Origin of the sequence: Paenibacillus sp. FSL R7-0340 (assembly GCF_038002205.1) — a bacterium.
GTDB classification, from domain to species: domain Bacteria; phylum Bacillota; class Bacilli; order Paenibacillales; family Paenibacillaceae; genus Paenibacillus; species Paenibacillus polymyxa_B.
In genome coordinates this window covers 4,908,602-4,966,272 of the sequence record NZ_JBBOBY010000001.1, presented here as the reverse complement: position 1 = coordinate 4,966,272, position 57,671 = coordinate 4,908,602, and the positions used below count along the sequence as shown (strand labels likewise).

The following is a 57,671-nucleotide window of genomic DNA, read 5'->3' as shown; positions in this document are numbered from 1 at the left end:
GCCCTGTACGTGAGTTTGTAGAGATCGGCAGTGAAACGGCAATCAGCCAAATCTTTTCCGGTGACAGTCTGGACGGTGCGACCGCGTATTCGACGCTGTATCTGGCTTTGCTGGGCGGTCCGAAAAAGCTGCTAGCCTACCGTTTGGCAGATGATACAGCTGCTGAAGCATCTGTGACGCTGAAAAGCGGCGGTGCGACCCCGGCGGATGTGCTGCGCCTGAAGGCTTTGTACACAGGTAGCCGCGGTAATGGTTTCGCTGTAACTGTACAGCCAACTTTGGGTGATGAGCAAGCTCGTGAGGTGCGCCTCTATGAAGGAACCAAGCTGCTCGGCACGTACAAAGGCAGTGACGGTACAGCAGCCTCTATTGCCAAGGCCATGAACGAGAACAGCGAAAACGTATGGGTGAAGGCCGAGGTTGTTGGCGACGGCGGCATTCCGGTGGATGTCAGCGGCGTACACCTCACTGGCGGCAACAGCGGCAATAGCAAGTTGGTTAATGCCGATTACATCGCGATGCAGGAGGCACTTGAAGGACAGGAATTTAATGTCTTGGCTCTGGATTATGCAGCTGATCTGGCATTGCTGCAAAGCTTTGCTGCCTGGATCAAGCGTGTCCGCAACGAAGGTAAAGGCGTAATCGCTGTATTCGGCGGTTCTGCGGCAGATGATGTGTCCAAAACAGCCGTCAGCTTGGCCTCTGCACGTTCCCTGGCGCTGAACCATGAAGGTATCGTGAACGTCGGTACAGGCGTACGTCTGGCAGGTACGGACTACAGTTCCGCCCAAACGGCTGCTTATGTAGCCGGGCTGATTGCAGGCCAACGTCTGAATCAATCGGCGACGTATGCGGTTACGCCTTTTGAGGATGTAACCCGCCGCTGGACACGTTCCGAGCAGGAGCAGGCAGTCCGTAATGGTGTCTTCCTATTGTTCTTCGATGGTCGTCAGGTCAAAGCGCTGCGTGGCATCAACAGCTTGGTGAACCCGGCTGCTGGACAAAACAATGCATGGAAGAAAATTCGTTCCATCCGTGTCATGGATGCTATTAATGCTGACTTGCAGCGTGCAGCCGAAGAGACTTACATTGGCAAAATCAACAACACGGTGGAAGGTCGTCTGGCGCTTATCGGTGCGATCAAAGAATACCTGGCACAGCTGTCGCTGAGCAACGTCATCGAAGCAGACGGCTACGATGTCATTCTCGACCCAGCTTACTACGGAGATGCGCCAGTTATCAAACCGGAGCCGGATCAAGTGTTCCTGCAATGGAACGTGAAGCTCACCGACGTGATGGAACAACTGTTCGGCACATTTTACGTGCAATAAATAAGCATTTTACGTGTATAAGCAATTCGCAGGCAATCAGCAGAAATGGTGTAGCTTGTTAACAACGAGGATTTTGTGAAATCCCGAACTATATTATGAATCATTTTGAGGAGGAAAAAGAAATGTTGGATGCTTCAAGAGTCATTTTAGGTACGTATGGTCAGGCGCATGTGGACGGGGTGTGGCAGACGAATATCAACAAGCTGGAAGCCAGCGTGGAAATGGAAAAACGCGAGCTGAATCTCGTGGGCAATGAGTGGAAGGTGCACAAGCGCGGTATCAAAAAGGGAACGGGAACAATGAGTGGCTACAAGGTCACATCCGATATGATTCGTCGCGGTTTTAACCGTTTTGAGATTATTACTAAATTGGATGATCCAGAAGCCTTCGGACATGAAAGTATTCGTCTCATTCGTTGCACTGCTGACAAAATCCAACTGGCCAACTGGACAGCAGGAGAAGAAGTACAGGAAGAAACGACCTTCACCTTTGAAGGTTATGAGCTGCTTGATCCGATTGTAGCAAACTAAATTGGAAGACGGGGGATGGGATGCTGTCAAGCGTTCCGTTCCCCAAATACAAATGAACAATAAGGGAGAATGACTTATGAGCTTGAATGAGAATATGACAGAAGAACAAATTTTGGACAGCCTGTTTGAAGCTGCTGAAAAACTACCTGAGGAAACGGTCCGCATCAAGCGCCTCGACATGAAAATTGTGCTGCACGGCCTGACCTCCAGTAAGGTGGACAGCATTCGTGAACGCTGCACGATTCGACGGACTGTGAAAGGTGCAGTGGATGAGAAGGTAGATACTGAAACGTTCAACGCCTTGTTGATTTCGGAAGCTACTGGAAAGCTGGAAGTGAAGGGCCTGTCCCTTAACGGTTGGGGCGATCCCCGGATTACAAGCCGCTTGAAGCTGTCCGGTGGCGAACAGTCTGTCCGCCGTATGCTGCTGGCGGGTGAACTGGATGCAGTAGGGGATAAGGTGCTGGAACTGTCCGGTTTTGGTGTTGAGATTGCTGATCTAAAAAACTAATCAGCTCCGGGGGAATGACGACGATGCTGTACCACTTGTGGGTCCGGCACCACCTCCGCCCCGGAGACTTTTGGCGGCTTCCCCGTGGTGAGCGCATGCTGCTGCTGGCGTTTGCCGAACAGGAAATGGATAGCATAGCAGCTTCAAAAGCATAAACAAGGAGGTGAACATGATAGATGGCAGAAGCATTAAATTACCGCATGAACCTTGTGATCGATCCTAAAAACGTCATTAAGGCGAACAGAGAATTACGTGCAATGGAACGTTATTTTGAGCGGATTCAAGGACGTGTGTTGAAAATCGGCCGCACCCGCATGGCCCCGGAAATTGTGCTGAACGATATGGCTTCTAAAGGCTTGGATAATCTGTTGAATAAGATTAACCGGGTCAAATCCCAGATTATTAACGCCTCAGGGAATGTAAATGTGAAGGTGAATAGCGGCACTGCTAAAGTAGGTCCGGTTAAGTCTGATAACAACCTGAGTACGGTTTTGAAAGCAAATACTACTGCTGTAGAGGCCAATACGGCCGCTATTGCGGATTTAAGTACTAAGTTAGGCTCTCTGAAACTCGGTGGTGAAACAAAAGAAGAAGAGCCTAAAGGTTTTTTTGAAAATCTCAAAGACACCCTCGGAGGTGTCAAAAAGTTTGGCGAAGGAATGAAGGGATTTTCTGAATTAAAGGAAAAAAGAGGGGTATTTAGAGCTGAGTGGGATAAAGTTAAATCAGCAGGAGGAACTACAAGAAGGCAAAAATTAGCTAATGGTGCAAGAAAAATATGGGAAAACAGGGCGGCATTGGGGAAGGCTGGTGGTGAAGTTCTTGAAAGTTTCGGTGGCACTGGAGACATGTTAGAAGGGGTGATGGATGTTTTTAAAGGCGGCGGTGGAATAATTGGGAATATTAAAAGCGGTGGCAGTGCTGCTATAGATGCAGTTTCTAGCGCCGCTTCTAGCATTATAAACCCAAGCACTGCTGGTGCAGCTGAGGAAGCCGGATCAGGCCTATTCAAAAACCTTCTAAAAGGTGGAGCGAAAAAACTATTGGGACCTTTAAGCTATGGAATGGATATTGTGAACATCGCGAAGGCTACCTCTGGTAAAGAACGTGCAGAAGCTATCGGTTCCACAGTTGGTGGGACTGCTGGTTCTGCATTAGGCGGAGCTATCGGTTCATTTTTGCTTCCGGGTATTGGTACTGTGGTTGGTTCTACACTTGGGGGTATGGCGGGAGACTTTGTCGGTGGGAAAATTGGTGGATTAGTCTCAGATTATGGTCCAGCCATGATGGACAAAGCGAAGTCCGCTGGTAAATTCCTTGGAGAAAAAGCTTCCCAGGTTACAGGCTGGCTTTCTGATAAGGCTGGAGATTTTGGTAAAGGCTTTTCTGATTTCTTTTCTTTTGGTAAAAAAGATGAACCTAAGAAAGAGCCAGCTAAGCCTCCTGAAGCTCCTAAACCAGCAACCTCTAAACCAGCAATCCCACCTCATTCGAATTTAGGTAAGTCATTTGAGCCCTTAACGCCTATGGCTATAAATTATAGTGCTAGTGCAGTTGCAAACGTACCTCCGCAACCAGGCGTAAAAGGTGTTCCTAATCCTTACGGACCGATGGCTATAGTTAACCAGGGAGTCAATCCAAACCCACTACTGAATACTGCGGCTCATGCGAACAATGGAGCCAAAGCTAAAGGCAAAGGTAATGGTAATCCGACACCTCAAGTAGTACAGATCAGTCCTGAACAAATGGGAACACTGTCTGGCTTTTTGAAGGATTTTAAAACGGAAACCACCAACCAATTCAATCTTCCTGCGGGGGCTGTACAGGTCACTGTACATGAGAACAAGCTGGATGTGGATGGGCTTATTACGCAAATTGGCTACCGTCTCAAAGCTGAAATTCTGCGTGCAACGCAGAATACCAAGCCAGCAGGCGCTGGAGCTATGTAATGGAGTAGATGGTAGCAACGGGGAAGGAGGAAAGAGATGGAATTTAGTTTGACAGATGGTAAAGGGAAAAAATTTCAGTTTCCGGTGAATCCTGAGGAAGTGACGATCTCACGGCAAAAGGGATTTGATACAACGACGATTTTATCCTATGGGGAGTTTGACTTCCCACAAGGGGAGAAGGTGAAGGAAATCTCCTTCTCTTCTTTTTTTCCGAAAGAATACAATCCAGCGTATTGCACATACGAAGATATCCCTGATCCGCAGGAGGCCATGAACACGTTGAATGGCTTTTTGTTATCCAAGAACCCGCTACGTTTTATTATTACGGAGACAGCCGTGAATGTGCCAGTAATTGTGGCATCTCATAATTCGATCTTTCGCGGCGGCGAGTATGGGGATGTGAATTTTGATCTGTCACTGCGGACCTGGAGTGATATGAAAGTTGCCAAAAAAGCTGGTGGCACAGGAAGTAAGGCGGCTGTGGTCAACAAAAAGCCCCGCACAGATATGAAAGAAAAGAAAAAAACATATACGGTTAAGTCCGGGGATTCCTTGTCCAAAATTGCCAAGCTGGAGTTGGGCGACAGTTCGCAATGGAGTCGTATTTATCAGCTTAACAAAAAGGTCATTGGACAAAATCCGAATGCAATTAAACCGGGGCAAAAGCTGGTGCTGTCATGAGTTATAAAGTCATTTTACAGGATAAATATGATTTGTCGCCGCTTGTGGAGAACATTAATTTGAGGGATTCACTGGAGCAAATCGCCTATCAGGGAACGGTCAATCTGGTCGTTACGTCGGATATGCCGCCCATTTCTCCAGGGATGTCGATCCGGGTTAGTGGGATTCCTTATGGCAAAAAGGATTATGTCCCCTTGTTGTCCCCTGCAGTGATCTGGGAAGTAGAAACCTCTAACAACGGGCTCAAACGTATGACGCTGACGTTATATGACCGTACGGTGTATTTGGACAAGTCCGAGGATGAATATTTACTTCCTGCCAAGCAGACGGCTACTCAGCGTTTTCAGAAGTATGCTAGGGACTGGAAGCTGAAAATCGCTTCATTGCCAGATACGAAAAAAACGCTGGGACGCGCCGTATACCGCACACAGTCCATTTATTCTATGATGCTGGGAGATCTGCGCGAAACGGCAAAGGCGGGGGGGAAGCTGTATCATCCACGGATGATTTCTTCAGGGCTGGAGCTGTACGAGCTGGGAACGAACAAAGATGTGTATATTTTGGAGAGAGTGACTGATACGACACAGTCCCGTACGCTGGAAGGTGCGGCCACAAGAGTGAAGGTACTGGCTACGGCTGCCAGTGAATCAGGCAATGAGGTACCATCCAAGGTGATGGCGCTTGAGGAAAAGGACATTGCCAAATATGGGACACTTCAGGTGATCGTGCAGGATGACGAGGTCAAGTCTGGGGCAGCAGCACGTGAGTTGGCCAAAAGTAAGCTGAGAGGCATACAACAAACGATATCGGTAAATGCACCGGATATGAACACGATCCGAGCAGGAGACGCGGTAATGTTAGGCTCCATAAAGTTGTTGGTCATTTCAGTGAGCAGGGAATTAGGTAACCCCGGCAGTATGTCGCTGGAGCTCGGAACGTATGACGATGTAAAAAGGAGGTTTTACCTTGAATAAGGACCCCTATGGGCATTTGGCTACTGCGCTGCAATCTTCTTTTCATAAGCATACCAAGCAAGCACTGAGTGGGGTAGGCGCGGTACTAGGAACGATCACCTCCACGGGACTCAAGCTGGACGATTTTAAACATGAGCTTCAGGATTATCTGGTCGCGGAGCTGCCGGGACTGCTATCTGTACCACGTCACATGTACAAAGGTACCTCCACCGCAGTGGAATCGGAGAATTGGGAAGGCAAAGAGCTGAAAACTTCCTTTTATATCGGGGAGGATGAGCTGGAGGATGTGAATCTCAGTTTAAACGAAGGCCTTAAGCCTGGAGATCGTGTGCTTGCGGTTCGGGTGAATAGCGGGAATGATGTGGTGGTCGTGTGCAAGGTGGTGAGTGGACGTGGCTAATTTATTTCCCGAAACAGATGATATGATCTGGACAGACACGGATATGACCGACCCGGATGTACTGGAGGATAATCGCGCAGTATTTGGGCGAAGCTGGCGGTTTGATTTTGAAGCCGGTGAGTTTGTTATGAGCCCTAGTCGTAAAATCGTGACTACAGGTGAGAAGGAAGCGTGGGTACAGTGGTGTGAAAAAGCGATTCGCACTCCTCGCTACCGGCATGTGATCTATTCGCCTGACTATGGGAGTGAGCTGGAGGAGCTGATTGGCAGCAGCTATGGGCACGGTGTGCAGGAAAGTGAAATTAAACGTATGGTCACGGAGGCGTTATTAGCAGATGCACGTACGGCTAGTGTGGATCAATTCACGTTTCGCTGGGAAGGTGAGGCATGCCATTTTAGCTGCCAGATTACGAACGTGCGAGACGAAACGGAAATTGTGGAAAGTGTGGTGATCTAATGGCAGACTTGCCGGAATATTTGGTAGACCAGACGGAAGAGGAAATTTTAAATCGGATGCTGGAAAAAGTGCCTTCGGACATGGATAAGTCCGAGGGCTCTTTTATTTGGGATGCGCAGGCGCCGGTAGCGTTTATGCTATCCGAAGCGGCAATCTGGGCGCAGGAGTTGCTGCGACGGGGCTTTGCCAGCACAGCAGCCAGCGACAACCCGGATTTTCGTTCGCCGGAGCTGGATTTGCGGACAGCAGAGCATGGGGTGACACGGCGAGAAGCAGTTGCTGCCTCAGGTATGGTCACGTTCAAGGGCACAGCGGGAACGACCGTCCCGGCGGGAACGTTGGTGGCGACTCCGGCAGATGATGTATCCGGGGAAGCTTCTATTGAGTATGCAACCACGGCATCGGTCACGCTGGATGAACAAGGTGCCGGGGAAGCGGCTATTCGGGCGGTCAATCCCGGGCGTAGCGGCAATGTGCCTGCGGGTGTCATCCAAGTGATGGCAACCCCGGTTAGCGGGGTTGCCTCTGTGATCAATACGGAGGAAACCAAAAGTGGCACAGACGTTGAGAGCGACCAGCTGTTGCTGGAGCGTTTTTATGCCAAGGTGCGGAACCAGGGCACCAGTGGCAACAAGGCGCAGTATACCCAGTGGGCGAATGAGATTGCTGGAGTGGGTGGCGTGGAAGTAGTTCCTCTCTGGAAAGGGCCGGGAACCGTAGGATTATATGTGCTGGACACGGATAAACGCGCGGCCAGTCCGGATATCGTGGCTGCGGTGCAGAAGTATATTGATCCGACTCAGGATGGACAAGGCGAAGGGCTGGCACCAGCGGGCCCTGTGGTGACGATCATGCCAGCGGCAGAAGTGGAGATTAACATCTCAGTCAAGGTACAGCGTACCAAAGAGAAGCCGTCCACACTGGATGAAATCAAAAAGCTGATCGAAAGCGGTGTGCGGACGTATTTGAAGCAGCTTGCTTTTTACAAGGAAGACCCGTTGGTACGATATACCCGGATTTCTGCTGTGCTGCTGGACATTCCGATCATTATTGATTTTTCTGAACTGAAAATCAATGGACAGAGCAATCAGAATATTGAGATTGGATCAGGTCAGGTGGCAGTGCTGGGGACGGTGAGCGTTAGTGAGTAACAATGGAACGAACAGTTTTGAAGATTTATTGAACAATCCAGAGCAGGAAAAACGTGCAAACCGTATTGACAATTTTGTTAATCGGGTAACTATAGCGGGAGATACATTGGGCCAAATGAGCAGCGAGCGGGGACGCGAGCTGCTTTCCTATTTGCCTGCCTATTATGAAACCTCACGTGTAATGCGTTCCGATATGGATGCTAAAGGAAGCGAATTGGACGCTTTGTATCTTGCAATGGATGCAACGGTGGGACAGTTTTTCGTACGTACCGCCACGTGGGGGTTGGAACGCTGGGAAATGGAGCTGGGGATTGAAACCGATCTGACGAAGCCATTGGACCAACGGCGTGCGGTGGTGGAGTCGAAGCTGCGAGGGGCAGGAACTTTTTCCGGCCGGCTTGTCAAAAATGTAGCGGAGGCGTATGACGGAGGCACTGTAGATGTTATCTTTCATCCCGCCGAATGGGGATTTACCGTCAAATTTATGGATACCATCGGGATTCCGCCTAACGTGGAGGATCTTAAAGAAGCCATTGAGGAGATCAAGCCCGCCCATATGGCGGTGGAGTACAAATTACGCTACCTGACCATTGCTGAAGTTGAGTCTATGACCCTCTATGAAAATGAACATACAACCCAGGATAGATATTTAGGAGGTGGCACATAGCATGGCAAGCGAAAAGACACCAAATCTTGGCTTAAATCAAATTGACCGCACATCGCCCAAAACCACGTATTTTGACCTGGAGAAGTATTTGGATCAAAATTGGCGCGCTGTAGACGATTTCGCAGGTGACGTGAATGATGGTGTAAATGAGATCAAGAAACGTCTGGATACGACAGAGCGTAAGGCGGTAACTTTGGAACCCGGAGTACAGATTGTTCATGCGGAAAAGGCATCGCCGTTTTCACTGACGGGGCTGAAAGGGCGTACGTTGGTGAATTTGTTGGGACGCACTGGAGGAATGGAAAGTCTGACAGGTTGGTCAGCTGTAAACAACACAGCAAAGCTGGAATTAAACGCAAGTAATAAACTTACAGGTAACAATGCTCTTGAGGTTACCGTTAGTACAACACCAGTTGGTATAGCTGGAGCTTATGGTTTGCCTCTTAAATTTGGAGAGGGGGCGCCGTATTATTTGATCCGTGGTTATGTTAAAAATGGGAATCTTTCAGGTACTGATGCTAGGGCATATATTCAATTGACTGACGAAATTGCATATGCGGTGGATATGAGTACTACGGATTCAAATGAATTTACTTTTTGTTATGCGGTATATGATGCTAGAAAAGCCGCTAAAGCACCTATTCCTTATGCTGTTTCTCGCGGATCTGTTGGGCAGTATGCTTACTTTGATGAAATGGCTGTTTACGAACTGAGTTCATCTGAGGCCACAGCAATTAAAAGTATGTCACCTGAACAGGTAGCTGCCGAATATCCATATGTGAACAGTGTAATGCCTGTGTGTAATCCTTATGCGATTCGGTATGGGGAGAATATGCTGCCTAGCATTTACGAAGCTGAAAACAGTGTGACCACAGGTTCAAAAAAAATTACCGCTCCATATGTCGCCACTCTCACTAAGAGTACAGCAGGATATAGCTCGTATGCCTGGAACCTCCCGGCTGCAGCTAGTAAAGCTTACACTTTATCCATGAAAGTGTCAGTATCTAATATCGGGGGAGTCATTGGTGCAGGTGGTTACTACAATATCCGTGCACTAGATGCGTACGGGAATTACGTTGGGGTACCCTTAGACACTGGCCCATACGCAGTAGCTAACGGTGAGCACACTTTATCACAGACGTTTACAACTCCTGTTGGGACATTTGGATTGTGTATTATAGTTGGAGCGGATACAGGTGTTTTTGGTACGTTTGTTTTTTCAGAAATGATGCTCAACATCGGAAGCATTGCCAAACCATTCAAATCACGTGAGGACTCCATGCTGGCATTACAAACGGACCTGTATGCCGATCCTGTTACGGGCGAAAATGCTGACACGGTATTTGAGAGAGAGGGTCAGTATTTCAAATCTAAGAAGTGGAATGCCATAGTGCTGGATGGCAACCGGGAGTACGCGTTTTACACATCGGTAATCGGTAATAAAACGGTAGGTTCACTAAACAATGGAATTACCCCAGCCATAGACGGTACGGGGATATTCGTCAAATTTAACAGCAAGGTTATTAAAGAGTCGAATTACGCAACTGCAATTGGTCAATCCGACAGTTACAATATAGGATCATCGAGCAGTAATGGCACGTACGATAATTTTCAAATAGGTGTCTCGCTTACAGACAGCGGATGGGGGGACAGTTATACACCGACATCGGACGAGATTAAGGCTTATTTCAATGGTTGGAAGATGTATCTTGCGGGACAAGGAGATGTAAGCAAGCCTTTTAATAACGAATCTGCAGGCAAGGCGTGGTGCCCAATAGATTCTATTTATGTGGCCAACGGTACGCCATCTGCAACGTTTTTCGTTACAACATTACCAACAACAGGGATAACTTCCTTGACATACACAAGATATGGAATTTGGACAACGCAACAACTCGTGTATCAGCTTAAGACACCTACTGTTGAACCCATCGTTAGTGAGGGACAGCTATCCTTTATTGAGGGAGGGAATCAGGTCGAAGTCGGTACGGGGATTATACTACGTGAACGATCAAAGGCAGTTTACACAAATGGAGCTTACTATATAAACGGTCGTACAGATGATCCGAGTATTTTAAAAAATAGAGTAAATAAAATCTTAGCCGTTTATAGAGATGGTAAAAAGGATTCGTCATGGATAATTGCCACAGTTTCAGATCAATACCAATCTACCTTCGGCAAAGAGCAAGTGTATACTTTGACCGCCAATTTCAATTTATCGTCGTCTTACAATACTACCTACCTAATGTTTGATCGTTCACCCGTTGTCAAATTTATCGGAACTTATACAGCCAATGAAAAAACGCTTTTACTTGACTTGGTAGATAGTGTTCAACAGAATAGTACACGTTTGTCGGTCGTTGAAAATGGGAGGGTAGAGAACGATATCACCTTAAAATGGATAGCTCCTACATTACTCAACGGGTGGGTTAACTATGATAATACTCGTAGGCCAGTAGGCTACTGTAAGGATTCTCAAGGCTGGGTACATGTACAGGGATTTATTCGCGGAGGTGCTACTGCTTTTGGAACACAGATTTTTACATTACCGGATGGTTATGAAGCGGAAAGGCCAATGGAGGTTGCGGCGCTTTCTGCTGAAGGTAGTGTCCCTTATCCCTCAACTATATATGTAGGCGAGAGCAGTATACAGTGTGATAATGCAGTACACAATTCTTATTTAATACTAGATTTTAAATACCGTGCAAAACAAGGGGAGTGACCAAATGAAAGCAGTTCCTAAAGTGAATATAAGCGGTCTCTATCTAGAGGACGAGCTTGTGGACGATGCCTTTGTGGGTGTCGTCCCTTTTTATGCTTCCTTAGAAACCAGAGATCAGACTATGAAGGAAAAAAAAATCGCTGGCTATACCGTTGGTATTCCAGTTCCACCGGGCTTATACCAGCCTCATTTTGACATTCAATCCTGGCTAACCCAAGAAACAGAATATGGTGAAAAACTGTTAGAAGCCCAGAGGGCGTATGAGCAACTCAGCAAGGAATCGCAAGCTTCATTTCAGAAGCTACATGATGAATGGCAAAACAAGCTGGAAAACGAACGTGGAGACGAACCTATATATTCTGCTCCGGCTTTTGCGACTCCAGAACGAAGAGATCCAACGACGTTCTGGAGTGAAGGATTAAGTGCCGAGGCGATTAAGGAACTGACACAAAAAGCAGAGCAACAGCCAAGTGAGACAGATCAATTGAAGCAGCGTATTGCAGATCTCGAAGTAGTGCTGAGTCAGTTCATGCTTGGTAACACAGGAAAATAACCAAGTACCGACTCCTGTTTAACTGCAAAAATCTTATTTAAAAGAGGTGAAGTCATAACTATGACTGCTTTAACAGAGACTCAATTGCGTATTTGTGCTTATGCTTGTGTTACCCGCTATGATCGGGGAGAAGGTAATATAGCAGCTATCATTGGAAGCTACGCTTTAGATGAAAAACAACGTAAACAAGTGAAGGAAATGATTTTATCCCATCGTTCTGATCTGGTATTGGACAACGTAGAGGAATCGTCATCTATGGAGGTTTCCAGTGCACAGCGAGAACCGGTTAAATGGTATAGCTCTATTTTTCGTAAAAAAACGGTATAGAGCAGAGGGCAAAAATGCCTGTACTCAAAGGAGGAGCGAGCATGTATGAAAGAATGGATCTGATTATAATGGGTTTCTCCAAGTTGAAAATGAACAGACAAAGCAATCCTTTTATAACGATTCAATTCGGTCAGGGGGTAGAGCTGGGGATGGTGAGTGTGGATGGATATTGACGAAAAAAAAGAATCTGTTATCCAAGATGTAACCGATGATTTTAGTAATCGAATGTTCAGTTCGCGGGGACCGGAGCTATTTTCCTATCTTCCTGCCTATTACGAAGCATCTCGTGTTATGCACGTCGATATGGATGCAAAGGGTAGCGAACTAGATGCTCTATATCTCGCGTTGGATGATACGTTAGCTCAGTTTTTTGTTCGTACTGCCACTTGGGGGCTCGAACGCTGGGAAATGGAGTTGGGTATCCAAACCCATTTGGAAAAACCGCTGGAACAGCGGCGATCTGTTGTGGAGTCAAAACTTCGTGGAAGCGGCAAATTTTCAGGGGATTTAATACGGAAAATCATGAACTCTTTTGATGTGGAAGGGGAAGTAGACTTTCATCCGACGGAATATAAGTTCAGTATAAGCTTTAAAAATCGCATCCCTGAAAATATGATTGATTTCAAAAAGATCATTGAGGATATTAAGCCTGCTCATCTTGCTTTTTATATGAATAACAAAACCAGGCTTACATTTCTTCATGAAAATGAAATAGTTTCTCGTATTCGATTACGTTCGAGAGTTCGCTTTTTGGGTGGAAGGCCATGGTATTTAGATGGTGTCGAGTTACTGAACGGAATAGCTTCTTTGTCCGGGTGGACAGAGGAACCTATGCGCTATTTGAACCGTTCAAAAATGGTCATCAAGCATCGAGTGGATCATCATCAGGAAGGCAGAATGAAAATTCGAGACCATTATTGGAAGTTAGATGGAAGTATGAAGCTGGACGGTAGTCAGATGTTAAGCTCAACCGAGAAAGTCATTTCAATCTAAACAAATATAACTTTTATTTTTAAGATAGAAAGGATGGTAAGTATGGCAGAACAAGTTTTGACAGTCACGACTGCATATGCAAGGGAACAAATGGCTCGTGCCCGCGCTGAGGGAGGAACGCTAAGTAAAGTAGTAAAAATGGCATTTGGTAGCGGAGGTGTGGATCAAGCAGGGAAACCACTGCCTTTGGATGGAACAGAACAGGTGTTGAAAAAGGAACTGGTTCAAAAGGATATTACGAGCTTTGAATTTATTGCTCCTGCAACAATTCGATATACCTGCTCACTGGCAGAAAATGAATTGGCGGGAGAAACGATTAATGAGCTGGCTTTAGTAGATTCAGCAGGTAAGCTGACGGCTGTTCGTACGATGAGTAACAAGGTCAAGGATAGTGATATGGAGTTTGTTTTCGAAATTGATGACATCTATTAAGGAGGATACAAAATATGAGCATACAACAACCACGCAGATTTGTTACTACCGACCAAGGACATGCGGACGTCCTGAATGGACCGATTGATACCCTTTATGCTAACGATCTGGAATTGGCCGCACAGGTTGAAAATATCAAAAAGGACCCGGCTGGAAACGGTGTTGCTTCTAAGGAAGCGTTAGACAACCATGCCAGCAATACAGAGATCCATGTTACGGCAGCCAAGCAAGCGGTATGGAGTGCAACAGAGGGGAATGCCAAGAAGTATACAGATCAGTACGCTGCTCCCAAGCAGCATAGTCACCCAGCATCAGATTTGCCTTCTGCATCCACACAGGCTAGGGGGATTGTGCAACTTAATACATCTACCGGAAGTACAGCTACAGATCAGGCAGCTACTCCCAGTGCGGTAAAGGCAATAGGTGATGAATTAAGACAACTTATTAATAGTGTAAAGGAGACTGGTTCTGTGAAAAGCATACAAAGATTTAGTATTTCCAGTAATGTGCCTGACGGTATTGTAAATATTGCACCTGTCAATGTCGGAAAAGCAATGTTGAACTTAACAACTTACGGAGATGATGATAGCCATATGGCCAGCATTATAAGCCCAACGCAAGTCAAATTCACTCATGAAAGAGGCGGAGATTATTATATTTTTGCAAGTTTTGAAGTCATAGAATTTAATTAAGGTGGGGATGTTATATGAAATATTTTGCTCAGTATAATAATGATTGCGTAATATTCGCAGTATCGCAGAGTATTGAAGCGCCAGCAGGTGATAAAGTAATTGAAGTTAATGGATACGAAGTATTAGGGAGTAAATTCCATCCGGATACAGGTGATTTCGAAAGAATTCCAGCACCGAATCCTAGGCCGTCTGTGGAGGAAAAGCTCCAAGAAGAAATTGAGATATTAAAACAAGCTGATCTGGATAACAAAGAGACAATTGCAGGGCTGATTCAGTTCGTTATGTCACAACAGACCGATGTTTAAGTAGAATTCTAAGAATAGTACTATTTGCTTTAGCATAATAACCAAAGGTGGTAATACGGTGGACAATAAAATCAAAAAAGCATTCGCTGCAACTTTCGTACAACTTATTTTATCTGGTCGTCGTTCGATTGAAGATGTGCCAGTAGTGCTGCAAGACATGGTTAAGACAAATTTGGATTTAGCCAAAACTGAACAAGTATAACAAACACGCCCGCGCAGAGCGTGTTTTTAAATGCCCTTGAATCAGTCCAAGGGCATTCATTTTACACCTTGGTTCAAAAGGGGGAACAAATATGCATGAAAAGATCGATCAGATTTGGCTGGGGCTATCCACGGGGACCTTGATCGGTTATTTTTTTGGGGGGTGGACCACAATGTTGACGTTGCTGTGGTGGATGGTCGTGATCGACTTTTTCACCGGATGGGCAGCGGCCTGGATTAATGGGGAGCTAAAAAGCCGCCAGGGGTATTACGGTATTTTTCGCAAGGTTACCGTGTTTTTGCTCATTACGGTAGCTCATCTAATCGACGGTATTCTCGGGGATGCACATTACTTCCGGGATGCCGTCGTTTTCTTTTATTTAGCGAACGAGTTGTTGTCCATTATTGAAAATGTGGGCAGAATGGGAGTGCCGATGCCGGATATTTTGCGGAATGCGGTAGCTATTTTTGAGTCTAAGTCGAGTGGAGAAAAAATAAAGCCAACCGACCCTTCCGACAAAGAAAATAAAGCTTCATAAAGTGCCACCAGTAGCCACTACCAAAATAGGCAGACTACCTTTTTGCCCTTTTTTCGGTATAAAAGTGGAAAAGCCCAGACCGTATGGATGGTCCAAGCATATGGATAACAGAGACAGAGTGAGCTACAACATTATGAATGATAAGGAGGGAACGCCTTATGCAGAATCGCAGCCCTAACGCTGCCGAAGGCATTGACGTGTCCCGATATCAGGGAACGATTGATTGGAAACGTGTACGAGCCGATGGTAAATCGTTTGCCTTTATTAAAGCGAGTCAAGGACAGCGTTACGTCGATCCGACATTTATCACGAATGCAAAAGGGATCAAGGCAGCCGGGATTCTCCTGGGAGCTTACCATTTTGTAGATGCAACTAGTGTAAACGCAGCAAAAGCGGAAGCCAGGCATTTCGCCGAGGTGCTGGATCAGATGGGGGGTGCGAAAGCGCTGGACTTACCAGCGGTGATGGATTACGAAAATAATCCGGGAGGGCTTAGCTCGGCCGCGATTCATGAGGTTGCGTTGGCATTTTTAACAGAATTTGAACGGGTAAGCGGCCGTAAGCCGATGGTATATACAGGGAATGCTTTTGCTGCCCATTTCAAAGCCCCATTGGGTAGTTATAAGCTGTGGATTGCGCGTTATAGTACACGGGTGCCCGGCGACACCACGGCATGGAAGCGCTGGGACTTTTGGCAATACAGCGATAGTGGACGGGTTGATGGAATTCAAGGGCCGGTTGACCTGAATGTATACGCCGGAACAGAGGCCGAGCTACGCCAAGCATTTGCAGGAGAAGAGGGGGATGAGCCAATGACAGCAGAGGAAAAAGCGGCATTTAAGGCCCTGCAGCAGCAGGTCGCTGCCCTTGAAAACAGCAAAGATGTGCTCAAGCAGACGTTGAATGAACAGAGCGCTTATATTAAAAAAGTGGATCAGCGGGTAGCTGAACTGGAGGCGCGTCAGGCTATGCCTGTACCGGCCTGGGCGAAGGAAGCGATGGCTGCCGCTGTTGCAGTTAATCCGACAAGCTCGATTGTGGATGCGAAACTGCCAAGCAGTTACGATTTTTATCGCTTACTGGTCGTACTGAACCGTCTGGGTGTGTTTAAAACAACCAAATGATCTTCGAAAGAACTCATGTACTGCCAACCCCACTTTTATATAGATAAGTACAGTAGTTACGCCCGAAGCCTAAATAGACAGGCGGTTATATGCAGCCGCCTGCCCTTATTGGAACTTTATTCGAAAAGCAATTCAATATCCTCTTGGCTAATCCGAGCAGATTCAAAGTCCGAAGGAGTGAAGTGAACATTTTGCTGACTAATCGTAAAATCAATCACACGGTTTAGAGTTTGGATATACATATGCATAAATTCAGTTATACTTTCTTTTTCAAACAATTCCGTGCTGTACATCATATGGACCACCAACTGGTCGTTAACAATCAGGCTGTTGATTTCGATGCCAGCCGTTAGATGATTGGCGTAGTCCACATCTTGAAGGCCTGGAGTATGCTTATATACATAGTCTGAACTCTGACTTTCGTGATCGAACTGTCCCAGATAATTGAAGCGTAGGGGACGAATCTTTTTACTTTTTTCAATAGCTCCTTGCATGTATTTTAAAATGCCATAACCGATACCCTGTTGGGGAATGCGTCGGCGCAGTTCCTTGACATATGCAATGACACTGCCTATTTCTGTACCTGGCACTTGAATACGTAAGGGATGTAACGCCGTAAACCAGCCAACCGTTCTAGATACGTCTACGTGATCCAGGCTCCTTCCGTGATGCTCAACCTCATAAGTGAAATCTTCTAATCCAATCCATTCCTTTACACTTAAAGACAAGGCAGCTAGCAGTAAATCCACAGGCTCAGTATGATAGACCTGATTCGCCTTGGTGAGCAGTTTGTGCGTATGGGCAGGGGAAAGTTCTCCTTCGACGACTGCACATGAAGCATAGTTTACGTCAGTGGATGGCTGGCTTGTGATGAATGCTGGAAAATGGTCGTTGCCGCCCTCCATTTCATTCCAAAAATCAAGCTCCTCCCGTAGATCCGCAGTAGTGGAATAATGATGAAGCTCCTTGGCAAAGGTTTGAACAGAGGCTGTTTTTCTTGAAAAATGTACCTCCTTCCCTTCTTCTAAGGCATGATAAGCCTCCAATACATCCTCCAATATAATTCTCCAGGAAACTCCATCTACAACCAGATGATGCGCAGTGATGAACAATTCCCAGGTTCCTTGTCCGTGATCGAATATAGCTGCTCGAATAGGAAGACGGTGGGACAGATCGAAACCGGATTGCAAGCTATGCACCAGCTTATTGAATTCATGCTGCCAAGCCTCTGCTGAAATAGGCGTCATGTCATAACAATCCAGCTTGAACGGGATTGCAGTGAGTTCCGGGTTATAAAATAACTTGCCATCCGGGTGTATGCTCATCCTTAAAGCATCGTGATGTTCAATTACCTTGTGAAATGCCTTTTCTAGAGCAGAACGATCCATTTCATTTTTCAGCAGAAGCAAGACCGATTGATTATAGTGATGAGGATTATGAAATGACTGCTCCATAAACCACATGGAGATCGGTGTAGGCTGAATTTCACCGCTGACGGGAGCTGAAGAATCGTACAGTCGGCTCTTTTGGCGTGTGTAATGAGCAAGCTCTGCTATACTGGGATGCGCTAAAACATCCTGTACACCCACTTCCAAATCATAGTTATTTAATTTGGATGTCATCTGGATCGCTTTAATAGAGTCTCCGCCCAGTGCGAAGAAATTATCGTGGATACCTATGGTAGACGTATGGAACAGCTCTTCCCAAACCTGCACGAGAATGCTTTCCACCGTATTATGGGCTTCCTCATATATGTCAGTTAATCCAGAGGACACGTCTGGCACAGGAAGCTTTTGCTTGTCCACCTTGCCATTGGATGTAAGCGGAATGATTTCCAGCTGGAGTATGTGGCTTGGTACCATATAATGGGGAAGACAAGCATGTAAATAATCTTTGAGAAGCTTGGGAGAGATAACACGATCAGATACATAATAGGCACACAAAACGGGATATCTATTCGCATCGCCTGTTTCCACAACGTTTACGACAGCATGCTGGATGTCAGGATAGGAGGATAAAGCTCCTTCAATCTCACCCAGCTCGATACGAAAGCCTCTGATTTTGACTTGGTTATCATTTCGGCCAAGGTATTCGATCAGGCCATTTTCCAGCCGTATCCCCATGTCACCGGTTTTATACATTCGTTCGCCAGGAACAAAAGGATTATCGAGAAACCTTTCTTTTGTGAGTTCCGGTCTGTTCAGATATCCTCTTGCCACTCCATGACCGGAAATGTAGATTTCTCCTTTTATCTGCATAGGAACAGGCTTTAAATGCGCATCCAGCAAATATACAGCCACGTTATCGGAAGGCACGCCGATGGGTACGGATCTTCTGCTATCCCGGTCTGCATCATACATATGGATCATGCAGCCTACAACGGTTTCCGTAGGTCCGTACTCATTGAACAGGGCAATACTTCCGCCAAACTTGTCATGAATGTTGTGAGCAAGACTGACTTTGAGATCTTCTCCTCCTACAATGTATTTGCGGACGCTCGATGTACGAATGTCCGACTCTTGTAGAAGGGACAAGTGTGCGGGAGTTAGCTTTACAATGGTTGTACGTTGGTCTTTCATAATGCGGAACAATACAAATTCGCCGGGATCATCATCTCTGTAGAGGTTCATGGCATGTCCGCTGATTAATGGGGTGAATATGGAAGTGACAGTCAGATCAAAGGCTATTGACGAATAACAAGCAAAGACCTCGTGAGCTGCGGACAAGTAGGTTTTATTCGCCCACCATATGTAATTCACAAGTCCCTTGTGCGGAACTGCCACTCCTTTAGGTTTGCCTGTGGAACCGGAGGTGTAAATTACATAAGCGAGCTGGTTCGGTCCGCTTTGTGGCTTCAAATTCGAGCAATCTCCATGGTACAGGGATGCATCGTCTATACGATAAACTCCTCTGGAAAATGAAATATCATCATTCAAAGGTGCATCGGTAAGAAGCAAAGCAGCCCCGGAATCCTCCAGCATATAGCTAACACGGTCAGCTGGATAGTGAGGATCTATAGGCAGATAGGCCCCACCTGATTTCAACACAGCTAAGATCGAAATGATAAGCTCAAATGAATGCCCAGCCATGATCCCCACGATACTCTCTTGCCCAATACCACGGCTTTTTAAAAACCTCGCCAGTTGGTTAGCTTGTTCATTTAACTCACGATAGGTTAACGTGTGCTCTTCAAAGTAACAGGCAATATTAGTAGCTTTTTCAACGACTTGCTGCTCAAATAACTGAGTAATGGTTAGGGACGAGGGATAGGAAGAACGTGTTTGATTCAGCCCATAGATCAGCTCATTTTGTTCCTGCGGAGATAGCATTTCAATTTCCGCAATCGGGGTCTGTGGCTGCTCGATCATCTCGCGAACGATATGAATGATATACTCAAACATTTTTGCGATCTGCGTCTCACTGTAAGAATTCACTTTATAGTCAAAGTCCAGCGTAATTCTTCCGCTCCCCTCCCAGTCACGAATAACCAGTTGCAGCGCATAAGGTTGATAACCACTGAAAACCTCCTGAACTTCATAGGGGCACCCATCAAATTGGGGACTAAATTTCATGTTGTAATAATTAACACACATATCAAACAGACTGTTATATCCTTTTTGAGCAAGCTCCAGGTCACTAGCTAGAAGATCATATGGATATTTTTGATGAAAATAAAAATTCATCAGCTCTGCCCCCACATGCTTCATCAAAGAGCAGGCATCTAAAGCTTCATCCAGTTGGATGCGAAACGGCATGGTGCTGGTGAACATGCCAAACGTATTTTTTTGTTTTTTGCCCGATCTGTTCAGGACTGGAGTCCCGATCACCACATCGGTTTCTTGAGTCGTCCGGTAGATGTAAAGCAGAAGGGCGGATACGAATAATACGTTTACAGAAAGTTTGGAGCTTTGGATAAAGGTCTGAATGATGCGTGAAGTTTCACTATCGATGGCAAAGGATGTTCGAACGGCCGAAATATCTTTGCTTTTGTTGATAGGTATCATGTCGGGTAAGGTTTGAAATTTTTCATGCCAGAATATTTTATTTTTTATAAAACGCTCAGATGTTAAATAGGCTTGTTCTTGATCAATGATAGGTATGTAGGAATATTCTTCATCAGCAGGCAGGGGGCTGTGGTTAACCAGTAGAGTATAATACTGCGAAATTCGTTCAGACACGATATGTAAGGCCCAACCGTCTGCAATAATATGATGAAATTGACCCAAATAACCAACATCACCAGGCCCCAGTTTAAAAATAACAAAAGAATACAGTTTGGCATTCAACAGAGGCATAACCTGTCCGCTCACAGCCTTCAGCCATTGTTCAAAATGAAGTAACGGATCAGGCTCATGACTAAAATCAATACATGCGATCTGCTCCTTTTCATAGGGCTTCACGTACTGTACGGGTTCTCCATTTTGCTCTTCGATCTGGATGCGGAGGCCTTCCGTTTTGGAAATGAAGAGTTGAATCGCTTTCTCCAGCGCGTCAAACTCTAGTTCCTTTTGAATGCGTACAAGTCCGGTCAGATTGTGCATGGCTGTCGTACCATATATTTTCTCGTTATACCAAACTCTTTTTTGAGAATGTGTTAGTGCATAGAACATCCATTAGCCTCCTTATACATGCAGATATTGAAAAACATAGAGTCTACATAAAAATGATCCTAGCCCACCCAATAAAAACAATCAAGCAGAAAAAATGTATTTTTAAACAAAAAATAAAACGGATTTTCGACAATTTTATTCCAATTTAAAAAGGCGAGTTCCCTTTAAAAGGTTTCCATAGGTTTACAATGGAATTTTTAAAAAAGTGTGAATTAGCTCACTACATCCGATATGGATGAAATGTTAAGGTGTTAATACAATTTCGATAATATTGATAAATATTAATTTATTAAGTATTTCTGGTAATTGACTCTCCGATTTCGCAATCAATATCCCGGCATTCTTCCTTAATTTTCCTTTAAGTAAATCCATTCCTATTTAACATATATTTACTCTTAAACTATTTAATTATCCATAAATTAAATATAAAAATTTTGTATATTTATTCATGATGTTGAATACTGTTTATCCTAGTTTTTTTATGTAATTACTAGATAAATAGTCTTACATATATTGGTCAAGCAAGCTTTGATTACATATTACAAAGAAAGCTGGAGCGATTATGGAATGTAAAAAGATGATCATGAGAAAAATGGCAGCGGTTATCCTGATTTTCGCTTTAGTGGCTACATGTATTCCGCCCAGTCGTGCGGAGGCCGCAGCAGGATTGGATGAAAACACCACTCAGCGTTTGGAAGCATTTATTCATGAGAAGATGCAGGAAGGTCATATCCCTGGAATGACAGTTATTGTGGTTCGTGGAAAGGAAACGGCCTATCTCAAAAGTTTTGGGTACGCCAATGTGGATAAGCAGGTTCCTGTAACACCCGAGACAAGCTTTGAAATTGCCTCTTGCTCCAAAGGATTTACAGCACTTGCCGTGCTGCAACTACAGCAGCAGGGGTTGTTGAAGCTGGATGATCCCGTTTCAAAGTTTTTTCCATGGTTTCAAGCCAAGTATAAGCACCAAAATGTCGAGATTACACTGCGGCAGCTGTTACATCACTCCAGTGGCATTCCATGGTACACAATTACCGACATCCCGATCTCCAACCGGCCCGATTCACTGGAACAGGTTGTACGAAATGTGAATGGCCTGGAATTACATAATCGTCCTGGCGAACGCTTTGAATATGCCACCATTAACTACGCAATCGTGGGGGCTGTCATTCAAAAGGTCACAGGGCAACCTTACGAAGATTATATGAAGACCCATATTTTTCAGCCTTTAGGTCTGAATAAAACTACTCTTTATCCCACAGAAGCCGCACCCACGATGGCAACAGGCTACAAGAACGGCTTTTTTCAAGCACGTGAATATCAATCCCCTGTCTTTAGAGGAAACCGTCCCGCTGGTTATATCATGATGAACGGAAATGACCTCGCCACTTGGCTCAAATATCAGTTGGGCAGCCTGAAATCTCCCATGACTCCATTAATTATGGAAACTCATGCGCCTGACCGCACCGTTACCCCCAGCAAGTTTGATATGTCGTCTTATGCTATGGGCTGGGCTGACTACCAAAGCGGAAACGGAGAGGTGTCCAAGGCTGGATTAAATCCGAATTTTTCTGCTTATATGGTTTTTCGCCCTCAGGATCAGCTGGCTGTAGGGATTATGGCAAACAACGGTACCACGTTAACGTATATCACCGGGCATGGTCTTATGGACATTTTACGAGATCGTCAGCCTGTGTCTCCGTATGAGCCAGATCAGAAAACAGACAATGCGTGGTCCGTTATTACGATCATGCTGGCATGTTATGTGCTGGCGGTAGGGGTCCTGTTGATGACGGTGGTACGAGATATCATCCGCAAACAACGTGTTTTGAAGCCTTTGAATCCAAAAAAGCTGCTCACATGGCTGCTATTTTTACTTTGCAGTACACCGTTTTTGTATGGAGTTTATTTGGTTCCTACTGCCATGCAGGGCGTTTCATGGACAACCGCGATTGTCTGGTCTCCGTTTAGCTTTCCGTTTGCGATTGGAGCCTTGGGGCTGGGATTGCTTTTGAGCTTTGGCTACCTGGTGTTGGGTACGATTTTTCCGAACACAGACGAAAATAAACGCTCGCTTCCTTTACTGGTAATGATGAGCTTGCTAAGCGGGGCGGCGAATGCCTTTGTCATTTTTATCGTCAATTTCTCAATTGGCAGCGAAATACCGCTCAAATATCTGCTGTATTATTTCGGATTAGCGCTGGCGGTTTATATTTTCGGTCGCAAGCTGATTGAAACCAAATTAGTGAAGATTACCTACAACATGATTTATCGAAAACGAATGGAACTGATTCAACGTGTGCTACACAGCTCTTATGACAAATTAGAACGCATGGACAATGGCAAAATTTTAGCCACTTTAAATAATGATACAGAGATGGTGGGCTTCTCGGCCAATGTGGCGGTGGGGTTCGCGACCAGTCTACTGACAGTCATCTGCTGCTTTGTTTATCTCGGTACGATTTCATTTTGGGGCACGATACTCTCCCTGGCTGTCATTGCGGTGATTGCCGCATTTTATAGCATCGTCAGCGGTACGGCTAACCGCTATTGGGAAGAGGCGAGGGATACCCAAAACGTGTATTTGGGGTTCATCGACCATATGCTCAAAGGTTTTAAAGAGCTTAGTATGCATGGACGCAAAAAGACGGAGTTTAGCAGCGATATTCAGGATAGCTGTGAACAGTATCGTCAAAAACGCTCTGTGTCCCGCATTAAATTTACCAATGCACTGGTGCTGGGCGAGACGCTGCTGATTTTAATTTTAGGTGTAGTTACCTTTGTGTTCCCGACGATTTTCCCGAACATTAAGGATTACACATTAATTCAATTTGTTGTCGTGTTCCTCTACTTGATCGGACCCATCAACGGATTGTTGCAGGCTGTGCCGGAGCTGTTCCAGATTCGGACCTCCTGGCGAAGAATTAAAGCCTTTATTGCGGAAATGCCGACTGATGACAGCGGAGAAGTGTATGATACTGCGAGTTTGGTGGATGAAGAAGTGGCTGTGGAACGAATTGGTTTTCATAATCTTAGCTTCGAGTACAGCAACGTGACTGGAGAGTCCAGCTTTCTGGTCGGACCTATTACACTGGAAGCGGCTAAAGGACAGACCATTTTCATCACAGGCGGCAACGGCAGTGGTAAAACGACGCTTGCTAAATTAATGACTGCCCTCTATCCTCCACAAACGGGATACATCACGATCAATGGAGAAGTCATTGATGCCCGCACGTCGGGCGAGTATTTTTCCACCGTCTTCTCTGATTTTCATCTGTTTGAGCGCTTGTACGACATTGATTATAAGGAAAAGCAGTCCGACATTGAGCGTTATCTGAAAAGACTGGGACTGGAGGAAAAAGTAACGGTCAAGGATGGATATTTCAGTACGCTCAAGCTATCAGGTGGACAACGAAAGCGGCTTGCGCTTTTGATCTGTTATCTGGAAGATCGACCCGTATATTTGTTTGACGAATGGGCTGCCGATCAAGATCCGGAATTCCGCAAGTTCTTTTACCATACACTTCTGCCTGAAATGAAGGCGGCGGGTAAAATTATTTTCGCCATTACGCATGATGACCATTATTTCCATACCGCAGACCGACTGCTGAAGATGGAAATGGGGCAGATGAAGGAGCTGGAGGTGCTGAGTGCTGAAGTCAGTGGCTCATAACCAATCCATTAAAATTTATGAAAAAGTGTGGGCTTAGCATGCAAAACTACATTGTTGTCAAAGGTGCAAGACAGCACAACCTGAAAAATATCTCCTTGCGGATTCCGCGAGATCAACTGGTTGTTTTCACGGGAGTTAGCGGCTCGGGTAAATCATCGCTTGTCTTCAATACACTATATGCGGAAGGGCGACGACGCTTAATGGAGTCGCTGTCCGCATATGAACGAATGGGCTTGCGAAAAACGGAAGAGGCGGATGTGGACTTGATCGAAGGGTTGTCTCCGGCAATTGCGATGGAGCAAAAGACGGTCTCGCGCAACCCGAGGTCAACCGTGGGTACATTGACCGAAATCTCCTCTTTTGTCCGGTTGTTGTTTTCACGAACAAGTCGGGCGGTTTGTCCCTACTGTCAGGAAGCACTGCCTGTGCAGACAAGGAAAAAAATCACGGAGCAGGTACTCCAATGCTCACCTGATGCTTCAATAGAAATCTATGCGCCGATCCTTTCCATGCCACATGAAGGGCCTGTCGCGTTGCTGAAGGAAATACAAAAAAAAGGCTACACCCAATTAAGCTGGAATCAAAAAATGCTGGATATAGAGCAAGCAGAAGCTTTGTTTTCCGGTAGGTCTCCACAGGCCGTACGTCTAGGAAAAGGAGACAGTCAGCTGGAGGTACTTGTTGGCAGAATTACGATTTCAGCTTCCGTGGAGCAACGCAAAGATATTCAAGCTATGGTGGATAAAGCACTGGACTTAGGAGATGGCTGGATTCAAATTCGACCTGTGGTTGATAAACGATTCGTATGTAATCTGAATTTTGGCTGCTCCTGTTGTGGCATGGTGGCGAGTGAAATTTCGGCAGGGGCTTTCTCGTCGAATAGTCCTTTGGGTGCTTGTCCGACTTGTACAGGACTGGGCACTCATTATGAAGTAGATCTGGAACGTGTGATTCCTGATCGATCCAAAAGTCTAGCTGAAGGAGCGATTCAGCTACTTGGCTGGCAATGTGAGCAAGAGAAATTTCATAAAAATCGAAAAATTTTGGAGGGACTAGCGACCCGATATCATTTTAAACTAAGCACGGCGGTAAAGGATCTGCCAGATGAGGCGTTATACGCTGTGCTATACGGTACTCAAGGGGAAAAGATTGCAATTGAGAATCCTGCTACAGGTGGCAAGCTGATGCACGAAAGATTTGCAGGGATTGTGAATCTTATTTATAAGCGCTTTAACGCTAATGCCAAGGATGAAATGAGCGCCATGAAAGCGGAAGACAAGGAAGTGATGCGGGAACAAGTATGTCCGAGCTGCGGAGGAGCACGTTTGAAGGCAGAACGACTGCTATATCGTGTGGGGGACAAAACGATCCGCGATTTTTCGAACATGCCGTTGGTTGAGCTGTATGCAGGCTGTGATGAACTACTGCGAATGGCACCTCAAGTTTTCGAGAGTCTTGCGGCTGTGGCCCAGCCCATTTTACAGGAAATCAAGACTCGTTTGACGCTGCTGCTGGATATGGGACTGGACTATTTAAATTTGAACCGTCCGGTGACCCTGCTCTCGGGTGGTGAATCCCAGCGCGTACGCTTGACGACCCAACTAAGCTCAGGACTGATGGGCATGATCTACATTTTGGATGAACCCAGTGTCGGATTACACCCGAAGGATACCGGGAAAATGATAGCTATGCTTCACAGACTACGGGATTTGGGAAATACCATCTTGGTCGTCGAACATGATGAAGAGATTATGGCCCAAGCGGATTATCTTGTAGATATTGGGCCTGGCGCAGGATTGCTCGGTGGTGAAATTGTAGCACAGGGTACGGTGGAAGAAGTCATGAGCAATTCGAAGTCTTTGACAGGACAATATTTGAGCGGCAAGCGAGGTATTCCTGTTCCCACCCAACGAAGAGAGGCGCGTGACGGGAAATATCTTGAGGTGCTGGGAGCCAGGGAGAACAATCTACAGAACCTGAATATACGAATTCCACTGGGTTGTTTAGTTTGTGTTACAGGGGTATCAGGATCAGGGAAAACCACGCTGGTTCATAACGTTATATATGGGAAATTACGTTCTCGCCTGGAGGGTAAATCTGCATACCTGAAGCACGATGTAGAGCTGAAAGGAGAAGCGTCGATTGATCAGGTGATCTGTATCGATCAGAAGCCAATTGGACGGACATCGCGATCCACTCCGGCTACCTATGTGGGGGTGTTTGACGCCATTCGAAAGCTGTTTGCTAGGACAGAAACAGCTAGGCAGCTCCAACGAAAGGGTGCACATTTTAGCTTCAATTCACCGGGTGGACGCTGTGAAGTTTGTTCAGGACTCGGGGTGATCGTCACTGAAATGCAGTTTATGTCTGACGTTGAAATGGTTTGCGAAACGTGCCGGGGCAGACGCTACAGCGAGGATATACTGGCAATTACATATCACGAGAAGAATATCGCGGATGTATTGGAGATGAGCATTGAAGAAGCTGCTGTTTTCTTCGCTGACCAACCGGATATTTACGGCAAGTTGAAGCTCATGAACGAATTGGGTCTTGGTTATATGAAGCTGGGTCAGTCTGCCACGACATTATCTGGCGGGGAAGCCCAGCGTATTAAGCTGGTAGAGGAGCTAAGTCAGTTAAAAAAAGGGCGCAGCCTGTTGTACATTTTGGATGAACCGACCACAGGCTTGCATCCCGACGACATTCAGCGACTGCTAACTATCCTTCAACAGCTCGTGGATGAGGGCAACACCGTACTCATCATTGAACATAACCTGCATCTGATCAAAACAGCAGATTATGTGATAGACCTTGGCCCTGAAGGGGGCACCCGAGGTGGACAGCTAGTGGCAGCTGGAACGCCTGAGCAGGTTGCGACCTGTGAGCACTCCCATACCGGAGCTTTTTTACGTAACTTAGGAATGGATTACGACGAGAACGAGGTGAGAGCATGAGCAACAGATTGGAGCATTTACGCATTCTCCCGACAGGCCCCCTAAATTATTATCTGCAAAAGCGATACAACGATCTGCCATGGGTGCACAAGTTTGGCTTGGATCACATCAAGGTAAAGGGGGATTTTATACTCATTCATGCATGGAAGCCTGGGTATGTGAAGCTAACACGGGAACAGGCGAATCTTCTCAAAGCAGCCATTGAAAAAGGCGAAAACCCAGAGGACAAGCTTCCACGGTTACCGGAAGCATGGCTACTGGACGGAGAAGATGAACCTGATGTGGAAGGACTCTTGGCTAAGGTCATCGTGCCCGAGTTATTCGAACTGCTTTCCCCGGAAAATCTTCAAGAAGACGTGACCAGTCCGCAATCTATCCGGTTAAGAGCTATTTTGGAGCGTGTCGCCGAGCATGTACCTGTTTTTCCAGCCATTCAGAATCCCTATGAGCTGCGTCGTTTTCTGGAGGTCGTGAAGAGCCAAAAGCCTAAAACAGTCGTTGAGATCGGGACAGCCAGCGGCGGTGTATTTTATTGCCTGAGTCAACTGGCCGATCCGGACGCGTTGCTCGTCAGTATTGATTATCCGGGTGGACCGTATGGAGGGGGTCAGGATGACAGTGAGGTGCAGCTCTATTCCAGCTTTGGCAGCACGGGGCAGCAGTTTTCTTTTATTCGAGACCGTTCATTTCACTGCTCCACCAAACAGGACTTGAAAAAGGTTCTAGGAGAACGGCAGATTGATCTTCTGTTTATCGATGGTGATCATTCCTACGGTGGAGTGAGTTCGGATTTTCGTATGTATCAAGAGCTGGTGGCACCGGGCGGCATGATTGCTTTTCATGATATCAGTATGCGGCCTGAAACGTGGGGAAGAGGTTATGATGTTGGCGTTTTCTGGGATGAAGTGAAACAAAGTTATCCCTCCTTTGAGGAGTTTGTAGACCCAACGGGCTGTCGAGAGCCATTTATTCGTCACCCGCAAGAGGGACTGTTCGCATATGGGATTGGCACCATCATTCAATTGTAAGGGGGAGAGAAACCATGAGCCACCGTCCATTGAACAAAACACGTGTGGAGGATGTCATTGGTTTGACTCCCATGCAGGAAGGAATGCTCTACCACTATTTACGGGACAAGGATACAGGAGCTTATTTTGAGCAATACAGCTATACGCTGCAGGGTCAGCTTGATCTATCTGTCTGCTGTGAGGCGTGGAAATGGACGATTCAACAGCATGAAGTGCTGAGAAGCGTATTCCGCTGGGAAAAGATCCAGAACCCGGTTCAGATTGTCCTGAAAGGACGCGTCCTGTCTTTCACTTTCCATGACCTCACAGAAATGGAAGAGGTGGAGCGAGAGACGGTACTACAGGAGCTGCGCGAGGCAGACCGTGCTGTAGGATTTGACCTGTCCGAGGGCCCCCTACTGCGGATTACGGTGTTTAGGCTGGCACATGATCGTCATATCATGATGGTCAGCAACCACCATATTGTGATGGATGGCTGGAGTAATGGCATTGTGCTGGGTGAGTTTATCCGGGCATATGATGCGCTGCGTGCAGGCCGGGAGCCAGAACGATTAGCCAAGCCGCGTTTTCGAGAGTACGTGAAATGGCTTGGGATGCAGGATAGAAGCGGAAGCAAGGTATTTTGGCAAGCTTACCTGACTGGATATGAGGTTCAGCCCCTGTGTTTACCCGATACAATTTCTGGCTCGGAAATAAGCGATACGGCTTGCGAATCGTATGTTTTGCAATCGGAGCTGGTGAGGGGGCTTGAAGCTGTCGCGAAGGAAGAATCCGTGACAGTAGGTACCCTTTTTACAGCGGCCTGGGGTATTCTGCTGCAAAAGGTTAGCAGACGTCAGGATGTGCTTTTCGGCACGACGGTATCTGGTCGCTCTAGCAGCCTGCCTGGAATTGAACGGGTAGTGGGGCTTTTGATGAACACGGTTCCTGTACGGTTACAGTCAGGCAATGGAGATACGCTGCAACAAGCCTTGCTCGATATTCAGCAAGCCAGCGTAGCGAGACAGCCCTACGAAACAACACCGCTTGTGGATATACAGTCTTACGGCAATTTCAGAAGCACAGAGCGTCTTTTTGATACGTTGCTTGTGATTGAAAATTATCCGCTGGAGATCAATCGACAGAGTGAATTGACCTTGGAATCCTTTTCTGGCCATAGCGTAACGGATTATTCACTTCTGGTGAGCATTCATCAAATGGAGCAAACTGCCATCCAAATCATGTATCAGCCCTCAAAATATGAGCCGTCCGCGATTGAACTGTTATGTGAACGTTATGTTGCTTTGCTCAGGCTGATCGTTACAGAAAGAGATTATGCCATTCAGAATATTCACTCCTTGACGGAGATGGAAAAGAGACTGGAAGAGGTTTGGGCGATTGAATTTGACTATAGCCCGGATACTTTGAAAAGGAGTGTATGAAGATGAAGAAGCCGAAAGCTTGGGAACAAATGGATTCCTATCAATGGATGACCACGAAAGAAACCGCCCACTATTACCGACTCATCGCCAATCTAATGAAGGAGATTCACGCTAAAATTCCAGATGAACAGTATCATTTGGACAAAGTAGCGACAGAAACGGATATTCGTGAGGAAAACTTTCAGGGAAAAAACTATCAACGCGCAGTCATGTATTTAATGTCTAACGGATGTGAGTGGGCCTTGAAAAACGGAAATGGCTGCACCATGTGCGGTCATTTGGCTAAGCAAACACGTAAAGACGGCCCTCTCTCTGCCCATTATTATTTGGAGCAATTTAGTGAGGAATTTAAGCGGATTGATTTTAGCAAATATCCTTTACTCAATCTGTATAATAACGGCTCCATTCTCAACGACAATGAAGTTCCGGCTGAAGCGCTGTGGGAAATCATACGCATGGTTGGAGAAAAGCCTGAGATCAAAATGCTGGTCATCGAAACCAGACCCGAATTTGTAACGAAAGAAAATATGGCGGAAATTAAGCGCCTTTTACCGGATAAGCATGTGGAAGTCGCCATGGGGCTCGAAATGATTGACGACTTTTTGCGGTATGTATGCATAAACAAAGGCTTTTCCTTAAAGCAATTTGATAAGGCCGCTCGCTTGGTGACCCAGGAGCTGAATTTACGCAGCTATGTGTTGCTGAAGCCGCCCTTTATTACGGAACAAGAGGCTATCGAACATGCCGTGCAAACGATTGAGCATGCTTTTGAGCTCGGTACGACGACCGTTTCACTGGAAAGCTGTACCGTACAGGATTATACACTGGTGCAATATTTAAGTGACCAGGGTGCCTATAAACCGGCATGGCTCTGGAGCATCGTTGAGGTGGTAAAACGGACGGCGCATTTGGGCAAGATCATCGTCGGCTTGTTCCAATTTTACCCTTCCCCTGTCGGGGTGCCTTACAATTGTCCGCATTGCAGTGATCGAGTAATAGAGGCGTTGAAGGAGTATAATCACACTCTTGATCCGAGCGTTCTGGAACATCTGGATTGCAGCTGCAAGGCTGAATGGGAGAAGGGACTGAATCACGTGCATCCTCCTTTTGAGGAAAGACTGAGTATTTTGAATAGTGAATTAATCAAGTGATTCATTGAGATTATCAACTGGAAGATATGGTAGATTCGTCAGCTCATGAAGGCCTGGAACGGTTGACAGAGAGGGGAGTGTGTATGGACAAAAGTACACATTTGAAAGGCCGGATCATTGAAGAATATTGGATGGAAAAATGGTCTCAAGACCTGCCGAGGGAGTTACTGCCTGCAAGCAGAAGCAAGTCTAACCATCAGCTGGAGGCTCGCAAGGAAACGCTCGAAATGGTTATTCCCAGGGAAACGATTCGTCAATTGGATCAAATGTCGAAGGGCTCGGAATTGGGACGTTTTATTTTGTTCCTGACGGCGCTGTCAGGGCTGGTCTATCGCTATTCGCAGTCAGAGGATATTTGTATCGGCACGACGACGCTTATACAGTCCGAACCCAAGCGGGGAAATGTACTTTTTCTCAAGTCGCGGGTTCAGGGAAGCCGAACCTGGCGTGAGCTTAACGAAGACATGAAGGCCGAGTTTTCTCGAACGCTGAATCATCAGGATGTTTCTGTGCCCCTTCTCTATAACAAATGGACATCTCTTCACGGGAGAGAACTGCAAGAACTGTGGCAACTGGCATGTGTGGATGAGGGATTACAAACGGTGACTGAGGACCTGGATCGGTTCGATCTGATGATCAAGCTTGTACCAAACGAAGAAGGTCGAATGCTGCAACTGGTTTATCGGCCTGAGGTGTATTCGTTGTCCCTAGTCCAATCCTTTGCTGCAAATTTGCTGTATGTTCTGGCTCAATGGCCTGAGAAATCGGCGGTCTCTCTGGAGGATGATGCGGCAAATATGCTGGCTCCACAGCAACGAGAGCTTCTGGTACATGGATTAAACCAGACGGCTGTAGAGCTGCCGGGTGTGACCTTGCTGCATCAATTGTTCGAAGAACAGGTGATGACAACGCCTGAACAAGCTGCTGTGGTCGAGGCAGGGTATCGCATTAGCTATAGAGAGCTAAATGCGAAGGCAAATCAGTTGGCCCGTACTTTACAACGTCACGGAGTGGGATCGGATGATATCGTGGGCATCATGGCTGAGCCGACGACGGAGGTCATCATTGCCATCTTAGCGGTATTAAAGGCTGGAGCGGCGTATTGTCCGATAGATCCGACGTTTCCAGTAGAGCGGGTACAGCAGCTTTTAACGGATAGTCGGATGGAGTTGTTGATCTCACCTCCACAGCATGTGGATACCCATGCTTTTCAAGGAACAGTGCTCGATCTATCCAATCCTGCATTATATGCGGGGGAGCCGTCCAATCTACCGTTTGAGGGTAGACCTGATCATACAGCGTATGTCATATACACATCAGGCTCGACGGGAGCGCCTAAAGGGGTGGTGATAGAGCATCGTCATATTGTCAATCAATTGGCTGGACTGAAACGCAGCTATGACTTCCATGAACAGTTGAGACATGTTTTGATGGCTCCGTTCACATTCGATCCCTCTGTGCAGCAGATTTTTTTACCGTTAGCTACAGGCGGGACACTGTATCTGATTCCGAAAGAAGCCAAAACCGATCCAAGCGCCTTTTGGGGACTGGTACGGAAGGAACGGATTAACGTGTTGAATACCGTACCTTCACTGATGGAAGTGCTGTTGGAACAGGTGACAGATATCGAACATCACTTTGCTTTTATCATGGTGGCAGGTGAGGTTTGCAGCGGCGAGCTGGTACAGCAATTACGCGATAAGTTGAACATAGACAAGCTGCTCAACATTTACGGCCCGACGGAAGCGGCTATTAATACAACTCTGTATGAATGTCTGCCTGTAGAGCAGCGAGCAACATTACCCATAGGTAAGCCTCTGCTGAATTATCAGGTATACGTTCTGGATCCACAGCAACGCTTGCTGCCCTTCGGAGCTACTGGAGAGCTGTTCATCGCTGGCGCTGGACTGGCGCGCGGATACTTATACAATCCACGCTTGACGGCAGAACGCTTTGTGCCGAATCCGTTTGGGACCGAAACAGAACGGATGTATAAAACAGGCGATCTGGTGAGATGGCTGTCTGACGGCAATCTGGAGTTTGTCGGCAGGTCCGATGATCAGGTTAAGATCCGGGGGATGCGTGTGGAGCTGGGGGAGATTGAGTCTGTTCTCAGAAGTCATCCGTCCATCAAAGAAGCCGTGGTCATTCCGCATGGATCAGAGGAACGAACCGAGGATCTTGCTGCCTTTTATACCTTGAAAAAATCGGGAGCCAGGCAAGAATCTCCGGTCGGAACGAGCGATGTCCAGTCGTACTTGAAGAAGCATGTACCGGGCTATATGGTCCCGGCTCATATCGTCTGCTTGGAGTCCATGCCCGTCACAGTGAACGGCAAGGTGGATAAAAAAGCGTTGCCTCTGCACCAGATTGTAATTACCGAAACCCGTGCATATGTGGCACCACGTAATGAGCTGGAAGAACAGCTGGCGGAGATCTGGAAGAAGCTGCTGGTCGTACCTGTCGTTAGTGTGGAGGAAAGTTTTTTTGAAGCAGGTGGAAATTCGTTGTCTATCGTGCGACTGCAAAGCAGAATCCACCATCTGCTGAAAGTTCAGCTGACGATTCCGCAGCTCTTTACACATCATACGATCGCCATGCAGGCTAAAATCATTCAGTTCGGCGGTGTAGAGCAACCTACCGAAGCCCTTCGCAAAACGGAAACAAAACGGCTACATACCCACAGACCTGAGCTTGGAAGCAAGGGGCGAAACGGTGATGTTGCTGTGATTGGCATGGCTTGCCGTTTCCCTATGGCGGACAATTGCGATGACTTCTGGGACAACCTGTGTCGCGAGGTGGATGCCGTCCGCGACATTCCGGCCCATCGGTTACAGGATATTGCTCAGAGTTCAGATGATGTAGTCGGGCAGTCAAGATCGTTGCCGCAAGGGGCATATCTGGATCGAATTGATGGCTTTGATGCATCGTTTTTTCAAATATCCCCTAATGAAGCACGGATGATGGACCCGCAGCAGCGTCTACTGTTGCAGGTTGTATGGGAAGCGATGGTGAATGCGGGATACTCGGAAAAAGAGGTGTATGGCTCGAAGACAGGAGTGTTCGTAGGGACAGGCACACCGCAATATGTGGACCTTATGCCACAGGTAGAGCCTTCCGCAATTCCGGGGAATTTGCAGGCTGTGATTGCCGGACGGATTGCTTATGCCTTCAATTGGACAGGCCCGGCGGAGGTTGTTGATACAGCCTGTTCCTCTTCACTCATCGCCGTGCATCATGCGGTACAGGAGATAACGTCCGGCGGTTGTGAAATGGCTGTAGCTGGTGGTGTCAATCTGTATCTGTCGATGGTGGATGAAAATCTCTTCAATATGGGAATCGCCTCACCTGATGGAAAGACGAAGGCGTACGACGCATCGGCAGATGGTACAGGCGGTGGCGAAGGGGTTGGCGCTGTTGTACTGAAGTCACTGGAGCAGGCGGTGGCTGATGGTGATTATATTTACGCAGTAATCAAAGGAAGCGCAGCTAACTCGGATGGTCGCTCCAACGGGATCACAGCTCCCAATGCGGCAGCGCAGGCTGAAGTGATTGAAGAGGCCTGGAAGCGTGCGGAGATTGATCCGCAGACGGTTTCTTATATCGAAACGCACGGAACAGGCACCAAGCTAGGTGATCCTATTGAAATGGAGGGCATTACACGGGCTTTTGGACGGTATACAGATCGTAAGCAGTTCTGTGCGGTAGGCTCCGTCAAAAGCAATATCGGGCATCTGGATTCAGCGGCAGGGATTGCCGGGTTTATAAAAGCAGTGCTGGCCATCACCAAGCGTCAGATTCCGGCATCCCTTCATTTTAAAGTGCCTAACCCACATATTGATTTTGCAAATTCTCCGGTTTATGTTGCTCGGTCACTTCAGGAATGGACGCCAGACTGCGGAATTCGTCGTGCGGGGGTAAGCTCCTTTGGCTTGAGCGGAACGAACTGCCATGTTGTGCTGGAGGAATATGCGATCCAAAGAGAAGTTCCTTCTCTGGGCGAGGAATATGTATTCACCTTGTCAGCCCGGACTGAACAAGCGCTCTACGCTTATGCCGACAGGTTTGCAGCTTATCTGGGAAATACCAACGAAGCTTTGGCAGACATTTGTTACTGTACCAATATCAGCCGTGGAAACGACGCCTGCCGTTTGGCTACCGTCGTCGGCTCGCAGGAAGAATTACGGCGTAAGCTCATGCTGTTCGTGGAGCAGAGCGATCATGATGCAGCTTCGGTATTACCGGATCGCGAACGAATATACGTAAATACGACAGCAAAAACAGGGAACAGCCCTGAGCCGTATAGGGTACAGCCTGCGGAATCGCTGGAGCATATGGCAAAGGCGTATATGCAAGGAAGGGAGCTGGAGTGGGAGGACTATTATCACGGACAAAACCGGGTGCGAGTCCCTCTTCCAGGCTACCCGTTTGAAGAGAAGCGCTACTGGGTTGAACCCAAAGTTCAGCAACCACCGCATGTACCAACTAGTGCGGAATTGACCCCTGACACGCAGGAGGAAGCTCCTGATTTCTGGCAGGCTACCGAGGCGGTTTTCCAATTTGGTGAACAGTTATTGGAAGAGAGCGGTTTTGCGGTAGAACAGGGCTATAAAAAGGCGGTTGATGAATTTGCGGCCCAGCTTATTATCGGATTATTCAGACAATGGGGGGCGCTCACGGAACCCGGAAAAGTATATAAAGAGCCAGAAATGTTGCATACGATAGGGATTACTTCCACATATCAGCGTCTATTTCGGTTCATGCTGCGTTTCGTAGAAGAACAGGGCTACATCTGCATTGACGGTGATAATATCACGCTAACCCTTGAAGGGTCAGCTCCCGATCTGTCGGCCTTATGCACCCAATACGTGGAACAATATCCGGCATTTGCGGGAACATTCAAGGTGTTGAAGTATTGTCTGGATGCCTATCCGGCTGTGCTGACCGGGAAAAGGTCACCCCTGAGTGTGCTGTTTCCCGATGGTACACCGCAATTCCTGGCGGGCTTTGCCAATCAGGGACGTACGCTGGGCGATCTGTGTGAGACGATGGCGCTGGACGCATTAAAGCAGCATATTTTAGCGCAAGCGGGAAAACGGCTCCGCATTCTGGAAGTCGGGGCTGGCTCGGGAACGGTAGGCAAGGTCCTTTTCCCAGCCATAGCAAATCGTCAAGTCGAGTATTGCTACACCGATTTGGGCCGGGGCATCATTTTGGAAGCGCAGAAGCAGTTTTCAGCGTACCCGTTTGTTCGATATCAGACTTTTAATATTGAAGAAGATCCTTTGGCACAAGGCTTTGCGCCGGAACAGTTTGATATCATTATTGGCCTGAATGTAGTTCATGCCACAAGCCATTTACGAACATCCTTGTCCCAGTTGAAAAAGGTGCTTGCTCCCGGTGGAGCACTGTTTATGATCGAAAAAGTGCAGAACGAGCCTGCGGAAAATCTCGTCTGGGGCATGACGGAGGGATGGTGGCTGTTCGAGGATCAGGACATACGGAAGGATTCTCCGCTGGTTCCGACGGAAACATGGGGGCAGTTGTTGAAGGAGGAGCGATTCACGGAGGTACGAACCTTTCCTATGCATTTGCCAAACCGTGCCGAGGCTGAAACCGCGCTGATTATCGGTCGAATGAGCGAGCAAGAACAAGTGAGCAGGGTTGAAGATTTAATGTACCGTGTTCGGTGGATTAAAAAAGAACTGAAGAAGACAAGAGAAGGCGTGTTGGATCAAGGAAACTGGCTAATCTTCCAAGACAAGCTGGGGATTGGTGAGGAACTGGTGCAACGCATGAGGCGCTCCGGTCATCCTGTGGTGACTGTAGAGGCTGGGCAAAGGTTTGAAAAACGGAACGATCAACAGTACACCATCCAGCCGGGTGTAGAAGCAGATTATATTCAACTCATGAATGAACTGGGACAACATAACCAGCGCTTGAACGGTATCGTTCATCTCTGGACCTGTACAGTCACCCCGTCAACCCCAGTCAACATTGAAACAGTGGATGCAGGTTTGGAGTCAGGTGTCTATAGTCTTTATTTTCTGACTAAAGCATTACTTCATCAGGGTCTGCATGAAACGCTGGACTTGCGGGTGGTTTCCAACTTTACCCAGCGGATATCGGACGAGCAGCATGTATCACCTGAAAAAGCGGCGATTCACGGTTTGGTCAAAGTTATTTCTCAGGAGCATCCACAATTGCAATGCTTCGGACTGGATGTCGAAACGCTCCACCACACCAACGAGCAAGTGGCGGATCTGATCATGACCGAGCTGCAAGAAAACAAAACGGATTCATTCGTTGTCATCCGTCAGGAGCGTTACATCCAAGGTATGTCTCGTCTCGAATCGGATACGGTAAGCACTCCAGATAATCGGAATCATCCGGGTATTCCACCCCGGCGTTCCGTCACCGTTCGTCCGGGTGCCGTGTATATCGTGACTGGAGGCGCAGGGGGATTAGGACTGGAGGTTAGCCGGTATTTATCCGAGCAAGCTCCGATCCATCTAGTCATCCTGAACCGAACGGAGCTGCCGGAAAAATCGCAATGGTCACACATCATAAATGATCCGGTGCAAAGGAAGGCTGATGCCGCAATTTACCGTAAGCTTTCGGCCTTTGCAGACATGGAAAAACACGGCTCAAAGGTGCATTATTACGCGGGAGATGTGGCTGATTATAGGCAGATGCAACACATTTTTGACGATGTACAAGCTCGTTATGGCCCCGTTAAGGGAGTTGTTCATTGTGCGGCAGCTAGCGGCGACACCAGTCGTCCGCTGGAGATTCAGAATTTGGGTGATTTTCGCAAGGTGCTTCGCCCCAAAATTCACGGAACGCTGGTATTGGATAAGCTTATGGCGGAACAAGAGACAGATTTCTTTGTTCTGTACTCCTCGGTAGCCTCGCTATGGGGCGGAGCTGGCGGTGGAGATTATGCGGCTGCCAATGCGTTTATGGATGCCTTCAGCGCACAGCGTAACATGCAGGGGCAAACGACGCTTGCGATCAACTGGTATGCGTGGGAGGGACTCACTGGACCAGGGTGCATGGACTATATGCCTGTATCAGATGCGCTGGCTGCTTTCCGCATGAGCTTGTCTTATCCGCTGGATCAGGTGGCCATCGGCAAGTTTGATACACAGAAGCTGCGTGAATGGGCGCCGATGATGAAAATTCAGCTTGTGCCGGATATGTTGACGAGTCGACGCCGAGCTGTAGCTAAATCCACCAAGGAAGCAGGAGCTCTGCCATCTGTCGAGCCTAACCGTTTGGTGACAGATGTGAAGGTCAGTCTGAAAGGGAAAACGACAGAGCCTTACACAGAGCTGGAACAGCAGATCGCTCAAATATGGGCAGAGGTGCTGGGATACGAGGAAATTGATGTAGGTCAACATTTTTTTGAAATCGGCGGGGATTCCTTGCTTATTTTGAAAGTGCTGAGTCTTCTGAATGAACGGGTTGATCCCGAAGTGGAGGCCGGGGATTTGTTCTCGTACGGTACAGTTGCGCAGCTGGCTCAGTTTATGGAAAACAGGCATGCCGCCAGCACAAGAGAAGTGACGGACGTAGCACCGCACTTACAGGTTGAAGTTTCCGGGGCGGACGAAGCGGACGAGGATTTACGAAGCCTGATCAAGCGTGTAAAGGAGGACGCTATTTCAGTGGATGAAGCTATGAAAGGATATGAAAGCATATGAGGGATACGTTTGTTGAAGCCATTTTGCAGCTTGTAGCCAAACAGGAATTATCCGAAGAGCATGCGTATTCTCTGATCAAGCAATATCAGGTTCGGCTCAAAACTGCTTCATCGTCCGCAGCCCACGATGGAATAAACCGCAACAGGGATATAGCCATCATCGGCGTAGCCGGACGGTTCCCGCAAGCAGATAACAAGGAACAATATTGGAGTAATCTGGTCAACGGTTTGAATGGGATACGAACGTTTCCTAGCTCACGTTTGGAGCAGATTCGTCCCTTTTTGGATGAGGAGAATCAAGGGCCATATATGCCGGCAGGCTATTTGGAGGAAGTTGATACGTTTGACGCGGCATTTTTTAATATTCTTCCGGGTGAAGCCAAATACATGGACCCGCAGCAGCGTATGTTCATGGAAACCGGTTATGAGGCCATTGAGGATGCAGGGTATGGCGGGGAACGCATTCGTGGCTCACGAGTGGGGGTATATGTCGGCTATAGTGAAGCGCGATACAAGGAGCTGATCGAAAGCGAGTCGTCCACCGCCTTTGTCGGGAATTTCCCGCCAGTTATCGCAAGCCGTCTCGCTTATGCGCTGAATCTGTCCGGTCCTGCATTGAGTGTAGCCACCGCCTGCTCGTCTTCCCTGGTTGCCTTGCATCTTGCATGTGAGGGATTACGCGCTGGAGATTGCAGCATGGCTTTGGTGGGTGGGGTAGCCATTGGTGCGTTACCCACCAGGATGGAGCCGGGCGGGCTGGGGATTACTTCTCCGCAAGGACAATCACGCAGCTTCGACGCGGATGCCGACGGTACGGGATGGGGCGAAGGTTGTGGTGTTGTTCTGATCAAGCCACTGGAGCAAGCCGAGAGGGATCACGATTATATTTACTCCGTGATTAAAGCAAGTGCCATCAATCAGGATGGTGCCTCCAACGGATTGGCCTCCCCGAATGCCCGAGCTCAGGAAGAAGTGATTGTAGAGGCGTGGAGGCGTGCGGGCATTGACCCTTCCACGATCTCTTACCTCGAGGCCCATGGAACGGGGACCAAAATTGGAGATCCGATTGAAATTAAGGGGATTACGAATGCCTTTCGCAGGTATACGCAAAACAGACAATTTTGCGGTATCGGCTCGGTCAAAAGCAATATCGGTCATCTTGATTCCGCTTCAGGCATGGCAGGATTAATCAAAATGATCATGGCTTTACAGCATAAGCAGCTTCCACCCACCCTGCATTTTGCTTATCCTAATCCGTTGATGAACTTGCATAGTTCTCCGGTCTATATCCATACGAAGCTAACCGAATGGCGAAGTGAGGATGGAATTCCGCTGAGGGCAGGTATCAGTTCATGGGGATTAAGCGGTACAAATTGTCACGTGGTACTGGAGGATTATCAGGGAAGCAGGCCCTCCCTTTCTTCGTCCTCCGATCTACCCTGGGGTGGGGAGCGTGTATTTACCCTTTCGGCATACAGTGAGGATTCACTGCGAAGATTGACTGCCCGATATATTGATTTTTTGGAGAATGACGATATTCCGCCTTTGGAAAATATCTGTTACGTCCTGAATACGGGCAGAGAGCATCATGCTTATCGGCTGGCGATTCCGGTCACGGATCGACGCAGCCTTTGGACAAAGCTCAAACAGGCTTATGATGCTTTGGTTCGTCAGGATGGAACAGGGCTGGAGCAGCAGGGGATTTTCTGCACCATTTGCAGCGAGTCCCTGGTAGAAATGGCGCTGGATACAGATGATGCCCCGATGATTGCCCGGCGATATGTTGCCGGGGAGAACAGGCGCTGGGCGGAGGATTATCCGGTAGGTGGGTGTGTCAAAGTACCCTTGCCTGCATACGCTTGGGAGAAGCAACGATATTGGGTGGAGCCGCCGATCCAACGTCGAAGCAGCAATCGCGATGAACAGGTGTCAGCTTATAGCGAAGCACGCGTTTCCTTTGGTGACGGATATGTTCCGACGGAAACAGAAGACAGGCTGGCACGTATCTGGGGCCGAATTTTAGGCATTGACGAACTGTCTGTGGATGCGGGTTTCTTCGAACTAGGCGGGGATTCCCTGCTGGCAACAGATCTGATTACTGCCATAAGCCAGGTATTCCATACACGAATTACATTGGTTGATTTGTTTGGACATCCCTGCATTCGTGAGCTGGCCCAGCTTATTTCAGGCGAAAAAAAATCGGATTACCAGTCCATTGAACCTGTGTCTCCACAAGCATTTTATCCCGTATCCAATGCGCAGCGCCGTCAGTTTATTTTGAAGCAGCTGGCAGAAGGTAATTTGAGCTACAACATGCCCGGAGCGGCTACGATCACGGGACGCCTGGATGTGGAACGCTTTAAAGCTGCTTTTGCTGCGATCATTCGTCGCCATGAATCCTTTCGGACGGTGTTTGATGTTGCGGAGGATGAAATTGTGCAAAGTGTTCTTCCGCAGGCTGAGCTTGCTATATCACTGGGAGTGGCTCCAAAGGGAGCAGATGTGCAAAAGCTGATGGAGGAATTTGTCCAGCCGTTTTCCCTGGGAGAGGCTCCTTTACTTCGGGTACGCTTGCTGCGACTAACGGAGGAATGTGATGAAGAGGACAAGCATTTGCTGATGTTTGATATGCATCATATTGTTTCGGATGGCGTTTCCATGGAGATCCTCATTCGGGAATTTACCAGTCTTTATGCCGGACAGGACCTGCCGCCGCTGCGTATCCAATATAAGGACTATGCGGTATGGCAAAATGCTTTTCTGCAAAGTGAGCAGATGCTGCAGCAGGAGCAATTTTGGCTGAGGACGTTAACGGAAGGACTGGAGTCAGGATTGCCTGTTCTGAAAATGCCCAGTGACTATCCCCGACCGCCTGTGATGACTTTTGAAGGGGGGGTGTACTCGTTCACGATTGACAAAGTGGTCGCTGAACGCTTGCGAGCGATGGGACAGGAGCATGGCGCTACGCTGTATATGACGCTTCTTGCTGTATACAATGTGCTGCTTTATCAATACACAGGGCAGGAGGATGTCATTGTAGGCTCTCTCATTGCCGGCAGACGTTATGCGGGTGTAGAGCATACGATAGGACTCTTTACCAACTACTTACCTATTCGTAATACTCCAGCGGGTGAGCGGCGCTTTACGGACTTCTTAAAGGAGGTGGCTCATCGCACCATAGCCGCGTATGATCATCAGGATTATCCATTTGAAAAGATGGTGGAGCATCTGGATCAGAAGCGCGATCTTTCACGCAACCCTATTTTTGACACCATGCTTATTTTACATAATCAGGGGATGCAGAGAACCCAATTTACGATGGGAGATTTGAAGCTGAACATGTTGGACTGGGCCAAGCACAGTTCAACCATGGATTTAAAGCTCGACATTTTTCAGGGAATGCAAGGGGAACTGAAATGTACCTTTGAGTATTATTCCCGTTTGTTTCACGAACAGACGATCACTGCGCTGGCAGGACATTTGCTCAGCCTGATCGACCAGATTGTGAACCAGCCTGAGCAAGCTTTAGCGGAGTACCGGATTTTTTCACCTGAGGAAGCGGAGAAGATGAAACAGAAACGGCAGGGAAAGGATTCTACTTTTGCGCTTCCTGCGATCTGCCCGGCACCGGATGCTGAGCAGCACCCTTTATCTTTTTACCAAAAGCAGATATGGCGACATCGAGGATCAGCTCCTCATGTGATCGTTCATGCAGCGTGGAAAGGCAAGGTGGATCAGACGTTATTTGTCAGAGTGCTGGAAGAACTGCAAGCCGAACACAGCACGCTCAGAACAACCTTCAGGGAAGAGACAGCTGGGCCGACTCAGCAGGTGCAGGCGTATCTTCCGTTGGATTACAAATTTACAGATGTAATAGAGGGGGATGCAGCTTCTTGGGCGGAACACCGTGTGGCTGTGGAGTATCAAAACCCGTTCGAGTTACGACAAGGTCCGCTGTACCGGATACGCTTGGGTTGTGACAGCAACGAACGATGCCAATTGATCGTCGCTGTTCATCCATTACTAACGGAGTGCCTCGATCTGAAAGGTTGGCTGGAACAACTGTTTATTCGCTATTCCGCTGCTGTTACGGATTCGGCAGTGGATACAGACCACATATTTCAGTCCATCTCGCAGATTGATTTTACTTATTGGCAACAACGGTTGCTGCAGGAAGGATATTTGGAGCCTCAAAAGGCGTATTGGACTGAGGCACTGCAAAAGCCGCTTCCTCCGATCGGATTGCCGTTCAAACGCGGGGAAGAAGCTTTTGTAACACCCGAGTGGACTTCTATTGAAGTGCCTCTCGCCACAGAGGAGACTGAAGCTCTAAAAGCTTTTGCCTCCAGTCATGAAGGTTCTGTTACGGACGTTCTATTCGCCTGTTATTTCCTGCTGCTGCGGCAATTAACGCATGCGGAGGAGCTTTTGATCTATGTCATGCATCCCGAAGGACATCCAGTTCAGGGCAGCGGAGTACCTTTATGTATCCAGCATCCTGTGCCAGTCAGAGTTTCGATGGAGGGGCTTTCGTCGTTTAATCCTTTGCTAGAAAAAGTGAAGGACAAACATCAAGCTGCGCTTCAAGCTGTTTTATATCCGTTTCATTTGCTGCTGGACCCTAATGAGTTGAAGAGCGGGAGGGAGGGTTCATCACGTTATAACGTCGTCTTTTGCACAGAGGATGGAACGAGATCTTTACCCGAGGGAGGGGAAGTGGGATTGCGTGTATACCCCTCAGAGCCAGCAGCACTGCAACTGTCAGTCGTGAAATCAACAACCGGACTGACCTGTTCCCTGAGGTGGAATACCGCTTTGCTGGAATCTTCCTATGTCCACTCTATGCTGGAAAGGTATCACAAAATAATCAAGACCATTGCTAGTAGTGTGTCCAACCTGTCTAAGGTATCCCATTAACGTGCGGTTCATTCAAAGGAGGCAATTACAAATGGAATTAAGATCATCTATTGAATTTTATGACAATCGGTTTTTAATGTTCGTTCTGGATCAAATGGCTTATGAATTTGAGAAAAACGGCTCCAAAGAGGTCATTCGAATGACCTTGGGAAAATCCGAGCTACCTTTGCATGAGGATATCATTCAGTCGATGAAGGATGCGTTGGACACCTTTGAAAAAAGCTCGCTTGTATTTCCGCCGGGTTTGCCGGAATTAAAGGAAGCACTCGCGGAGGAATACAAGAAAACATATGATCTGGACATTAACCCTAACAATATCCTGATTAATGTAGGCACCAGCGCCTTGTTCCGAAATCTGTTTTATTTGCTGGCAAAAGAGGGGGATGAGGTTCTTTTACCGCGTCCGTACTATTCTCTGTATCATTTTTGCGCCCAATTGGTAGGGGCGAATGTTCGCTACTATGATATCAATTTGGAGACGCTAGCACTGGATCTGGATTCCTTTAAGGAAAATTTCACGGATAAAACTAGAATTGTAGTCATTAATTCGCCTGGTAATCCGCTAGGGAACATCTTAACGAAAGACGAGCTGTATGCCATTGATAAAATTATCAACGGTCAGGCGGTGGTCATTAATGATGAGATTTATGCCAATGTTTGCTTTGATGAACGAAGCACTTCGGTACTGGAGCTGACGGATACCAAATCAGCCTTTATTACAACGAATGCTTTCTCCAAAGGATACCGGATGTACAGTCGGCGCGTGGGCTACTGCATCGTTCCTGACGAGCTAGTCACACCGCTCACGGTCATACAGCATCACACATTGCTGACAGCCGACCCTGTCGTGCAATTTGGCGCATTGGAAGCATTGGCACATCCCGAAGAGATTGAGCAGCTGGTCAGCCTGTATAAAGCAAGACGGGATTATACGGTGGAGCGATTCAATGAGGTTCCGCTCGTACGTGCTATCCCTGCACAAGGTAGCTTTTACTTCACACTCGATTGTGAAAAGTACATGGACGAGCACGGCATCGAAACGAGTTTGGAGCTGGCTGAACAAATTATGAGAGCCAAACAAGTGGCGACTGTGCCAGGTTCTGATTTTGGATTGCCGAAAATGCTGCGCCTGTCCTACTCTACAACGCGATACAACGAAGGCATAGATCGCTTAGTGGACTTTTTCACAAACAGCTTGGTAGGTCAATCGGCTGTATCTGCTGCAATTCCGGTTCGGGAGTAGACCCTATGGATCTGGATTTTGATGCATTTGAAATTCTATCGGCAGAAGAGGAACGCGTCATTGCGGAGATGAATCAGACTGCAAAGCTTTATGAGGATCATGTTACGATTCCTGATTTGTTTGCCCGTCAGGTCGCAATCACACCACAGCAAACCGCTATTTATGAATACGGCTCCTCCATTACGTATGCCCAATTGGAGGAACAAGCGAACCGAATGGCCCGCCTGCTGCACGCAGCAGGTGTGCGGCCTAACCAGCGGGTAGCAGTGGTAGCGGAACGGGGAATTGAGCTTTTAGTGGCTGTTTTCGGCGTATTAAAAGCAGGTGCAGCCTACGTGCCTATTGACCCGGACTACCCGAAAAAGCGGATTCAATATATGCTGCGCGACAGTGCTTGCGGTGTGCTGATCACCGAGTCTGCCAAGCTGCAAACGATGCTGGGAGATTTGCCGGAGAGCATGACGACGGTTGTTTGTCTTGACGAAACGAAGATGCGAGCAGATCGTCTGACGGTGTATCAGCGGTCGGATTGGGAGCGCCAGGAGCAGGGCTCATGGGCGTGTCCTGCCAGTGAAAATGATCTTGCGTATTTGATTTACACCTCAGGCTCTACGGGAGATCCCAAAGGAGTCATGATGACGCATAAAGCTGTGCTGAATACGCTCTTTTGGTTGCAGGATACCTTTTGTTTGACCGCAGAAGATGTGATTGCGCAGAAGACTTCTGCCAGTTTTACCGATTCGGTATGGGAATTCTTCTGGCCTCTGATATACGGAGCCAAGCTGTCTATATTCAGCTCGGATGCGGTCAAAGATCCTCAACGGCTATATGAACAGCTACGGGATGACAAGATTACCATTACCCAGTTCGTTCCGGCCCAGATGAGTCTCTTTCTGGATGCGGTTCCGACCGAAGAGACGGATCATCCGCTACCGGAACTTAAATGGGTATTCAATGGAGGCGAAGCCTTACTCGTCAATGGGGTGCGGGACTGGTATAGCACATTCCAGCAAGCCAAGATTGCCAACATTTACGGTATGACCGAGTCGGCTATTTATGCAACCTGTTACCTGATTGACGCATCTCCGGCAGAGGGAGAATTGAGCATTCCGTTGGGAAGGCCCCTTGCGAACATGCATGTTTATATTTTGGACAAGGAGGGGCAGTTGTGCCCCTTTGAGGTCAAAGGCGAAATATGCATCGGCGGGATTGGTCTGACGGAGGGGTACTGGAATAAGGCAGAGGCAACTGCCAAGGCTTTTACTCAGCATCCCAAAACAGGAGAAAGGCTATATCGTACAGGTGATTTGGGCCTGTTACGGCCGGATGGCATTCTAGAGTATAGCGGCCGCAAGGATGATCAGGTACAGGTGCGGGGGTATCGCGTAGAACTCAAAGAAGTGGAGCGGGCCGTATCCGTTTTTCCAGGGATCAAGGAAACCGCTGTGATTGCCCAAACGGATGAGTTTGGTGTAACCAATCTCTTATGTTATTTTACTTCGCTGGAAAAAGGGCTCGAAGTGGATGATCTGACAACACACTTGCGTGAAATATTACCTGAGTATATGATTCCGGGATTTTTCATGGAACTGCTGGAGATGCCGTTAACTCCGAACGGGAAGATTGATCGCAAAAATCTGCCACAGCCGGAGGGCCGAGTTCACCGTTCAACCGCATATGTGGCGCCTCGCAATGAAAGAGAGCATATGCTGACGAAAATCTGGGCCGGAATTTTAAATATAAGCCCGGAGGACGTCGGCATCCATGACAGCTTTTTTGAAATCGGCGGCAATTCCATCTCGATTGTTCGGCTTCATCGAAAGATGAAGCACGCACTGGGCAGTGAGGCAACAGTAGCCGAGCTGTTTTCCTATCCTACGATTGCAGCGTATATGAATCACTTTGAAAATCAGTCCAAGGATGACGAACAGCTGGATCAGGATCTTATGAGCCTGCTGGATCAAATTGAAGATGGCTCACTGGATGTAAGCGAGTCTATACGGGCGCTGGACCATCTGAAGGAGGGATAACATATGAAACGGGTTCAGAAGTATTTGCTAGCTCAGGTTGCTGCAAAACATCTCTCCAAGATAGAAGCTCTGCCGATGCTAAAAGAGCTATTCGAAAATGAGGCCAAAACGGTGAAGGTTGATGATATTGCCGTGGTTGGGATGGCCTGTCGTTTTCCGGGCGCAAATGGAACAGATGAGTTTTGGGATAATCTTGTGAACAGCATGGATGCCGTGAGGGACTTCCCGGAAAGCCGCAAGGCTGACGTGGACCAGCCTATTCGGGACTATTTTAAAGGTAAACGATATGCGCCGGAGATCAAGTATCGCAGAGGAGCCTATTTGGACCATATTGATCGTTTTGATGCGGAATATTTTAACATTACTCCCGCAGAAGCCCGGTGTATGGACCCTTTGCAGCGCATTTTCCTTGAAGTTACCTGGGAAGCACTGGAGGATGCCGGCTATGCCGAAAAGGAATTGTACGGCTCACGAACCGGGGTATACGTAGGGGATACGGATGCCGATTACTTGCAACTGATTCAGAACATGGAACCGTATGCCTTACCCGGCAATACCATTTCAGTCGTAGCCAGTCGGGTGGCCTACTTGCTGAATCTCGCCAGCGGCAGCCATCTGATTGATACCGCCTGCTCGGCATCTTTGGCTGCTGTGCATCATGCGGTCAAAGGACTGATTACTGGCGATTGTGACATGGCTGTAGCCGGCGGGCTGAACCTGACCCTGTTTCCTGTAGATGAAGGGCTGGTCGATATCGGCATTGCTTCTCCCGACTCTGTTGCGCGCACCTTCGATGCCGCAGCGAATGGGACGGTATGGGGCGAGGGATTCGGGGTCATCGTACTGAAGACGCTGGAAAAGGCTAAAAAGGATCGGGACCATATCTACGCTGTCATTAAAGGCAGCTCCATGAATTCGGACGGAAAGTCCAACGGCATTACCGCGCCAAGTGCCTTGGCTCAGACGGAGCTAATGAAGGAAGCTTGGCGTAATGCGGGTATCTCTCCGGAAACGGTAACCTACATTGAGGCTCACGGTACAGGAACTCGTCTAGGTGACCCAATTGAGATTGAAGGCATTACCAACGCCTTCCGCAGCTACACGGACAAGCGGCATTTTTGTGCCTTGGGCGCGGTGAAAACGAACATAGGTCATCTGGACACCGCAGCCGGTATTGCAGGTCTAATCAAAACAGTGCTGTTATTGCAAAAGAAGGAGATTCCGGCAACCCTCCATTTTAACGAGCCGAATCCGCACATTAATTTCATTGAATCGCCTGTGTATGTGAATACAGAGTTGGTTCCATGGGAGACGGAGGCAGGAGTGCCACGGCGGGCAGGAGTAAGTGCTTTTGGTCTAGCAGGAACTAACTGTCATGTCATATTGGAGGAATATGAGCAGGACGAGCAGAGCCAGTCCGCCAGTGGAGAAAACGTACCGTATGTATTTACGTTGTCTGCCAAGAGTAAAGCTTCCTTTGATGCTTTGGTTGACCGTTATCGTACGTTTTTGGATCGCACGGCTCATGCGCTGCCAGATATTTGTTTTACAAGCAATCAGGGACGGGGGCACTATGCTTATCGGCTTGCGATTGTAGCTACAAGTCTTGAAGAGTTAAGGGAAGGGCTGGAGCGATTTGCAAATGCAGATGAAGCTGCACGTCCAGCTTTAGCGGGAGAGGGGATATATTATACCCGCCTAACGACCCGTGAGGAGAAAAGCTTCAAGGTACAGCCTGACACCAGCCTAGATCGGGTTGTGGATGAATATATGCAAGGTAGCGAGATCAATTGGACAGCTCTGCATGATTTGGATCAAAGACATCGTGTTCCTTTACCTGTATATCCATTTGCAGGCAAACGACATTGGGTGAATTATATCCCGGAGCATGCGATGGAGCATAAAACAGATTCCCCAGCCTTGAGATCGGTACCGGAGAAGCAGGTTGACCAGTGGTTCTATGAACTGAATTGGGTAGCCAGTCCGTTGACGGCTTCTGCCTCCCAAGAACGGTCGGTTACCAGCAAGTCATGGCTTATTCTGGCGGATGAAGAAGGCGTAGCTGCTTCACTAAGCGAGTTTATGAAGGATCAAGGACTCACACCTATTATCGTAGAGGCTGCATCTGATTATGCTGCCATAGATCCGAGCCATTATCAGATTCGTCCCGGCTATGCGGAGGATTATAACAGGCTGCTTGCAGCCGTGACCGAGGTTGAGACGCGAGGGGGAGCAGAGCTTTCTGGTATCGTCCACTTGTGGACCTGCACCGAAATTCGCAGTCGCATGCGACAACTCGATGATTTGAATGAAAGTCAGGAGCAAGGGGCTTTAAGTCTTTTTTATTTGATGAAGGCTGTTCAGGCAAGCTCGATTCATCGCCTGTTGGAAATCAAAGTCGTCTCGAACTACGCACAGCTGGTCGTAGCGGAGGATACATATGTGTTCCCGGAAAAAGCGCCTCTGTGGGGATTGATGAAGGTCATCTCGCAGGAATATAGTCAGCATCGTTGTAGCTGTATGGATGTAGAAACGATCGGACGTGACAATTCCGACATTGCTCAGGAAATCATGCTGGAATTGGATCGGGACGAAGCAGATCAAAGTTCAGCATGGCGAAGCGGTCAGCGGTATACGCAGCAGCTGGAACGGATGCAGCTTACAGCTCATCCACATCGGAAGATTACAATCCGTGAGGGTGGCGTCTATCTGATTGCCGGGGGAGCCGGTTCAGTTGGACTGGAAACCTGCCGCTATCTTGCCCGGCAGGCGAAGGTTAAGCTCGTGCTGGTGAACCGTACTGTGCTTCCGGACCGGGAAAGCTGGCAGGAACGAGCTGCGGGGCTGGATACCTCTGAAATTACGAAGAAAATCCGTGGACTGTTGGAGATTGAAAAGCTCGGCTCCGAGGTGAGCTACTATGCGGCAGATATCACGGATCTGGATGCAATGAAGAAGGTCGTGGATGATGTGCATGCACGTTATGGCCCGATTCATGGGGTCATGAATGCCGCGATGCATTTGGAGGAAATTCGTCTGGAGCAGATGGATGCAGCGGGGTTCCAGCGAACCATGGGAGCCAAGGTAATAGGAACATGGGTGTTAAACGAGGTGACTAAGGATCAAACGCTGGACTTCTGGATTCTTTTCTCGTCAGTGGCTTCGCAGCTGGGAGGTGTAGGCTTGGGTAGCTACGCTGCTGCAAATGCATTTCTGGATCAGTATGCCCACTATCAGAGCCGTCGTGGCATGGAGATGATGGCGATCAACTGGTCGCATCTGGAGATGGGGGCTACATCGGACGAGCTGATGGATCAACGGATGTTATCTCAGCCGATTTCGTCGGAGGACTATGGCAAGCTGTTTGATCGGCTTTTGCAATATAAACTGACCCAAACGGTCATTGCCAACATTCGCAGCCAGGAGCTGGCTCAAGTGTTGACGCTGCTCAAGGTTCGCTTTTCCCCAGACTTAACAAAGGAAATTACAGAGCAAGCGCAGGGACACAACGATCAAGAGTCTGAAGCCTACAGTCATCTGCTGGAGTCCTATCAAGAGCTGAAGCAGTTCATTACCTCTAATGAGGCACTGAACGATATGATCCAGCGAAATGTGAAGCTGGGTGCTAAATTTGTCTCCTTCGAGGAAGAGCTGTTTCGTACGCTACAGCCCAAGTCGGAGGCTACGGACACTGGAGTGCACATGAACTCTCACATTCAAGTGACCTTGATCGGCCGTGATGGAGATGCGTATTCGAAAACAGAACGGCAGCTAGGTCAGATTTGGGGCGAGGTACTGGGGCATGAGGAAATTAGCATACACCAGGACTTTTTTGAAAATGGAGATTCGCTGATGCTGATGAGTGTCATTGCTAAAATTAAAGACCAGCTGGCCATAGATGTACCGATTCAGGTCTTTTTTCAGGAGCCAACGGTGGCCGGGCTGGGAAGCTGGATAGATGAATCCAATCGTGTCGATTTCGAGGAATCCGATATCATTCCGGTATTACCACGTCATTTTGCTGAGGCTGAACAATAAAGCGGCTTTGTGTTGGGCTAACAGGTGAGGAGTGAAGGAACATGTTATTCTGCGGACTGAAATTAACGCATGATGGTAGTGTGGCCTTGATTGAGGATAACAAGCTTATTTTCAGCTACGAGGTTGAAAAATTCAATAACAACAAACGCTACAGCGAAATTCCTGATTTGGATTTTGTCGAGGAAGTGCTTAACCTGCATGGCTATACCTCGGCAGATGTGGATCGGTTTGTCATCGACGGCTGGGCCGGATTGAAGGAAAGCAAGGTGGACACGCGTTCCCATGGACAGGAGCTGTCTCTCACGGTTGCACCTTACCGCGAAGTATCGCTATCAGCCGACGCGCTCCAAGCCTATTCGGGCAGTGGTCTTGCCATTGGCGGAAGAACCTACGACTATACCAGCTATATGCATTCAACCACACATATCGCCAGCACCTATTGTGCAAGTCCTTATGCGGTGACCAAGGAGCCGTCTTACGCGCTTGTGTACGATGGCGGCATGTATCCGCGTTTTTATTACTTTGATCCAGCGAACGGAAAATTAGAAAATCTGGGTCCTCTCTTCATGTACATTGGCAACATTTATTCACTGTTTTCGCTGCACTTTGAGCCATTTCTGCGCGGAGGGCAAGGACCACGTGTGGATGATCTTTCGGTAGCGGGCAAGGTCATGGCCTACATTGCCAAGGGACAGGTACGTCCAGAGCTGCTCGAACAGTTTGAATTAACGTATGCACGGCATTTTTCACCCTCGCTGGAGTTTAACTGGACCTTTTCCCAGGAAATCAAGCGATATGTAGATGAGCATCATATTCCGCATGCAGACGCCATGGCGTCTTTCCATCAGTATTTGGAGCAGCTTCTCGTAACCTCGCTGGAGGCGAGTGTGACCAAGCATGGACGGAAAACACGAAACTTTTGCTTTATAGGAGGCTGTTCTCTGAATATCAAATGGAACAGTGCGATTCGGGAAAGCGGATTATTTGACGATGTGTTTGTTTCTCCGTTCACCAACGATACAGGTTCGGCTATTGGTGCTGCCTGTTGTGAAATGATTCATCAGACAGGTCATCCTCATTTGAATTGGTCTGTGTACAGCGGACCCATGGTCATTCAAAATGAGCCAGCAGAAGGCTGGGAATCACGTGCTTGTACGGTAGCACAGCTCGCGGAACTGCTGCATACGACAGATGATCCAGTCGTGGTGCTGCATGATCGGGCGGAACTGGGACCACGTGCATTGGGCAACCGGAGTATACTGGCAGCTGCCGTTCAACCGGATATGAAAGACCGCCTGAATGCCATCAAGCAGCGGGAAGACTATCGTCCGGTCTCACCGATTTGTATGGAGGAGCATGCGCCTGCTATTTTTTCACCGGGAACCCGTGATCCGTATATGCTTTTTGATCATATGTTGCGTGATGAATGGGTGGAACGCATTCCTGCGATCCGTCATCTCGATGGAACGGCACGCCTCCAGACGGTGAGTCGGGAGGATAATCCGCTGATCTATGATTTGCTGGATGCGTACGAGAATTTGAGCGGTATTCCAGTGCTGTGCAATACCAGCGCCAATCTGCTCGGCAGCGGCTTTTTCCCGGATGTACGTTCTGCAACCGAATGGAACGGAACCCGGTATGTCTGGTGCAATGAAACGTTATACGAAAAGCAGTAGCATATCCTCGAATAATGTACAGATGGAGGTTTACACATGGGAGAGAAGCAGACCTATGATCTGTCTCATGGGCAGAAACGGTTCTGGGTTCAGTCCCAGCTGGACGCTCAGAGCAGCGCCTTAAATCAGTCGGTAGCCGTTCGAATCAGACAAGCTGTGAATACCGCGTATTTACAGCAGGCCCTCCATACCATCGTTGAAAGACATTTTATCCTTCGTACAGTGTTCACGGTGGTCGAAGGTGTACCGAAGCAAGTGGTGCTGGAGCAATTGACCTTAAACGTGCCTGTTGTGGATGTATCGGATACAGGGGAAGAAACAGCGTGGGCAGAGGTACAAAAAGAAATACAGACTGTGATGAATCAGCCTTTTGATCTGGAGCAGAGTCCATTATGGCGGGCACAGATCTACATGCTGGCGGCAAACGACTATGTTTTTCATATTTGTATGCACCACATCATTGAAGATGGTTGGTCTATGGATCTGTTTTTTCAAGAACTGTTTCATATTTATCAGGCGTTGGAGCAAGGAACAAGCCCCCATTTGCCAGAATTGCCGATCCAGTATATTGATTATGCACATTGGCAAAATCAGCAGGTGCTTACTGGAAAACTAAGCTCGCAGGAGCAATACTGGAAATCCCGATTGGATGGTGAATTGCCAAGTCTTCAATTGCCTTTGGATTTTCCGCGTCCGACCATCCGAAATGCTCCGGCGGCGGTGGAAAAGGTCATTCTGGATGCGGAATTATGCGCGGGCTTGGAGCGGTTGAACCGCACGTACGGAACCACCATGTTCATGTCGATCGTTGCCAGTCTGAATGTGTTATTAGCCCGGCTTACTCAGCAAGAGGACATTATTATTGGTACTCCTGTGGCGGGACGGAATCAAAAGCAGGTTCGAAACCTGATGGGTTTTTTTGTGAATACTCTCGTGCTGCGGAATCGACTTTCCCGAGACATTTCTTTTTCCCGATTGTTACAACAAGTTAAAGATGAGTGCGCAGGAGCATACGCCCATCAGGACTATCCTTTTGACAAGCTATTGCAGGTATTGAACCGTCCGCGCCGCCTAAATCGTGCCCCACTGTTTGACGTTCTAATTAATTTTGCAGCCGGCTCCAAAAATGAGGAGAACTTCGGGGGAATCCCGATGGAAAGAATCAAGCTGGGAAATGGTGCCGACGCGAACGAGTTTGACTTGACCGTAATTGTGGAATCCGTAAATGACGAATTGGTCATATCGCTTAGCTATGGAACAGATTTGTTTGCAGCCTTAACGATGTCCAGGATCGGAGCGTATTTCCGTAACATTATTGCGGGTGCCATTCAGGACCCGGAGCAGTCTGTGTGGAAAATGGATTACATGGGGGCAGAGGAACGCGCGGTCATCCATCGTGTTAATGATACGCAGAAGGTTTATCCGGCTGGAGTCACAATTACGTCTCGTATTCAGGAGCAGACGCTCCGTACCCCTGATGCAGTGGGGGTTCTGGACGGCGACATGGCTGTCACCTATAAGGAGCTGCACCTTCGCTCCAACCAATTGGGACAGCTTTTCAGTCGCTATGGAGTTCGTCCGAACTCGCTGGTTGCCATTATGGGGGATAGGAATGTCCCATTGCTTACCGCTATTTTAGGGATTATGAAGGCTGGTGGTGCCTATGTACCGATTGATCCTGATTATCCGCAATCCCGAATCCAATATATGCTTGACGACAGTTCGTGCCGCGTGCTTGTTACGAATTCACGTTATTTCGGGCGGACGTTAGATCATTTGCCAGACTGTATTAAAACTGTCATTTGTCTGGATGAAACGGTATGGGGAGAGTCGGAGTGGATCGTTAGACTGCGGGAGATGCGAGGGGATGAGTCTTATTTTATTCCTGTCAAAGCACAAGGGATGTCTACGGATGATCTGAGTCTGCAAAATATTCCTAATGAAAAAGACCTGGCGTATATCATGTACACATCTGGCTCCACGGGACAGCCCAAAGGGGTGATGATGACCCATAAGGCTGTGCTGAATACGTTATTTTGGTTGCAGGATACCTTTGCTCTGGGAGCAGACGATGTCATCGCGCAGAAGACGTCTACCAGCTTTACAGACTCGGTGTGGGAATGGTTCTGGCCGCTGATGGAGGGAGCCAAATTAACGATTGTACCTGCGGATATCGTCAAAGACCCTGCACAGCTATACCCATTTATGGAGCGGGAAAAAGTGACGGTTACTCAATTTGTTCCTGCGCTCATGAATGTTTTCCTAAGTGCTGTACGAAATGCGGGGGAATCTCATCCATTGCCTGATCTAAAGTGGATTTTTAACGGGGGCGAAGCGCTTCCGGTGAATATCGTGCAGGAATGGTACACTCTTTTTCGCACAGCGAAAATCGCCAATCTATACGGCATGACCGAATCGGCCATCTATGCGACCCAGCATATCATTCAGCACAAGCCGGATGCAGGAACGTTACGTATTCCTCTGGGGCTGCCGATTGCGAATACTCATGTGTATGTGCTGGATCAGGATGGACAGCTTGCCGGATTCCAAGTGCAAGGCGAAATTTGTATCGGCGGGACAGGACTGGCGAGCGGATATTGGGCCAAGCCGGATTTGACAGCCAGAGCCTTCACTACGCATCCGTTGACTGGAGAAAGGCTTTATCGAACGGGAGACTTAGGCTGTCAGACCCCGGACGGGCAATTTCAGTATCTTGGGCGAAAGGACGATCAGGTTCAGGTGCGGGGATTTCGCGTCGAAATGAAGGAAGTTGAGCAGGCGCTGGTCAGTCTTCCATCTATTCGTGAGGCAGCGGTGATTGCACATATCGAGGCAACGGGATTAACCGGGCTGATCGGCTACTACACATTGCAGTCGCCGGAAATGACGTCAGAAGGGGTACGCGAACATCTAAAAGAACGGCTTCCCGACTATATGGTTCCCGGTCTGTTGGTCCCTCTCGAAGCCATGCCTTTGACCCCACACGGTAAAATCGACCGTAAACATATGCCAAAACCTGAGGGAAGAAGTCTTGCAGGAACAGAATATGTACCTCCAAGAAACGGCATGGAGCAGGAGCTATCCACCATTTGGACAGAAATTTTGGATATAGCGCAAGTGGGTGTACAGGACCCCTTTTTTGCGTTGGGTGGACATTCACTCAAGATGGCAAAAATGATTTACCGGATTCAGGAACGCTTGCAGGTGAAAGTGACGTTCAAAGAACTCTTTGATCATCAAACCATTCGTGAGCTGGCAGATTTGCTTCGTCAAAAGACCTCTGTTCATGCAGCTTCTATCGAACCGTTGCCTGAGCAGGAGTATTACCCAGTTTCCGCCGCTCAAAGACGATTATTTGTTTTGCATCAATTGGAAGGAGAAAGCCTGAGCAATCACGTGTTCACTGCATGGCATTTGGAAGGCAGTGTCCAACGAGAGCAGCTTGAACGTCTGTTTCGAACATTACTGCTCCGGCATGAAGTATTTCGAACGGGCTTTACCCTACTGGAGGATGAGGTAGTACAGCAGATTCATTCGGATGTAGCTTGGAAAATGGAATATACCGAAGGGACGGCGGCCGATATGCCGCAGATTCAGCAATCATTTTTGCGTCCTTTTGATTTGCAACGGCCCCCGCTTTTACGGGTAATGCTGGTTCGATTAGCGGAGCAGAGCCATGTTCTACTGCTGGATGTGCATCATATTATTTTTGATGGAATTTCTGCGACAGTGCTTATTGATGAGTTTATCTCCCTGATGGAAGGAAGCGCTCTGGAAAAACCGCACATTCAGTATAAAGACTTTGCCGCCTGGCAGCATATACAGCTCAGCGGGGAACATCTGAAAGAACAGGAAGCGTTCTGGCTGAAGATGTTCGACGAACAGCACACTGGAAAGGAAATTCCACTTCTGAATCTGCCGGGAGATTATCCAAGACCAAGACAACGGAGCTTTGCCGGGGGCTCGCTGGAATTTAGTCTGTCGTCAGACTGTGCAACAAGTTTGCGGAAGCTGGCAACGGAGAGTGGTGCCACGTTATTCATGGTTTTGCTTGCAGCATACAATGTATTCTTGTCACGCTACAGTGGGCAGGAGGACATCGTGGTGGGTACGCCAGTAGCCGGAAGATCGCATGTTCAGCTGGAGCGTATGCTCGGTATGTTCGTAAATACACTTACGTTACGAAATGCTCCCGTACAGGAGAAGACCTTCCGACAGTTTCTGGACGAGGTCAAAGACAATGCGTTGAATGCGTTTGAGCATCAGGATTACCCCTTTGATATGCTCGTCAATCGCTTGCATCTCCAGCGGGATTTGAGTCGTAATCCGCTGTTTGACACGATGTTTCGGCTGCAAAATTTTATGGATGGCAGCAGGGAAGTGCCGGGTTTACAGGTGAAGCCTTATCCGTTGGAAAATCCTTTTGCTTCATTTGATTTGATGCTGACCGTGGTTGAGATGCCGACTGAGAAAGGTGCAAGTAATATTAGCCGTAATGGGCTGCATTGTACCTTTGAATACAGCACGGAACTGTTCCGCGAGCATACGGTTCGCCAGATGGCGCAGCATTTCATAGAGCTGGTGGCCCAACTGACTTCGCAGCCAGACCGCCCCCTGTATGCTGCCAGCCTGCTGACTCCTGCGGAGCAATCACGCATCCTTGTCGACCGCAATGCGACTGAGCTT

Annotated in this window: 34 protein-coding genes (2 of these 34 running past the window's edge); 33 read left to right on the top strand and 1 reads right to left on the bottom strand. The window is 47.9% G+C overall.

Annotation, left to right across the window (positions count from 1 at the left end; genetic code table 11):
* The 21 genes from MKX59_RS22080 to MKX59_RS21980 all read left to right on the top strand — a co-directional run.
* On the top strand, positions 1 to 1,331 hold the 3' portion of the coding sequence (locus tag MKX59_RS22080) for a phage tail sheath family protein (protein ID WP_023987375.1). 136 nt of this gene lie to the left of the window's left edge; only the last 1,331 of its 1,467 coding nucleotides appear in the window; its start codon lies off the left edge, out of view; its stop codon occupies positions 1,329 to 1,331.
* 122 nt (positions 1,332 to 1,453) lie between these two features.
* Positions 1,454 to 1,861: a phage tail tube protein gene (locus MKX59_RS22075; RefSeq protein ID WP_013309122.1), complete on the top strand. Its 408-nt coding sequence runs from the start codon at positions 1,454 to 1,456 to the stop codon at positions 1,859 to 1,861.
* Positions 1,862 to 1,937: 76 nt separating this feature from the next.
* The gene (locus MKX59_RS22070; RefSeq protein ID WP_007429164.1) at positions 1,938 to 2,372 is read left to right on the top strand and encodes a phage tail assembly chaperone; all 435 of its coding nucleotides are present in this window, start codon (positions 1,938 to 1,940) and stop codon (positions 2,370 to 2,372) included.
* 176 nt (positions 2,373 to 2,548) lie between these two features.
* Positions 2,549 to 4,321: a hypothetical protein gene (locus tag MKX59_RS22065; RefSeq protein WP_340858941.1), complete on the top strand. Its 1,773-nt coding sequence runs from the start codon at positions 2,549 to 2,551 to the stop codon at positions 4,319 to 4,321.
* Positions 4,322 to 4,357: 36 nt separating this feature from the next.
* Positions 4,358 to 5,002, top strand: coding sequence for a LysM peptidoglycan-binding domain-containing protein (locus MKX59_RS22060; protein ID WP_076295027.1), 645 nt, complete (start codon positions 4,358 to 4,360; stop codon positions 5,000 to 5,002).
* Positions 4,999 to 5,976 (top strand): XkdQ/YqbQ family protein, encoded by a 978-nt coding sequence (locus tag MKX59_RS22055; RefSeq protein WP_076264410.1) that lies wholly within the window; start codon positions 4,999 to 5,001, stop codon positions 5,974 to 5,976. Before MKX59_RS22060 ends, MKX59_RS22055 begins: the two co-directional genes overlap by 4 nt.
* Entirely contained in the window at positions 5,969 to 6,376 is a 408-nt protein-coding gene (locus MKX59_RS22050) for a hypothetical protein (protein WP_014280222.1), read from the top strand. The genes MKX59_RS22055 and MKX59_RS22050 overlap by 8 nt, the downstream gene beginning before the upstream one ends.
* Positions 6,369 to 6,833 carry a DUF2634 domain-containing protein gene (locus MKX59_RS22045; protein WP_028543145.1) on the top strand — a complete coding sequence of 155 codons (465 nt, stop codon included), beginning with the start codon at positions 6,369 to 6,371 and terminating at the stop codon, positions 6,831 to 6,833. The genes MKX59_RS22050 and MKX59_RS22045 overlap by 8 nt, the downstream gene beginning before the upstream one ends.
* Positions 6,833 to 7,984 (top strand): baseplate J/gp47 family protein, encoded by a 1,152-nt coding sequence (locus MKX59_RS22040; protein WP_053324822.1) that lies wholly within the window; start codon positions 6,833 to 6,835, stop codon positions 7,982 to 7,984. The genes MKX59_RS22045 and MKX59_RS22040 overlap by 1 nt, the downstream gene beginning before the upstream one ends.
* Complete coding sequence (locus tag MKX59_RS22035; RefSeq protein ID WP_340858940.1) at positions 7,977 to 8,651, top strand: YmfQ family protein; 675 nt, start codon at positions 7,977 to 7,979, stop codon at positions 8,649 to 8,651. The genes MKX59_RS22040 and MKX59_RS22035 overlap by 8 nt, the downstream gene beginning before the upstream one ends.
* 1 nt (position 8,652) lies before the next feature.
* A complete protein-coding gene (locus tag MKX59_RS22030; RefSeq protein WP_076264409.1) occupies positions 8,653 to 11,373 on the top strand; it encodes a hypothetical protein in 2,721 nt (906 codons plus the stop codon).
* Positions 11,374 to 11,377: 4 nt separating this feature from the next.
* Positions 11,378 to 11,926, top strand: coding sequence for a hypothetical protein (locus tag MKX59_RS22025; protein WP_028543141.1), 549 nt, complete (start codon positions 11,378 to 11,380; stop codon positions 11,924 to 11,926).
* Positions 11,927 to 11,986: 60 nt separating this feature from the next.
* Positions 11,987 to 12,253 (top strand): hypothetical protein, encoded by a 267-nt coding sequence (locus MKX59_RS22020; RefSeq protein ID WP_028543140.1) that lies wholly within the window; start codon positions 11,987 to 11,989, stop codon positions 12,251 to 12,253.
* A 41-nt stretch (positions 12,254 to 12,294) separates the two neighbouring features.
* A complete protein-coding gene (locus MKX59_RS22015) occupies positions 12,295 to 12,426 on the top strand; it encodes a hypothetical protein (protein ID WP_256253340.1) in 132 nt (43 codons plus the stop codon).
* 52 nt (positions 12,427 to 12,478) lie between these two features.
* On the top strand, positions 12,479 to 13,246 hold the full coding sequence (locus tag MKX59_RS22010) for a putative phage tail protein (protein ID WP_028543139.1): 768 nt from the start codon (positions 12,479 to 12,481) through the stop codon (positions 13,244 to 13,246).
* Between the two features lie 42 nt (positions 13,247 to 13,288).
* A complete protein-coding gene (locus MKX59_RS22005; protein WP_028543138.1) occupies positions 13,289 to 13,678 on the top strand; it encodes a phage tail-collar fiber domain-containing protein in 390 nt (129 codons plus the stop codon).
* A 14-nt stretch (positions 13,679 to 13,692) separates the two neighbouring features.
* Positions 13,693 to 14,370, top strand: a complete 678-nt coding sequence (locus MKX59_RS22000) for a phage tail protein (RefSeq protein WP_231517277.1) — start codon at positions 13,693 to 13,695, stop codon at positions 14,368 to 14,370.
* A gap of 14 nt (positions 14,371 to 14,384) precedes the next feature.
* Positions 14,385 to 14,675 carry a hypothetical protein gene (locus MKX59_RS21995; protein WP_028543137.1) on the top strand — a complete coding sequence of 97 codons (291 nt, stop codon included), beginning with the start codon at positions 14,385 to 14,387 and terminating at the stop codon, positions 14,673 to 14,675.
* A gap of 58 nt (positions 14,676 to 14,733) precedes the next feature.
* Positions 14,734 to 14,877 carry a CD1375 family protein gene (locus MKX59_RS21990; RefSeq protein ID WP_155990489.1) on the top strand — a complete coding sequence of 48 codons (144 nt, stop codon included), beginning with the start codon at positions 14,734 to 14,736 and terminating at the stop codon, positions 14,875 to 14,877.
* Between the two features lie 91 nt (positions 14,878 to 14,968).
* Positions 14,969 to 15,415, top strand: a complete 447-nt coding sequence (locus MKX59_RS21985; RefSeq protein WP_023987387.1) for a phage holin family protein — start codon at positions 14,969 to 14,971, stop codon at positions 15,413 to 15,415.
* 158 nt (positions 15,416 to 15,573) lie between these two features.
* Positions 15,574 to 16,539 carry a glycoside hydrolase family 25 protein gene (locus MKX59_RS21980; RefSeq protein WP_053324828.1) on the top strand — a complete coding sequence of 322 codons (966 nt, stop codon included), beginning with the start codon at positions 15,574 to 15,576 and terminating at the stop codon, positions 16,537 to 16,539.
* Between the two features lie 116 nt (positions 16,540 to 16,655).
* Here the strand turns inward: MKX59_RS21980 and MKX59_RS21975 are convergent, their stop codons facing one another.
* The gene (locus MKX59_RS21975) at positions 16,656 to 21,149 is read right to left on the bottom strand and encodes an amino acid adenylation domain-containing protein (RefSeq protein ID WP_340858939.1); all 4,494 of its coding nucleotides are present in this window, start codon (positions 21,147 to 21,149) and stop codon (positions 16,656 to 16,658) included.
* A 577-nt stretch (positions 21,150 to 21,726) separates the two neighbouring features.
* On the opposite strand from MKX59_RS21975, the gene MKX59_RS21970 reads away from it, so the two are divergent.
* From MKX59_RS21970 to MKX59_RS21915, 12 genes are all read left to right on the top strand, one after another.
* Entirely contained in the window at positions 21,727 to 24,822 is a 3,096-nt protein-coding gene (locus MKX59_RS21970) for a cyclic peptide export ABC transporter (protein ID WP_340858938.1), read from the top strand.
* A gap of 38 nt (positions 24,823 to 24,860) precedes the next feature.
* Positions 24,861 to 27,776 (top strand): excinuclease ABC subunit UvrA, encoded by a 2,916-nt coding sequence (gene uvrA, locus MKX59_RS21965; protein ID WP_340858937.1) that lies wholly within the window; start codon positions 24,861 to 24,863, stop codon positions 27,774 to 27,776.
* The gene (locus MKX59_RS21960; protein WP_069081230.1) at positions 27,773 to 28,804 is read left to right on the top strand and encodes a class I SAM-dependent methyltransferase; all 1,032 of its coding nucleotides are present in this window, start codon (positions 27,773 to 27,775) and stop codon (positions 28,802 to 28,804) included. Before uvrA ends, MKX59_RS21960 begins: the two co-directional genes overlap by 4 nt.
* 14 nt (positions 28,805 to 28,818) lie before the next feature.
* On the top strand, positions 28,819 to 30,225 hold the full coding sequence (locus MKX59_RS21955) for a condensation domain-containing protein (protein WP_340858936.1): 1,407 nt from the start codon (positions 28,819 to 28,821) through the stop codon (positions 30,223 to 30,225).
* Positions 30,226 to 30,227: 2 nt separating this feature from the next.
* The gene (locus MKX59_RS21950; RefSeq protein WP_340858935.1) at positions 30,228 to 31,376 is read left to right on the top strand and encodes an archaeosine biosynthesis radical SAM protein RaSEA; all 1,149 of its coding nucleotides are present in this window, start codon (positions 30,228 to 30,230) and stop codon (positions 31,374 to 31,376) included.
* A gap of 83 nt (positions 31,377 to 31,459) precedes the next feature.
* Entirely contained in the window at positions 31,460 to 39,082 is a 7,623-nt protein-coding gene (locus MKX59_RS21945; RefSeq protein WP_340858934.1) for an amino acid adenylation domain-containing protein, read from the top strand.
* Positions 39,079 to 43,998, top strand: a complete 4,920-nt coding sequence (locus MKX59_RS21940) for a condensation domain-containing protein (protein ID WP_340858933.1) — start codon at positions 39,079 to 39,081, stop codon at positions 43,996 to 43,998. The genes MKX59_RS21945 and MKX59_RS21940 overlap by 4 nt, the downstream gene beginning before the upstream one ends.
* 31 nt (positions 43,999 to 44,029) lie before the next feature.
* On the top strand, positions 44,030 to 45,241 hold the full coding sequence (locus tag MKX59_RS21935; RefSeq protein ID WP_340858932.1) for a pyridoxal phosphate-dependent aminotransferase: 1,212 nt from the start codon (positions 44,030 to 44,032) through the stop codon (positions 45,239 to 45,241).
* Positions 45,242 to 45,246: 5 nt separating this feature from the next.
* A complete protein-coding gene (locus MKX59_RS21930; RefSeq protein WP_254347700.1) occupies positions 45,247 to 47,271 on the top strand; it encodes a non-ribosomal peptide synthetase in 2,025 nt (674 codons plus the stop codon).
* Positions 47,272 to 47,274: 3 nt separating this feature from the next.
* Positions 47,275 to 51,309, top strand: coding sequence for an SDR family NAD(P)-dependent oxidoreductase (locus MKX59_RS21925; protein ID WP_340858931.1), 4,035 nt, complete (start codon positions 47,275 to 47,277; stop codon positions 51,307 to 51,309).
* A gap of 41 nt (positions 51,310 to 51,350) precedes the next feature.
* Entirely contained in the window at positions 51,351 to 52,985 is a 1,635-nt protein-coding gene (locus tag MKX59_RS21920) for a carbamoyltransferase N-terminal domain-containing protein (RefSeq protein WP_068938676.1), read from the top strand.
* Between the two features lie 36 nt (positions 52,986 to 53,021).
* Positions 53,022 to 57,671, top strand: partial view of an amino acid adenylation domain-containing protein gene (locus MKX59_RS21915; protein WP_340858930.1) — the 5' portion only. The gene runs 2,484 nt beyond the window's last position; 4,650 of the gene's 7,134 nt are visible here — the first part of the coding sequence; the start codon lies at positions 53,022 to 53,024; its stop codon lies beyond the right edge, outside the window.

Bases quoted from the DNA above. Each gene is read 5' to 3' on its own strand.
- MKX59_RS22075 (WP_013309122.1), top strand. From the start codon at position 1,454: ATGTTGGATGCTTCAAGAGTCATTTTAGGTACGTATGGTCAGGCGCAT.
- MKX59_RS22070 (WP_007429164.1), top strand. From the start codon at position 1,938: ATGAGCTTGAATGAGAATATGACAGAAGAACAAATTTTGGACAGCCTG.
- MKX59_RS22065 (WP_340858941.1), top strand. From the start codon at position 2,549: ATGGCAGAAGCATTAAATTACCGCATGAACCTTGTGATCGATCCTAAA.
- MKX59_RS22060 (WP_076295027.1), top strand. From the start codon at position 4,358: ATGGAATTTAGTTTGACAGATGGTAAAGGGAAAAAATTTCAGTTTCCG.
- MKX59_RS22055 (WP_076264410.1), top strand. From the start codon at position 4,999: ATGAGTTATAAAGTCATTTTACAGGATAAATATGATTTGTCGCCGCTT.
- MKX59_RS22040 (WP_053324822.1), top strand. From the start codon at position 6,833: ATGGCAGACTTGCCGGAATATTTGGTAGACCAGACGGAAGAGGAAATT.
- MKX59_RS22030 (WP_076264409.1), top strand. From the start codon at position 8,653: ATGGCAAGCGAAAAGACACCAAATCTTGGCTTAAATCAAATTGACCGC.
- MKX59_RS22025 (WP_028543141.1), top strand. From the start codon at position 11,378: ATGAAAGCAGTTCCTAAAGTGAATATAAGCGGTCTCTATCTAGAGGAC.
- MKX59_RS22020 (WP_028543140.1), top strand. From the start codon at position 11,987: ATGACTGCTTTAACAGAGACTCAATTGCGTATTTGTGCTTATGCTTGT.
- MKX59_RS22015 (WP_256253340.1), top strand. From the start codon at position 12,295: ATGTATGAAAGAATGGATCTGATTATAATGGGTTTCTCCAAGTTGAAA.
- MKX59_RS22010 (WP_028543139.1), top strand. From the start codon at position 12,479: ATGTTCAGTTCGCGGGGACCGGAGCTATTTTCCTATCTTCCTGCCTAT.
- MKX59_RS22005 (WP_028543138.1), top strand. From the start codon at position 13,289: ATGGCAGAACAAGTTTTGACAGTCACGACTGCATATGCAAGGGAACAA.
- MKX59_RS22000 (WP_231517277.1), top strand. From the start codon at position 13,693: ATGAGCATACAACAACCACGCAGATTTGTTACTACCGACCAAGGACAT.
- MKX59_RS21995 (WP_028543137.1), top strand. From the start codon at position 14,385: ATGAAATATTTTGCTCAGTATAATAATGATTGCGTAATATTCGCAGTA.
- MKX59_RS21985 (WP_023987387.1), top strand. From the start codon at position 14,969: ATGCATGAAAAGATCGATCAGATTTGGCTGGGGCTATCCACGGGGACC.
- MKX59_RS21980 (WP_053324828.1), top strand. From the start codon at position 15,574: ATGCAGAATCGCAGCCCTAACGCTGCCGAAGGCATTGACGTGTCCCGA.
- MKX59_RS21975 (WP_340858939.1), bottom strand. From the start codon at position 21,149: ATGTTCTATGCACTAACACATTCTCAAAAAAGAGTTTGGTATAACGAG.
- MKX59_RS21970 (WP_340858938.1), top strand. From the start codon at position 21,727: ATGATCATGAGAAAAATGGCAGCGGTTATCCTGATTTTCGCTTTAGTG.
- uvrA (WP_340858937.1), top strand. From the start codon at position 24,861: ATGCAAAACTACATTGTTGTCAAAGGTGCAAGACAGCACAACCTGAAA.
- MKX59_RS21960 (WP_069081230.1), top strand. From the start codon at position 27,773: ATGAGCAACAGATTGGAGCATTTACGCATTCTCCCGACAGGCCCCCTA.
- MKX59_RS21955 (WP_340858936.1), top strand. From the start codon at position 28,819: ATGAGCCACCGTCCATTGAACAAAACACGTGTGGAGGATGTCATTGGT.
- MKX59_RS21950 (WP_340858935.1), top strand. From the start codon at position 30,228: ATGAAGAAGCCGAAAGCTTGGGAACAAATGGATTCCTATCAATGGATG.
- MKX59_RS21945 (WP_340858934.1), top strand. From the start codon at position 31,460: ATGGACAAAAGTACACATTTGAAAGGCCGGATCATTGAAGAATATTGG.
- MKX59_RS21940 (WP_340858933.1), top strand. From the start codon at position 39,079: ATGAGGGATACGTTTGTTGAAGCCATTTTGCAGCTTGTAGCCAAACAG.
- MKX59_RS21935 (WP_340858932.1), top strand. From the start codon at position 44,030: ATGGAATTAAGATCATCTATTGAATTTTATGACAATCGGTTTTTAATG.
- MKX59_RS21930 (WP_254347700.1), top strand. From the start codon at position 45,247: ATGGATCTGGATTTTGATGCATTTGAAATTCTATCGGCAGAAGAGGAA.
- MKX59_RS21925 (WP_340858931.1), top strand. From the start codon at position 47,275: ATGAAACGGGTTCAGAAGTATTTGCTAGCTCAGGTTGCTGCAAAACAT.
- MKX59_RS21920 (WP_068938676.1), top strand. From the start codon at position 51,351: ATGTTATTCTGCGGACTGAAATTAACGCATGATGGTAGTGTGGCCTTG.